The sequence below is a fragment of the Acinetobacter sp. YH12138 genome (assembly GCF_015218525.1).
GTDB lineage: Bacteria > Pseudomonadota > Gammaproteobacteria > Pseudomonadales > Moraxellaceae > Acinetobacter > Acinetobacter amyesii.
Map to the genome: position 1 here is coordinate 519,044 of NZ_CP048670.1, position 57,671 is coordinate 576,714.

A 57,671-nucleotide genomic window follows, 5' to 3' on the forward strand; every position below is an offset into this window, starting at 1 on the left:
GTTCATGACCCCAATACCACCGACGATCAATGAAATCACCGCAATCGCAGACACCAATAAGGTCATTGTTGCAGTGGTTTGTTGAATGGTTTCACGGATACTATCGGAGTTTTGTGTAAAGACATCTTGCGCGCCATGACGTTGCACCAATAAGTTCAATATGGCGTTCTCAGCCGCAGCACTTGGGTATTCATCTTTTACGCGGACAATGATGCTACGTACGTTCGACTGCCCCAGCATACGACTCATAACCGTTGAATACGGCAAATACACATTCAGGCTATCTGAGTTGCCCATCATGCTTTTTTGTTCTTCGATCACGCCAATGATACGGCTCGGCACACTGCCTAATAAAATCACTTGACCCACAGGGTTGGTGCCATCTGCAAAGAAGGTATTTTTAGTATTACTATCAATCACCACATCTTGCGCTTGCTCAGTCACGCTTTCTTTATCAAAAGGCTGACCCGAAGCGAAGTTCATTCCTTTGACATAGAAGAAATCTTCACTCACGCCATTTACTGTGGTTGACGCTTCTGTGTCTTTAAAACGTGCTGTGACAGATGAGTTGACTGATGGACTGACACCGTCAACATAAGGTTGTTCCGCAAGGGCCGTCGCATCGGCTGGAACCAATGTTTTTACTTGCGATGATCTTGAGTTATCACCAAATCCACGACCTTGATACACCGTGATGGTATTGGTACCTAAACTACTGATATTTTCTAAAATCTGCTTTTGCGAACCATTCCCAAGAGCCACAACAGAAACCACAGAAGCGATACCAATAATGATCCCGAGCATGGTTAAAAATGTTCGCATACGGTGAGCATTCATGGCTAAAATCGCCATACGGAAGGCTTCACCTAAACGGTCAACGGCAGAGCGCCAGCTTGAGGTTTTTTTCTGTGTGTTTGGAACGAGTTGTTGTTTTTCTAAAGGTTCATCATCTGTTTCAGGTACATTGGGCTGATCTGAAATGATGTTACCATCTGAAATTTCAATAATTCTAGTCGCATTTTTTGCAACATTATGGTCGTGCGTGACCAAAATAATGGTATGACCTTTGGCATTGAGTTCGCGCAAAATCCGCATCACTTCAATACCACTATTCTTATCTAGTGCACCGGTGGGTTCATCGGCAAGAATAACATCGCCACCATTCATGAGGGCACGCGCAATCGATACACGTTGTTGCTGACCACCCGAGAGTTGGCTCGGACGGTTTTGGGTTTTTTCACCCAGTCCAAGATCGGTTAGTAGTTGCTTGGCACGTGCATTGCGTTCGGTTGCATCTGCACCGGCATAGATTGCAGGAACTTCGACGTTACCAGCAGCATTCAAATCACCGAGTAAGTGATAACGCTGGAAAATAAAGCCAAAATATTCACGGCGTAACTGTGCCAGTTCATCTGGTTCAAGTTCACGAGTTTCACGCCCCTTGACTTTGTAACTGCCATTTGTGGGTTTATCTAGGCAACCTAAAATGTTCATGAGGGTAGATTTACCAGAACCGGACTGACCTACAATCGCCACCAGCTCACCTGGGTAAATCTCAAGATTAACCCCTTTTAGAATTTGGACTGTGCTTTCACCGGCAGGGAATTCACGCGTCAGATTATTGACCTCGAGTAGAGGTGTTTGATGTTGACTCATGATTACATTCTCATTGGGCCGCCAGCACCACCGCGGTTGCTGCGTTTCGCTGAATCATTTGAAGTATCAGAACCGTCGGCAATCACGACTTTGTCACCTTGTTTTAAGCCACGGATCACTTGTGCGGTCACACGGTTATTTAAACCGAGTAATACCTGTTGTGGTTGAGCTGAACCATCCGCTTGCAATACACGTACCATAGCAACGCTCGCTTTACCTTGTTTGACCAATGTTTTTTCAGCTTCGGTTAGTTCTAAACGTTTAGGACGGTTTGGATTGTCTTTGTTCGATCTAGCTTCTGCGCTGGCTTTTTTATCAGCAGATTCACCATTTGCAGATGCATTATTACGGCTACGTTGTGGACGGTTCGAGGTTTGAACGGCTGCGGCAGGTACAGTCAAGACATTCTTGGCTTCATCTAAAATGATATACACCTGAGCAGTCATATCGATACGCAATTTACCGTCTTCATTTGGGACATCAAATAACGCATTGTAGTAAACCGCAGTACTTGAAGACGAAGAGGTGTTGTTGTTACTTTCGGTGTTAATTGAGTTTGGCGCAGGTTCAACTTGGCGCAGGGTAGCATAGTGTTTTGTTTCACTGTCGCCCAAGGTTGTAAAATAAACGTTTTGACCTTCTTGGACTTTCATCACATCGGCTTCAGAAATTTCAGCTTTAATGGTCATGGTGTCGAGTTTTGCCAATTTCACAATGGTTGGCGCACTTTGGTTGGCATTTACGGTTTGACCTTCTTCAGTCACAATCGCCACGATGGTTCCATCCATAGGTGCAACAATTTGCGTATAACCTAAGTCTTCTTTTGCAGTCGCTAAAGTTAAACGTGATTGTTCGATTTGTGCATTAATGGCTGCAATATCAGCTTGCGCAGTTTTATAACTTGCTAGCGCAGATTCAAGTTCTGCACGACTAGTCGCGTCTTGAGCGTACATTGCTTGTTGACGGTTATATTCAGCTTGGACTTTTGCAAGATTTGCTTGTTTAACTGCCAATTGCGCTTGTTGGTTTTTGATGCTAGCTTCTGCAGTTTTTAAATCATTTTCCTGACGTACCGAGTCAATACGGGCAATCAGCTGACCTTGTTTAACTTCATCGCCGAGCTGCACATACATCTTTTTCACCTGACCAGAAACCTGTGCACCAACACTCACCATTTTGGTTGCTTCAAGTACACCTGTTGCAAGCACAGAGTTTTCAATGTCACCACGACTCACTTCAGCAGTAATATATTGCGGCTGAGTTTCTTTAGGTTTTAGGAAATGCCATGCAGTGACAGCGATTGCCAAAGCAACGATGATGGCTACGATCAATTTTGCTGGTTTTATTTTTGTCATGATTGGCAGTTAAAAGTTTATAAAGATGATTGAATTATAAGATTTAAATACGGATAAATTGTGAACTTTTTGAACAAATAGTAATGATAATTATTCTTTTATACTGCAATGCAAGTTATTACAGCCTTTTATTAGACTAGAAGAGTCTGCGCCCACACAAGCTGGCAATAGCTTGTTGTACCAAGTGCTCAGGATTTTCATGACCTAAACCTTTTATTGACGCGTCTAAACGAAGTAATAGGGCAGGCCAAGTCAAAAAATCGTTCGCATTTAAACGGCGTAACGCTTGTTGATACAGCCCGACTTTGGTTTTCCAAATACCAATTTGCAAGGCATTTTGTGGCTGCTCAAACAGTTGCATCAGCAAACGCATTTCCTTACTGATACTCCATAAAATCAGCGACATCGGCTCGCCTGAAGCGATTAAGTATTGAAAAATTTTAATTGATTGCGCCAAATTGCCTTGCAGCATGGCATCATTTAAATCATAGGTGGTGTAGCGTGACTGATCTTGTAAGCAAGAGTACAGATGATCTATTTGGATCATCTCTGCTTCAGGAAAAGTATCTGCAACACGCATTAAACTATTTTTTGCAGCCAGTAAGTTGTGCTCATGATGCTGTTCTAGCCATTGCCAAGCATCATTGGCGAGTTTAATGCCGAGCTTTTGTGCTTCAACGGCCAAAATTTGCTGACGATCTTTAGGGTAGTTTGCAGTCAGTGCAACATTGACTCCATTGGCATCAATGGTTTGGAAAAAACTGGTCTTTAAACTCGCACTGTCTTGCTTCGGCATGACCACGAGCAGCAAGTTACTTTCATTTTGCTGCAAATAGCTTTTTAACAGTTTTAGTCCATTGGCATCGGGTTTAATGCTGCCATGTGCCTCAATTGCCAGTTGACTGGAAAATAATGACAAGCTATTTAAAGCATTAAAGACATTTTTCCAATCAGCAGCAGAGCTAATGTCATACCGTTGACGCTCGATTTCTCTAGCGTTCCAACTCTTACGAAATGCATCGAGGAGATTTTGTTCAAGTAATGGCTCTTGACCATGTAGCACCCAGGCACCTTGCGCTTCGTCTACACGTTTTAATGCCTGAAGATAGTCAAGTTTCATGGATGGTTCTTACTCAGCTTTGGTCGGTGCAGTTAGTGGATTCGCTTTTGGTAAGCGGTTTGATGAAATTTGGCGCACGATCTGTTGTGCAATGTCATCAATAATCACTTGTTTTAAATATTTTTCTTCTTGGTCATCAGTGTTCACGGTTGCTACGTCGTATTGGTAGCTACGTGTTGCCATCAATGTACGTGGTTCTGTCACAGGGTTACCTTGAGCATCTTCAATTTGGAATGTCACATTCAAGCGCAGTAAAGTTTCAACCAATTTACCATTGAGTTCTAAACGTCGTGGAGTGTAATCCAACACATGTAAGACATAGGCATTTTGATTATTGCTCAATTGCACGCCTGCAGAACCTAAATAAATCGCTAACTTTTCATGTAAATCATCCGTATCTTCAGGAAGTGCCAATCGCATATTGGAATAGGCTACAGGTACAGCAGCAGGGTTGGTGCCTTTTAAATGAAAACCACAACCGACCATGCCTGCGCTCAGGCCCATAGTTAATACAATTGCAGCAACACGTTGAACCAAGTGCATAAAGTGTCCTCTGTTTCCCGAAGGGATAATGTTGAAATCCTGTGTGGATTGTAAAGTCAAAGCCCGTTGACTCGCAACGGGCTTTGTTTGGGAATTGTGAAATCCTTTTGTTCCCTCTCCTCATAGGAGAGGGTTAGGGAGAGGTTAATTACCCTCATCCCAACCTTCTCCCAAAGGGAGAAGGAAATATAAGGAATTTAAACCACCAAATTCACTAATTTATTCGGCACCACAATTTCTTTCTTGGTTGGACCAGTCAAGAATTGTTGAACTTCAGGTAATGCTTTTGCTTGTGCCAAAATGTCATCTTTAGAGGCATCGACAGACACTTCTAATTTGCCACGAAGTTTACCGTTCACTTGCACTACAATCGTTTGTGTATTGCGAGTCAGCGCAGATTCATCTACCGCAGGGAAGCGTGCTGATGTTAATTCGATACCAAACTCAGCCAATAAGGTTTGGCTTAAATGTGGTGCAAAAGGAGCAAGTAAAGTTAGAAGGGTAATGATTGATTCACGTGCAACGGCAACGTCATTGTCATCTTTGGCTTCAAACTTATTGTTTGCATTCAAAAGTTCCATCATCGCAGCAATCGCGGTGTTGAAGGCGTGACGACGTGCAATGTCATCACCCACTTTTTGAATGGTTTCGTGTGTTTTACGACGTAAGTCTTGTGCAGCGGTAGAAAGTGTCGCTTTGTCGATGTTTGCAGCAGAGTTACCTTGTTCAAGGAAACCAGATGCTAGGCGCCATACACGTTTTAAGAAACGGTTTGCACCTTCAACACCTGCGTCAGACCATTCAAGTGATTGATCTGGTGGAGCTGCGAACATCATGAATACACGTGCAGTATCTGCACCGTATTGGTCAATAATCGCTTGCGGGTCTATACCGTTATTTTTCGATTTCGACATTTTTTCTTGACCACCCACCACGACATCTTGACCATCACCTTGATATTTCGCAGAAATGATACGACCTTTTTCATCACGTTCTAAATCGATGTCAGCAGGGTTAAACCAGGTTTTCTTACCTGACTCAGATTCACGGTAGTAAGTATCCGCAAGCACCATACCTTGAGTAAGCAAGTTAGTGAATGGTTCGTTGCCTTGTACCACACCTTCATCACGCATCAATTTGTGGAAGAAGCGTGCATAGAGTAAATGCAGAATCGCATGTTCAACACCACCGATGTATTGGTTTACAGGAAGCCAAGTTTGACCCGCTTCAGGTTTCACCATGCCATCCGTAAAGTCTGGAGATGCGTAACGCGCATAGTACCAAGACGATTCTACAAAGGTATCTAGCGTATCTGTTTCACGACGAGCGTCGCCACCACAGCATGGACAAGTTGTTTCGTAGAATTCAGGCATTTTGTTTAGTGGGTTGCCTGAACCATCCGGCACCACATCCGTTGGCAATACAACTGGAAGCTGTTCTTCAGGTACTGGAACCTGACCACATTTTTCACAGTTGATCATAGGAATTGGACAACCCCAATAACGCTGACGAGAAACACCCCAGTCACGTAAACGGAATTGAACTTTTACATTTGCAAGCTTTTGAGGCTCAAGTTTTGCAAGGAATGCATCGAATGCGCCTTGGAAATCTAAACCGTCAAATTCGCCTGAATTCACCAGTTTGCCTTCTTTAGAACCGTACCATTCTTGCCAAGTGGTTGCGTCAAAGTCTGCATCGTCTGCACCTTTGGCATCAATCACTTGCTTGATGGTTAAGCCATATTTGTTGGCAAATTCGAAGTCACGTTCATCGTGTGAAGGCACTGCCATCACCGCACCTGAACCGTAAGACATCAAGACGTAGTTTGCGATCCAAACAGGAATTTGTTCGCCAGTAACAGGGTGCTTCACAGAAAGACCAGTTGCCATGCCTTTCTTTTCAGCAGTCGCAAGATCAGCTTCTGCAACAGAACCCATACGGCATTCTTCAATAAATGCAGCAAGCTCAGGATTGCTTTCCGCAGCTTTAAGTGCCATCGGATGTTCTGCTGCAACCGCAACATAAGTCACACCCATGAGTGTGTCAGCACGAGTGGTAAATACAGTTAAGCCATCTGCATAAACGTCTGGATTCGCTGAAGGGAAGGTGATTTCCATACCCTGTGAGCGACCAATCCAGTTACGTTGCATGGTTAAAACTTGCTGTGGCCAGCCGTCTTTTAATGTTTCTAAATCGTCAAGTAATTCTTGCGCATAGTCAGTGATGCGGAAGTAGTACATTGGAATATCACGTTTCTCAACCAATGCACCAGAACGCCAGCCACGACCATTTTCAACTTGTTCGTTTGCTAAAACAGTTTGGTCGACTGGATCCCAATTCACTGTAGAAAGCTTACGGTAAATTAAGCCTTTTTTATAAAGCTGTACGAATAACCATTGTTCCCAGCGGTAGTATTCAGGTGTGCAAGTTGCAAATTCACGATCCCAATCTACAGAAAGACCTAACTTTTTAAGCTGATTACGCATGTAATCAATATTTTCAAAAGTCCATTTTGCAGGAGCGACTTGATGTGCAATTGCCGCGTTTTCAGCAGGCAAACCGAAAGCATCCCAACCCATGGGTTGTAGCACAGTTTCACCTTGTAAGCGGTGGAAACGGCTGATCACGTCACCAATCGTATAGTTACGCACATGACCCATATGCAGTTTGCCACTTGGATAAGGGAACATAGAGAGGATATAACGACGTGGTCCTTCTACTTGGTCGGCAACTTTAAAGGCTTTGCGATTTTCCCAGTCTTGTTGGACTGTAGGTTCAATCGCACTGGCTTGATATTCAGGGTCAATGTGAGTAGTCATAAACGTAAATAGAAATAACGGTTAAAAAGTTTGTGCTACAGCATAGCGCAAAATACGCCTAGAGTGAATTTTGCGATGCTGTGTAGATGTAAATAATTTAAGTCAAAATTGAAGGCTTTGGCGTAAATTATTGTGGTGCGGAGGCTACGGCTTGACCTTGGCGGAGCGCTGCATTGGCTTCGCGTTGTTGTTCCGCCAGTTGCTCATTTTGTTCATTCGACTGTTCGGCTTCACGTGAAACCTCTTGTTGATTTTTGGCTAGAACAGATTGCGTAGTTGTTGTTGCACCATAGGTATTCACTTTACCTTTACGCTGCGCATTTTTTGGCGGTGGCGTGGTGGTGTAATGCGTTGAACCTTTAGCGTCCACCCACTTGTAATATTCTTTCGCTGAAAGGTCCAAACTGGTTAGGCAAAATGCCATGGTAGATAAAATACAGGCAGTGCGAGCAATCGTCGTCTTCATCATAAATTCAGTCCCAAAGTTAGAGTGATCATGCAAAATTATGCTGAAAATTTTGCGCTTTTTTGACAGCAGAATCTATGCATTTTTTAGCACAAAGGATAAAAGGGGCATCGTGTGGGATGAATAACTTTGTGAATGATGAATTATGGAATTAATAAGCAATCAAAATATTGTGTTTTTATCATTTAATCCATGCCTTAAGTTGAAAGTGAGGCAATTGAATTAAAAACCCACAGCAATTCATTTAATTTATTTATTAGATTTATAAAAGTATTTTATTAAATACATGCTAACTGGTTATAAATAAACAAACTACAAAGAATGCAAAGAACGGGAGTGTGCTTAAAAAACAAACGGTCTGTAAGTAATCAGAAAAAAGCCCATTTTTAAACTTGACTTTAATGGTTGAAACTACAAAAATGCTGTCTTTAGTTTTATATGCCTTAGATCGATCACCCTTCGAATGAGTGCATTTTAGCAATGGACTTCTTCTCTAGCCGAGAGGTTGAACAAAGCCAACAAAATATGTTTATCCCAACATGTTTTAGACCCCATATTGCTCAAACAGCAAGCAGGTCAGATTTTTTTCTTATTGCTATGAAAACTATGAAATTTGTGTGCTATAACAGAGCACACAGTTAATGAATTAACCACGACAAATGCCCTCCATTTGTGCGTGAAAAAAGATTAGGGTGAATCACGTTGGAACTTTTATCTGGTGGTGAAATGCTTGTTCGCGCTTTAGCGGACGAAGGCGTTGAACATGTTTTTGGATACCCAGGCGGCGCAGTACTGCATATTTATGATGCGCTATTTCAACAAGAAAAAATCAATCATTACCTAGTGCGCCACGAGCAAGCTGCTGGTCATATGGCTGATGCTTACTCACGTGTCACAGGTAAAACAGGTGTCGTATTGGTGACATCTGGTCCTGGTGCAACAAATACCGTAACTCCAATTGCAACTGCCTATATGGACTCAATCCCAATGGTGATTTTGTCAGGTCAGGTTGCAAGCCATCTGATCGGTGAGGATGCGTTCCAAGAAACGGATATGGTCGGTATTTCGCGCCCAATCGTAAAACACAGCTTCCAAGTACGTCATGCAAGCGAAATCCCTTCGATTATTAAGAAGGCATTTTATATCGCTTCAAGTGGCCGTCCCGGTCCTGTTGTTGTTGATATTCCAAAGGATGCGACGAATCCTGCAGAGAAATTTGCTTACGAATATCCTGAAAAAGTGAAAATGCGTTCGTATCAACCGCCGCATCGTGGTCACTCTGGTCAAATTCGTAAAGCAATTGATGAATTGATTCATGCTAAACGCCCAATTATTTATTCAGGCGGTGGTGTGGTTCAAGGCAACGCTTCTGCACAGTTGACAGAACTTGCACATTTATTGGGTTATCCAGTAACTAGTACCTTAATGGGTCTTGGTGCGTATCCAGGCAATGATGAACAGTTCATCGGTATGTTGGGTATGCATGGTACTTATGAAGCCAATATGACGATGCACAATGCAGATGTGATTTTGTGTGTAGGTGCGCGCTTCGATGACCGTGTAACCAATAACCCAGCGAAATTCTGTCCAAATGCGAAAGTCATTCATATTGATATTGACCCAGCAACGATTTCAAAAACAATTATGGCGCACATCCCAATTGTGGGTGCAGTAGAGCCTGTATTGACTGAAATGTTGGCGCAATTAAAACAATTGAATGTGTCTAAACCAAATCCTGAAGATATCGGGGCTTGGTGGAAACAAATCAATGAATGGCGCCAAGTTCATGGTTTGAACTATGACAAACCAACTGATGGTTCGATGAAGCCACAGCAAGTTGTTGAAGCGTTGGATAAAATTACCAATAGTCAAGCCATCATTACTTCAGACGTTGGTCAACACCAAATGTTTGGTGCGCTTTACTACAAATACACACGTCCACGTCAATGGATCAACTCAGGTGGTCTAGGAACCATGGGTGTAGGTTTGCCATATGCTATGGCAGCTAAACTTGCCTTCCCAGATCAACAAGTAGTGTGTATTACTGGCGAAGCATCGATTCAGATGTGTATCCAAGAACTATCTACATGTAAGCAATATGGCTTGAATGTAAAAATTCTATGCTTGAATAACCGTGCATTAGGTATGGTTAAGCAATGGCAAGACATGAACTACGAAGGTCGTCACTCAAGCTCGTATGTTGAGTCACTTCCAGACTTCCCTAAATTAATGGAGGCGTATGGTCATGTAGGTATTCAAATTGACCATGCAGATGAACTCGAGTCGAAGCTTGCTGAAGCGATGGCGATCAATGACAAGTGCGTGTTTATTAACGTGATGGTTGACCGTTCAGAGCATGTATATCCAATGTTGGTTGCTGGCCAGTCAATGAAAGACATGTGGTTAGGCAAAGGAGAGCGCACACAATGAGACATATTATCTCTGTACTTGTAGAAAACGAAGCAGGTGCGCTTTCACGTTTGGTAGGTTTATTCTCTCAGCGTGGTTATAACATTGAGACATTAAACGTAGCGCCAACAGAAGATCCGACACTTTCGCGTTTGACTTTAACCACGTATGGCGATGAGCATAAAATTGAACAAATCACCAAACAACTCAACAAGCTTGTCGAAGTTGTTAAAGTTGTTGATTTGTCTGAAGGTGCTCATATTGAACGTGAATTGATGTTAATTAAAGTCAAAGCACTTGGTTCAGCGCGCGCAGAAATTAAACGTACTGCGGATATTTTCCGTGGACAAATCGTAGACGTAACACCAACGACATATACCATTCAAATCGCAGGTACAACTGAAAAGATAGATGGTTTTATTGATGCCTTAGCTGAAAATACAATTCTAGAAGTTGTACGTTCAGGTGTTTCAGGTATCGCACGTGGCGAAAAAGTTTTAACTATCTAATTTTATATTTTCACCTCACTCCTATGGGTGAGGTACTTGAAACGTGAATAATCAAACAGAATCACGTTATCAAGTTAAAGGAAACAAAAGCATTTTAGCGGAGACAGCAATGCAAATTTTTTACGATAAAGACACAGACTTATCTATCATCCAAGGCAAAAAAGTAGCAATCATTGGTTATGGTTCACAAGGCCATGCTCATGCGCTTAACCTTAAAGATTCAGGCGTTGATGTAACTGTAGGTCTACGTGCTGGTTCTACTTCTTGGAAAAAAGCTGAAAATGCTGGTCTTAAAGTTTCAGAAGTTCCTGCTGCTGTAGCTCAAGCTGACTTAGTTATGATTTTGACTCCAGATGAGTTCCAATCACAACTATACCGTGACGTAATTGAGCCAAACATCAAGCAAGGTGCAACGCTAGCATTTGCTCATGGTTTCTCTGTTCTTTATAACCAAGTTGTTCCACGTGCTGACCTTGACGTAATCATGGTTGCTCCAAAAGCGCCTGGTCATACTGTACGTTCAGAATTCCAACGTGGTTCAGGTGTACCTGATCTTATCGCTGTTCACCAAGATGCTTCTGGTAATGCACGTAACGTTGCGCTTTCTTACGCTTCAGGTGTTGGTGGTGGCCGTACTGGTATCATCGAAACTTCATTCCGTGAAGAAACTGAAACGGACCTTTTCGGTGAGCAAGCAGTTCTTTGTGGTGGTGCTGTTGAATTGGTTAAAATGGGCTTCGAAACTCTTGTTGAAGCTGGTTATGCACCAGAAATGGCTTACTTCGAATGTCTACACGAACTTAAATTGATCGTTGACTTAATGTTCGAAGGCGGTATCGCGGACATGAACTACTCGGTATCAAACAATGCTGAATATGGCGAATACGTAACTGGTGTTGAAGTAATCAACGAACAGTCTCGTGAAGCAATGCGTAATGCACTTAAACGTATTCAATCTGGCGAATACGCGAAGATGTTCATCCAAGAAGGTGCGTTGAACTATCCTTCTATGACTGCTCGTCGTCGTCAAAACGCGGCGCATGGTATCGAAGTAACTGGTAACAAGTTACGTGCGATGATGCCTTGGATCCAAGCGAACAAAATCGTTGATAAAGAGAAAAACTAATTTCTTGAATCAATTGATTTGAATACGAAGACCCACTCATTTTGAGTGGGTTTTTTAATATCTAAAGTTACGTGCCTTAAAAATAGAAAAGCATACTTTTCTATTTTTGCGTACCTTGGATCCAAGTGAACAAAATCGTAGACAAAGAAAAGAACTAAGTTCTGATATCTAAGTCAAAAAGCCCCAGAATTTAACAGGGGCTTTTTTATGCCTTACTGAAAACAGCATATAGGCAAGCAAAATCGTTGATAAACAGAAAAACTAATTTCTCGAATCAATTGGTTTGAATGTGAAAGCTCACTCATTTGAGTGGTATGTAAATTTGCTAAGTACCTAGAAAGGATAAAAGGCAGTACGTGGCCTCTTTGCGTCCACAACCGTGATTTGCTTTTTGGGCTTCATCCAGAGCAGTACTTTTTTTCTTGTATTTGTTCAACCTTGGATTCAAGTAAAAAGGTCGTAGATCAATAAAAGAACAAAATTTTATTTCTAAATGAAAAAAGATGTTTTTAATGGGGTGTCAAAGATTGGAAATATAGGCTTTAAAAGCGACTCCAATTTAATCTGATGATTTGAGTTGTAGGTGGTTTCAAAACTCCTATATTTGTGTCATCTGTGTTGAATTTAGGTTGTGATAGAGTAGGCATTATTCATGCTGTATGGAGTGTGTAATTTCAATGAAAATATCAAAAATCTCTCTTTTACTCGCTCTTTGTCTACCAGTGGTGAGTTTTGCACAAGAGGAAGATATAACACTGCCTGAGTTAAAGCCTTTACCTGATGTTCGGATATCCATGCAGCGGATGCTTCGCTCGACTGAAGGACGCTATTTCTTAGATTTGTATGCTGGTATATGGAATCCGCACGGGACTTTGACTGATCTGCAAGAGCCCAAACAAATTAACTTTAAAGGGACTCAAAAAGCTGATTTTATAGATCTGAATTCAGTCAATGTTGGGACTGAACAAAGTGCGGCAACTGCTTATCGATTGGCCGGAACCTTGAATGCAAATACAGGCTCGTTTAAAGCTGAACTGATGGAAAAAACGGCATCACCATCTACAAGTTATCTACAGTTTGAACCTGCATTTAAAGCAGTAGATAAACCTATCCTGCTGTTTAAGTTTTATGGAGTGCAATCCGCAGATCAGCCCTATGGCAAGTCTCTAAAGCGCGTAGATGTAATTAATAAGTCAAATGGCGAGGTGCTACAGTCATTACAAGGCTTTAATGCCTTTGGGAATAGTATGGGATTCTTAGATGTAAACTTTGATGGATACTATGATGTTGTACTTTCAGACACTTCTGATGGTCGAAAAATAGAAGATAAGCGATTTATTTATTGGATGTACAATCCTAAAACGAAGAATTTTCAACGCTCACCGCAATTGGAGAAAATTGCTGGCTTCCCAAAATTAAAAGGAGAGCTGCAGCAGATCGACTTTGGATCAGGTCAAATCTTTCGAGTCGATCAAGGATTGCTTTATCCAGTCAGTGAGTAAGTTAAATTTTTAAAAAGCCCCATAACTTGGGGCTTTTTTTATTTATAGAATTTTCTAAAGAAGAATTCAGGCAGTTTTAAAAGAGGTATTCCGTATTTTGAATAAAAAAGCAAAGTAAAATGAGTGTTGAAAGAGAGGGGGGGAATTTCTATATATGTGATAATTCACGTAATAAATGAGATTCTAAAAATTTGAAAAACAAAAACTGAAATTTCAAGAAAGAAAATATGATTTACAAAAGCTTAACATTGGAAACTAAGACGTGTTTCAAAACCTGTAATTTAATACAAAGGCTCAGTATTTGGTGACGTAATTCTTGTATTGCGTTTCAAAAGACATACCTGAAAGTAGTGATTATATATTTAAGATTCTATTTAAAATTTAAATTTAATCGGTCTTTACTATTAATATAGTTGAATATTCACGTAATATTGTTTTGTTAGAAAATTATTTTGAACTATTTCACAAATATTTGGTGAAATATGTAACAGCCTATATTATTTTTAATGTTACTAAATTTAATAAAAACAATTAGATATAATATACCAAAAAATAGGGATATGAAAAAAATCCCCAAAATTTGGGATAAAGAGAAAAATTAAATAAAAATATAAAAATTAAAAATATTTAATATATTACAAACACATAATTTAAATATTTGTAAAAAATAATATTACATGATTATTCGTGTGAAATTTCTATATTAGGTTCTTTTTTTCTCAATATGATTAAGAATGAATCAGCACCTAGGGAAAGTAAGATTAATTAGTTTTTCTTAATAAATATCCTTTGATGCACATACTAATAAATCTCATATGAGAATGGAGAAGTGAAATGACTACATCTAAAATTTTAACCGCAATACTATCTGCAACATTGTTCGTAGCACTTCCAGCAACATCTGCAATCGCTGGTGGTAAAAAAGAATCTAAACAATGTGGCGGTGCGCCGTGTGAAGGCGAAATCGACATCGAGTTACAGATTCTGAAAGCATGTGAGCTTTTGGTAGGTAAAGACATCAAACTCGTTGAAGACAGTTATACAGGTGCTAGTAGCTTTCAAGTTACAACAAACACTCCATATACACTGAATTTATCTACAATGAATGCAGGCACAAGTGCAGATACTTTTGTAAAACATGAAACGACTACTGATAAAGTAGCTACAAAAATCACGACTACAAAAGGTGGTGTGAATTATCCAATCGGCTCTACACCTGTAGCTGGTATGAGTGTTGATAACTTCACAGTATCTGTTGCTCCAAAAACTGCAATTTCAGCGACTCAACGTGCTGGTACATACAAAGATACTTTATATATCAAAGTAGCTTACTAATCCAAATTTAGGGAGTTGATTCTACACAGTTAGGGTCAACTTCTTTTTATTTTGAATTGATAATAATATTTAAATGTACTGGGGTGAGTATATGAAAAGTTTATTCAAAGTCGTTTCATTAAGTTTAATGACTTGCTTATTGAGTGCTCAAATATTTGCAGGTATTTCAATTAGCCCTGTGCAATTATATTTAACCGATAAATTTAAACAACGCAGTGCGACATTTACTTTGGAATCGAAAGGGGATGATGAGACACCACGTATTTTTGAAGCTAAAGCATTTAAATGGACTCAAAATGCTGCAGGTGAAGATATTCTTTCACCTGAATCCAATATTATTATCAATCCGAAAAATTTCATTCTAAAACCAAACTCAAAACAAATGGTTCGTGTGGGTTTTACTCAATCTGTAGAGAGTATGAATCTACAACAAGAAGAAGCATGGCGTATTATTTATACTGAGCTACCTCAAGTGACGAACTCTGAATCGAAAATTGCACTGTTATTAAGTATTAATGTGCCATTTTTTGTCGGCAAACAAGAACCCGCTTATTTAAAATTTATTGCCAAAAAAATGAATGGTCGCACCATTATTCAGGTTGAAAATTTAGCAAAATCACACATTCAAATCCAAAAACTTTATGTCATCGATAAAAGCAAGAAAACAGTCGCTGAATCTTCCGATATGAAATATTTATTGGCATTAGGTAAAAACCAATACGACATCGGGAATGTTTCTTTAAAAGGCGCTAGTAATTATAAAGTCGTTGTGGAAACAGATAAAGGTGACACTCCTTTGGAGTTTAATTTAGTTGAGTAGTGGCTATGAACAGAATTACATTGCTTCTATATTGTATTTTATGTGCTAATTCTGCTCATGCAGAAGCCGTTGATATGCCTGATGATTTATTTCCAACCAGTATTTGGGTAAACGAAGTAGACCGCAAGAGCGAAGTATTATTACTGACTGAAAATAACAAGTTTTATATAGAGTGCGCAGATCTTGATAAGCTGCAAATTAAAGTAGAAATTCTGAAACGACATGCAACTAAAAATTCATTTTGTTTGGTAACGGATCAAGATATTCAGTCTGGATTTGATCCTCAATTGCAAGCCGTCAAAATTAATCTTCCATCAAAATATTTCTTTGGGCTAGAAACTGATACCTTAATCAGCCAGCCGATGCCTGCAAATTTTGGTGCATTTCTTAATTATGAAATGCATTTTGAAAATAATACTCAACATAATAATTTTGGTGTGCTACCTGAACTGGGCGTGTTTAAAGACAATTGGATTTTAAGAAATAATGCCTTTTATCGAAATAATAAAGGGGATGATTATCGTGAAGAAAAATTCGTCAGGTTAAATAGTAGTCTTGAGTTTGATTTTTCTAAAAGTGCGACCAAACTGATTATTGGTGATACGACCTCTGCATATAGTGCATTAATTCATGGTGTGCGATTTGGTGGTTTGAGTTTTGGTACAGACTATACGTCACGCCCAGATTTCGTGTATTGGAATATTCCAAGTCTAAAAGGTAGTGCGGTTTTACCTTCGACTGTTGATTTATATATTGATGGCGTAAATATTTATCAGAAAAAGATTTCACCTGGAGATTATAACTTACAAACAGGTGCCAATATTGAAAGTGCGGGTACAGCGCAAATGGTTGTACAAGATGTATTGGGGAATACCACTGTTCGAAGCTTCCCGGTATTAATTAGTAGTAAATTGCTTAAAGAAGATTTAAATGATTACAACATATCATTAGGGAAACTACGCTTCAGTTATGACGAAGAAAATAGCGATTATCGCGATTTTTTCAGTTCAGCCTATTGGCGTAGAGGTGTTACCAGTCGTACCACTTTAGGTGCAAGTGCTACCTATAGTGACAAAGTAAAAAATGCAGGACTGCTATGGACGCAAGCGGTCAATCGATGGTTTGTTTTAGACAGTATTTTTTTAGGCAGTAAAACCGATGACGACGATGGCTATTCTGCAGGTTTGGCTATCAGTCGTAATTTCGGGAAACTCAATTTTGGTGTGAGCTCACGTTACGCTACAAATGATTATCGGGCGTTGGGTTATGAAGATAATCATATTTTTCCAAAATTTGAAAATATGGCGTATTTAAGTTTTGCTAATTTTCCATTCTTTCAAAATTTAAATCTGAACTATATCGAACAAACCCAGTATGAATCTAATGATCCTTTATTTGAGTTAGAGGATCGCAAAATGCTCACTGTAGGTGTGAGCCGCGAAATTACACCGAATTTAATGTATACCGCCAACTACTTCCAAGAATTTGGTGATAGCGATGACTCAGGTGCCTTTATTACATTTTCTTATAATTTTGGTGGTGGTAAACGTATTCAGGCTGATGCAGGTACCAATAAATCCGGCGGTGTACGTTTCATTCAAAATGCATTCGGTGAATATGGTGCAAATTATGCGCTAGGTGTGGATTATCGTAATGATGAAACAGTATTAAATGCCTATGGCGGTTTGTCCACTGATGTTGGTGATTTAACCTTAAGTCATCTCTATAGTGAAAATGATTCAACAACCCAGGTTGGCTACCGTGGCGCTATGGTGTGGTTGGGTGGTCAATACGCATTGACCAGTTTTGTCGATAATGCTTTTGCTTTAGTGAATGTTGGTGGTCGTGAAGATATTGATGTCATGCGATCAATGTCTCCAGTCGCGAAAACCAATAAAAAAGGCTATGCCTTTGTACACGATATCGTTCCTTATATTAATTACGATATTTCATTCGATGAAAACCAATTGCCGATCGAAAGCAAAGTTCCGAATGCTGCACATCGTTTAGTTGCGTTAAGACAGCGTGGTTATAACATTAATTTTTCAGTATTTGATACACAACAAATATTGGTCAAAATATTGGATGAACAAGGTCATCAATTTGTGGCAGGAAGTGAAGTTGCAATTGATACCCCAGAAGCTGATGTTTATCCAGTGGGTTCAGATGGCACGGTAATGTTATATGGTTTGGTTGAAGGCTACTACAAGTTGACGGTGAGGACCAGTGGTGGTCGATCTTGCCAAACAGCGTTAACAGTGCCGAAAAAGGTAGAAAACCAAACTCCTGAATTAATTACATTGCAGTGTAAATAAAGGAGTATTTCCAATGAAAAGTATTTTACTCATCTCAGCAGCGTTATTTAGTTCAATGACATTTGCAGCGCCGAGTCGTTGTGAAATGGGACGAATCAGTGAAACCAATATGCGCTTGGCGAATTACTATAATAGTCAAGCGGCAAGTTCATTTAGTGTCGATTGTTCCGGTAAATACCGCATACGCTTTAATAGCCGTAATTTGCAGGATACTTCGGGCAGTAGTTTTGTGACGAATGGCCCGATTAAGCTCAAAACACGGATGACTGTTTCAGGTGCGATGGAAAATCTGTGGAATGTTTCTACAGAGCAAGGCGCTGGCAAAAATAACTATGTGATTGCTGTGCGTTTGGTGGAGCGAGTGAATGCAACGACACCTGCAGGAATCTACCGCGATACAGTCTTTGTAAATATGGTGTTTTGAGTTGCTTAGCGACAAAATTTATTTCAAGCCCAAGGTAGCTATATGCGGAGTGCTGATTTCGTTCATACCGCTAGATTGAAGCTTGAGGATAGATATTTAGGTGAATCTTGGGCTTTAATCTAAGTAGCTTAATTTTCTGCTATGCGTATAAAGTCAGAAATGAAGGAAATTTGATTTCAGCATATGCTTCCCCGATAACAACTTTAGACACCGTTTTAATCAGTTATTTGATGAGCTCGATATACACGCTAAATGGTCAGTTCCTGCAAAATGGGAAGGGGATGTTACCCCATTGGAATGTCTAAGCTTACAGCGTGTAGCTGAAGAAGCATTAACCAATATTGTGAAGCATAGTCATGCGACCGTGGTGCAGATCCGAATTTATTATGAAAACTCGGCGTTGATAATGGAAGTTGAGGACAATGGCGTGGGGGGGATGTGGATCTGGTTGTGGGGCTTCGTAGTATGAGTGGGTGTTTAGAAAGGATGAACGCAGATATGCAAATCACTTCTCGTGCGGGTCAGACGATTTTAAAAGTGATTAAAAATTACGGATAAATCATGATTTTGTAGAAGAAATTAGTCAATTTTTTTCAATAAACTGTCATCAAATAATCATCAAAATGCAAAAAACTGCTGCTTAAACTGTGGATAAACATTTATAAGAAGCGTGTAAGATCATGACAGAGTCTGCTAACGATTTGGGATGTATGCAGGATGAGCCTGCACGCTTTCAATTCCAATTTAAGCATATGCAATCACGAATGGATGTGCAAACGGTCTCAACTTTAATCCGTCCAGGTCTAAAAATCGCCATTGTTACAGATACGTGGGCGCCAGAAATTAATGGTGTTGCACATTCTTTATTGCAGTTGTGTAAAGGCTTGCAGCAACAAGGCAACTCAATTTTTTTAATACGTCCTGAACAGTCCGAAAGTTGTCATGATTTCAGACCTGATCAAGAGTGTTTGGTTCGAGCGCAGTCGATTCCTAAATATTCAGGTTTACAATTTGGCTGGCCGCAATTGATCAAACTCAGTAAAGCTTTAAAAAAAGCCCAAGTCGACATTGTGCATATAGTCACTGAAGGACCTTTGGGATTTGCTATGCTTCAACTGGCGCGTTCTTTACAGATTCCTGTGTCCAGTGGTTTTCATTCGGCCTTTCATGATTTTAGTCGTTTCTTTGATTTAGCGTTTTTAATGAAGCCTGTACAACATTATTTACGATGGTTTCATAACAATACTCAACTCACCTGTGTCCCGAGCCAAGATACTGCGGATGCCTTGCATCGATTAGGTTTTAGTTGTCCATTGGTGGTGGTGGGGCGAGGTGTGGACCATAGTCGATTTTCTCCCTCACATTATCGAGCAGAACTGAGACAACAGTGGCAAGCAGATGAACATACCCGCGTGATGCTCTATGTCGGTCGGCTATCTCCTGAAAAAGAGGTGGATGTTTTAATTTCAGCCTATCGTTCGATGTTGGCCATGGATGCACGAACGAAATTGGTCATTGTGGGGGATGGGCCAGATCTTGAACGATTAATGCAACTGGCAAAATCCCTAGATGTTATTTTTATGGGAAGTTTAAGTGGTCAGGCTTTATCGGAAGCCTATGCCAGTGCGGATGTTTTTGTTTTCGCAAGTCAGATTGAGACCTTTGGTAATGTGGTTTTGGAGGCAATGGCCAGTGGATTGCCGGTGATTGCATATAATGCCGCATGTGCCCAATTGCACGTGAGAAATCAGCAAACGGGATGGTTATGTCATTTATCTCGAACCGATGAATTTATTCGTCTTATGCAACAATTGCCGCAACGCGCCAAATTAAAAACGATGGGCATCGAAGCGGCAAAAGACGCAGCTAAAATTGGTTGGCAATATCCTGTACAGCAATTTGAGCACGCGCTATATCGCGTGGTGGATCAAGCCATGATGAGCCAATGGAGCTAGCGCTATTGGTTATATACTGGTTGAGCATCTTCAAAAATTAATATTCATCGAACTGTCATCAAAGCATCATTGCACTGTCAAAAAGATAACTTAAGCTGAGTCAAATACAGATCTCAACTTGTAAAAATAACAACATAAATCTAGCTCAACCCCAACACAGTCAGGTTTTGACTGTAGATAGGAGATTAGCGATGAATTTTAAAAATGCAAAAACAAGAATGTTGCATCTCGATTTAAAAGGCTGTATTTATCTCAATCATTTTTCACATCAACAAGTTGTCGCTGACATATTTAAAATGGTGAGTCGACTTGGTGATGGTGTGTTTTGGTATGTCATGTTGGCGACGGTCTGGATCGTGCAGGGCATGTCTTACAGTGTACAAATCGTCTATGTATTACTGGGTGGTTCCGTCGGCACCACGATCTATAAACTCCTCAAAAAGAAAACTGTGCGCCCAAGACCGTACCAAGTGCATCAAGTGATTCGCTTAGGTGAACGCCCTCTAGATCATTTTAGCTTTCCATCAGGGCATACTCTACATGCGGTCATGGCAACAACAGTGCTGGGCTATATTCAACCCATGCTGTTGGTCTTAATGTTGCCTTTTAGCTTATTGGTGGCATTATCTCGCATGATCTTAGGTTTGCATTACCCGAGTGATGTTGCTGTCGGTGCTGCTATAGGTGCTGCAGTGGGTGCGGCGATTATTCTCTGTGCACCTCTTTTGGGTTTGGTTTTATAGTTTGATGTGGACATCACAATTGCAAAATCTGGTAATAAAAAAATTAAAAGGGTTTATCACGTCCAATTGCTGAAATTTGTTAAAGTAAGCCATCATTCTATAGACGATGTTAGGAAGACCCATGGGTTTACGCTGGACAGATACCATTGATATCGCAATTGAGCTGTATGAAGCTCACCCTGATGTTGATCCGCAATGGATTCGCTTTACTGACCTACATGCATGGGTATGTGCATTGCCAAATTTCACTGATGACCCTGAAAAGTCGACTGAAGGTCTGCTTGAGGGAATTCAGATGGCCTGGATTGATGAGGCAAGTTAATCCCTACATCGAAAAAAGCAATTTTTTTGTATAGCAAAAGCAGAAAATAGCGCATTATTCGGTATAATGCGGCAAATTTTTCACGTCAAATTGACTTAAGGAGCCTCTCATGGCTATTGAACGTACTTTATCTATCGTTAAACCAGACGCAGTTGCTAAAAACCACATCGGCGACATCTTTGCTCGTTTCGAAAAAGCTGGTCTTCAAATCGTTGCAACTAAAATGAAACACTTGACTCAAGCTGAAGCTGAAGGCTTCTACGCTGAGCACAAAGAACGTGGTTTCTTTGGTGACCTAGTTGCATTCATGACTTCTGGTCCAGTTGTAGTTTCAGTTCTTGAAGGCGAAAACGCAGTTCTTGCTCACCGTGAAATCCTTGGCGCAACTAACCCTAAAGAAGCTGCTCCTGGTACTATCCGTGCAGACTTCGCTGTAAGCATCGACGAAAACGCTGCTCACGGTTCTGACTCTGTAGCATCTGCTGATCGTGAAGTTAACTACTTCTTCGCTCAAACTGAGATCGCTCCACGTACTCGTTAATTCGAAGTATTCAAACCAGATAAGTGGTATACTGCTTGTCTGGTTTTTTTATTCTCTGAATAATTCTTCGCTCAAATACTGAGCATCTCCTTTGATCTTTAGACATGGTTTAGGTAATTACACATGAGTACTGAAGTAGTCGCTACATCAGCTGTTTCTGATGCACAGCAACAATCTCCATCCGCTCCGACGCAGCAAAACACTGTGGAGAAAGTGAATTTACTGGGCATGTCACGTCCACAAATGGAAAAATTCTTCGAAGATATGGGGGAGAAGAAATTTCGTGCTGGGCAGGTGATGAAATGGATTCATCAGTTCTTCGTGACTGATTTTGCTGAAATGACCAATATTTCTGGTAAATTGCGTGAAAAACTAGAAAAGATTTGTGAAATTAAAGCGCCTGAAGTGGTGCATAAAAATTATTCAAAAGACGGTACTCGTAAATGGGTGTTCCGTGTAGGTGATGGTGCAGGTTCATTGGTTGAAACCGTGCTCATTCCTGCAGAAGATAAAACCGGCGCACGTAAGACCTTGTGTATTTCGTCACAAGTAGGCTGTGCACTGGACTGTTCATTTTGTTCAACTGGTAAACAAGGTTTCCAACGTGACTTGAGCCAAGCTGAAATTATTGGACAGCTTTGGATGGCAAACTTCTCTTATATGGAAGATGTGCCAGTTGCTGATCGTGAGCGTTCAGTGACCAATGTGGTGATGATGGGCATGGGTGAGCCACTGTTGAACTATGATGCTGTATTGAATTCAATGCGTATCATGTTGGATGACTTTGCGTATGGTATGTCGAAGCGTCGTGTGACTTTATCAACCTCAGGTGTAGTGCCTAAAATTGACCAATTGGCACAAGACATTGATGTAGCCTTGGCAATTTCACTCCATGCGCCAAATGATGAACTACGTAACGAACTTGTTCCGATCAATAAAAAATATCCGTTGGAACAGTTGATTGCAGCGTGTCAGCGTTATATCGCCAAAGATGGTAATGAAAGTTCGCGTAAACACGTGACCATCGAATACGTGATGTTAGATGGTGTAAATGACCATCCTGAACATGCACAGCAAATGTTAAAGCTGTTGAAAAACCTACCAAGCAAAATTAATTTAATTCCTTTTAACCCGTTCCCGCATGCGCCATACGGTCGTTCAAGCCGTAACCGTATTATTTCTTTCCAAAAAACTTTGTCTGATGCCGGTTTTGTGTGTACGATTCGTCAGACACGTGGTGATGATATCGATGCTGCGTGTGGACAACTCGTGGGGCAAGTTGCTGACCGTACTCGTCGTGCGGAGCAATGGAAAAAGAAAGTTGCGCAGCAAAATGAGATACTGCGCTCACAAGGATAATAAAGAGGCAGCCAATTGAAAAAGTTAACGTATAAGTTCACTTTCGTTTCAGCTTTATGTGCATCGGTTTTGGCATTAACAGCATGTCAAACGCCTGAGATTGGGAAAAAAGACCCAGAGAAAGCCGTAAAAATCAGAACGCAATTGGCTGTTGAACACCTGAAAGCAGGGGATTTGGACTCTGCTAAACGCGCATTAGATCAGGCTTTAGAGGTGGATTCTCGCGATTCTCAGGCCAATATGATGATGGGTGTCTTACTGCAACGAGAAGGCAGTCCAGCCAACTTAGAAAAAGCAGATAGTTATTTTAAGCGTGCAATTTCAGCAGACTCAAAAAATTCTCAAGCACGTAACAACTACGGTACGTATTTATACCAAGTTGAGCGCTATAATGATGCGATTGAACAGTTCAGCATCGCAGGTTCAACTTTAGGTTATGATCAACGTTTCAAAGCATTGGAAAATTTAGGTCGAATTTACCTGAAAGTGGGTGATGTGGCGAATGCTGAAAAATCATTCAAACAAGCTTTGCAGGCTAATCGTGATTCTTATGTTTCAATGTTAGAGTTGTCTGAAATCTTTTATTTGAATCAGCAGTTCCCTGCTGCTACACAAATGTATGAACAATTTGTACGTGCAGTAGGACAAAAAAATCAGGGTGCGCGTGCACTCTGGATTGGCATTCGAACAGCGCGTGCCAATGGCGACAATTTGGGTATGCAAGTACTGGTCAACCAGTTACGTGCTTTGTTCCCAGAAAGTCCTGAATACCAACGCTATTTGCAATTACAGTACAGTACTGAGGCCGTATGGAAGTAAATCCTAATTCACCGCAATCGAATGGTTCGAGCGTAGCTCCAAATGCATTAGGAAATGTACAACGCCCAGGTGAGTATTTACGTCAAGTACGTATTACGCAAAAACTGGAACTTGAAGCTGTCGCATCAGAACTCAATATTCCATTAAAAACACTGACTGCACTTGAGCAAGATGATTATAAGTCATTGCCTGAAGCGACCTTTATTAAAGGTTACTACCGCACTTATGCCAAATATTTAAAAGTTGATGCAACCAATATCATTCAACGTTTTGATGATATTTATGCCAACGATACGGGATTGTTGCCAAATCACGCGTTAAACAATTCACCGATTAAAATTATGGGTAAATTACCCGGTTCTAACCGTGACCGTAATCGTAAATGGATCAAACGTGGTCTGATTGCATTGGCGGTGTTGGTGGTCATTGGTGCGATCGTGGCAGCGATTCAGGGCATGACCTCGGGCAGCGATAATGAAGACGCTGTGACCAATGATGTCGCTTCAGAAGTTCAAGTCCTCGACATGAATGGTGGGAATGCAACAGTCAGCGGTGATCAATTGACATTGACCTTCAGTAGCCCAACTTCAGTACATATTGTGGATTCGACGGGTAAGGTGTTGGCGACAGGTCGACAAGCATCGACGCTCAACTTAAACGGTGAAACACCATTCCAAATTCGTTTGGATGATGCAACAGCAGTGTCATTAAGCTTAAATAATGAAAATATTTCATTGTCACCATATACCGTAAACGGCAAAGCAGATTTCCGTTTATCACGTTAAGGGACAACAGAGCAGACTGAACAATGATTGAAAATCCAATTAAGCGTCGTCCAACGCGTAAAATTAAAGTAGGTTCGGTGTATGTCGGTGGTGATGCGCCGATCAGCATCCAAAGTATGACCAATACTGAAACCTGTGATGTCGAAGCGACCGTGGCACAGATTCAGCGCTGTGTAGACGTCGGTGCGGACATCATGCGTGTTTCTGTACCGAGTATGGAAGCTGCTGAAGCTTTTGGTGAAATTCGTAAACGTGTGCAAGTGCCATTGGTTGCCGATATTCACTTTGATTATAAAATTGCTTTACGTGTTGCAGACCTTGGTGCAGATTGTTTGCGTATTAACCCAGGTAATATTGGCTCAGAAGCTAAAATTCGTGAAGTGGTAGCTGCTGCACAACATAATGACATCTCTATGCGTATTGGTGTCAATGCCGGTTCACTGGAAAAAGATATTCAAAAGAAATATGGTGAGCCTACAGGTCAGGCTTTGCTTGAATCTGCAATGCGCCATATTGATATTTTAGACCGTTTAAATTTCCATGAATTTAAAGTGTCAGTCAAAGCATCCAATGTCTTTCTGACGATGGATGCTTACCGTTTGTTATCTAAACAAATTGATAACCCATTACACTTGGGTGTGACTGAAGCTGGTGTATACCGTACGGGTTCAGTCAAATCTGCTATCGCTTTAGGTGGTTTGTTGATGGAAGGTATTGGTGACACCATGCGTATTTCATTGGCAGCAGAGCCTGAAGAAGAAATCAAAATTGGCTTTGATATTTTAAAATCATTGGGCTTACGTTCAAACGGCATTAACTTTATTGCATGCCCAAGTTGTTCACGCCAAGAATTTAATGTCATCAAAGTCATGCAAACATTGGAAGAGCGTTTAGAAGATATTCGTACTCCAATGGATGTATCGGTGATTGGTTGTAAAGTAAATGGTCCGGGTGAAGCCAAAGAAGCCGATATTGGTGTAGTAGGTGCAAGTCCGCGTTCACTGGTGTATCGTAATGGCGAAAAGAGCCATTTAATTGACACAAATCAGTTGGTTGACGAAATCGAAGCGATGGTTCGTCAACGTGTTAGCGATCTTGAAGACGCTAAAGCTAAAGAGATTATTCGCACAAGTTTTTCTGAGTAGATCATGAGTTCAATCGTCGCAATCAAAGGTTTTAATGACATTCTCCCTACGCAAAGTCCTGCATGGAGACGTCTAGAACAGCATCTATCTAGCCTGATGGATGCTTATGGTTATCAGCAAATTCGCTTGCCGATTGTGGAGCAGACTCATCTGTTCAAACGTTCTATTGGTGATGCAACGGATATCGTTGAAAAAGAAATGTACACATTCTTAGACAAAGGTAATCCGCCTGAGTCTTTGACTTTGCGTCCAGAAGGAACAGCAGGGTGTGTGCGTGCAATGCTTGAACATAACTTACTTCGTGGTGCTACACCGCGTGTATGGTATGTTGGCCCAATGTTCCGCTATGAAAAACCACAAAAAGGTCGCTACCGTCAGTTCCATCAATTTGGCGTAGAAACTTTTGGTGTTGCAACACCAGATCAAGATGCAGAATTGATTTTAATGACTGCACGTTTGTGGAAACGCATGGGCGTTGCAGATAAAGTTCAATTAGAACTCAATACTTTAGGTGAGTCTGATGAACGTGCAGCTTATCGTGCAGCATTGGTTGAATTTTTAGAGTCACATAAAAATGACTTAGATGAAGATTCACAGCGTCGTCTAACTACGAATCCACTGCGTATTTTGGATTCTAAAGATGCAAAAACACAAAGCATTTTGGAAAATGCGCCAAAACTTCACGACTTTATGGGTGAAGAAACGTTGGCTCACTTTGCTCAATTGCAGCAGTATTTGACTGATGCTGGTGTTGGTTTTGTGATCAATCAAAAATTGGTTCGTGGTCTCGACTATTACAACAAAACGGTCTTTGAATGGACAACTACACACTTAGGTTCTCAAGGAACGGTATGTGCTGGTGGTCGTTATGACGGTTTAGTCGGTCAGCTTAAAGGTAAAGCAGACCAGTCTGTGCCTGCTGTTGGTTTTGCAATGGGTATGGAGCGTTTGCTTCTTCTACTTGAACAAGTGGAAGACAATACCCCAGTGCGTGACTGTGAGCTATTCTTGGTTTCAGATCCTGCAACTCAAGGTAAGGCATTGGTGCTTGCTGAACAAATTCGTGATCAACTTGAAGCAGCGGGTAGCAACATTCGCTTAAAAGTTGGTTCACAAGGTTCAATGAAATCGCAAATGAAAAAAGCAGACCAATCGGGTGCTTTATTTGCTGTGATTTACGGTGAACGTGAGCAAGCAGCTGGGCAAGTGCTGGTAAAAGAGCTAGCGATTGCAGAACAACACGAAGTGAATGTGGCAGACTTTGTTGCCTTCATTATCGAAAAAATTTCTTCAAAATAATCCCTATAACATAAGGAAAAAGGTAATTTCATGAGCGCATTGAGTGAAGAAGAACAACTTGATAATTTAAAATCGTTTGCTAAAAAATATGGCTCTGCCATTGTTGGCGGCATTTTAATTGCGTTGATTGCCTTTTTCGGATGGGAATACTGGCAGAAGAAAACTTTGGCTGAATCGCAAATGCAAACAGCCAAAGTCCAGCAGTTAATGGATGATGCTCAGTCGGCGACGGGTGACGCTTTTACACAACTTTCTGCGACTGCAGATAAAATTGTAAAAGAAGCGCCAGATTCGCCACAAGCCATCCAAACTCAGTTGCTTATGGCAAAATTGGCGTATGATAAAGCGGATTATGCCAACGCTGAAAAAGCTTTGAAAAAAGTTGAAAATTCAAAAGTTGACGATGCGGGCTTAGTTCAATTGGTGAAATTACGTTTAGCGTATGCACAATTGGCACAAAAGAAATTTGATGAAGCATTAAAAACTTTAGAAGCGGTTAAAGAACCTGCTTTTCAAGCGACTGCAGATGAAGCCCGTGGCGATGTCTATGTTGCAAAAAATGATATCGAAAATGCAAAGAAAGTTTATCAAAGTGCATGGGATGCTTTGGTTGAGCGACAAGAAGAACGTCAAATTTTACAAATTAAACTCGAAAGTGTAGGCGTTTTAGTTGATGATCCTGAAATTGAACGTCCGATTATAGATACACAAGTGGAAGCAACTGAATGAATAGAAAATACAAAATTACCTGTGCGCTGACAGTTTTAACACTTGCTTTGGCTGGTTGTGCAAATAAAGGAAAAGTAGAAAAAGTAAAACCAAATCCTTTACCAAAATTGGAACAGGCAAAAACTTTAGCACCTGTATTTTCAAACAGTGTGGCTTCAACTGAAGAAGCAGATCCACTGCGTTTACGTATGGATGCAGATAATGGCGTTGTTTTTAGCGTAAATCCTAATGGTGAAGTTCAAGCCTACAAAGGCAAAGAGCGTTTATGGCAGAAGAAAATCTCTAAACAAGGTTTGACTGCAGGTGTAGAAGCAGCTGACGGAATTGTGGTTGTTGGTAATGCAAAAGGTCAATTATTTGCATTAGATCAGGCAACAGGTGAACAAAAGTGGACTGCGCAATTAACCGGCGCGTTACTTTCACCGTCGTTGATTCAAGCAGGTCGCGTTATTTCAGTTACCAATGATGGTACGGTATACGCAAACGATGTGGCAACGGGTCAACAAACTTGGACCTATAACTTGCCAAATGTGCAGTTTAGTTTACGTGGTATGGCAGCACCGGTATCACTCGATGCGCGTCATGTTCTCATCGCTTCTTCAAATGCCTATATCTATGTGATTGATGCATTGAGCGGTATTCCGAAAATGCAGCGTCGTGTTGCAGTGTCAGACGGTCGTTCAGATGTACAACGTCTCATTGATATTGACGGTGAACCGACTGTAGCAGGTCAATTTTTAATTACCACCAGTTACCAAGGCCAAGTGACAGCGCTTGATCTTGCCTCACAACAAGTGATCTGGAGCAATGATGCGAGCAGCATTCAGCGTCCTGAAGTTGCGGGCAATGGTGTCTTTGTGACACAAACTGATGGTAAAATTGTGGCTTATGAAATTACCACTGGTCAAACATTGTGGGAAAATGACCAATTGCTTAATCGTAATTTGAGTAACCCAGTGATGTTAGGTCAAGACCTTGTGGTTGGTGATCTGGATGGTGTACTTCACTTAATCAACCCAGCGACAGGTGAGTTGGTTGGTCGTTCTAAAACCAGTGGTGAAGTGCGTTCACTACGTGTAATTGACAACCAATTATATGTGTCGACACGTAAGGGTGCATTAAGCATTTGGCAGAACCGTTAATTTTTCTGCGGCTTATGTTAAAATAAGCCAAACCGTATTTTTAACGCGGGGGATTGAATCATCAATGCCCCGTGTTTTTATTTATTTTAGGCATTTATCCTATTTCCATTCTTCCTAAGCTTTCTGATGTTCAGACCAGACCAAACTGGCTGATCTGGAATAAAGGTTAATCTATGAAACCCGTAATTGCGCTCATTGGTCGTCCGAACGTCGGAAAATCAACGTTGTTTAACCAGATAACCAAGAGCCGTGATGCTCTCGTTGCTGACTTTGCCGGTCTGACTCGTGACCGTAAATATGGTGACGCGACTTATCAAAATAAATCTTTCATTGTCGTTGATACTGGGGGTATTGGCGAAACTGAAGGTGGTATCGATTCGTACATGGCAGAACAGTCAAAAACTGCCATCAATGAAGCAGATATTATTGTGTTCGTTGTTGACGCTCGCGCAGGCTTATTAGCATCTGATGAGCAAATTGCTCGTGACCTACGTACGCTAGGTAAAAAAGTTTATCTTGTTGCTAACAAAGTCGATGGTGTACATGCCGAAGCAGCTTTAGTTGAATTCTTCAAATTGGGTATGGGTGAACCACTTCAAGTGGCTGCCAGCCATGGTCGTGGTGTTCAGCAAATGCTTGAAGAAGTGTTAGCTGAAGTGCCTGAAGATGAAAGTGAAGAACAACACGATAAAGACACAGGCTTACGTTTAGCGATTATTGGTCGTCCAAACGTGGGTAAATCGACTTTAGTGAATCGTTTGTTGGGTGAAGACCGTGTGGTTGCATTTGACCAACCGGGTACAACACGTGACTCGATTTATATTCCATTTGAACGTGATGGCCGTAAATATACGTTAATCGATACTGCGGGTGTACGTCGTAAAGGTAAAGTGGACGAAATGATCGAGAAATTCTCGATTGTGAAAACTTTACAAGCGATGAAAGATGCGCATGTTGTGGTTATTGTTGTCGATGCACGTGAAGGGATCGTTGAGCAAGACTTGCATTTGATTGGTTATGCGCTTGAAGCAGGCCGTGCGATGGTGATTGCCATCAACAAATGGGACAACATGTCTGACTATGACCGTAAACAGTGTAAATTAGATGTTGAACGTCGTTTTGACTTTATTCCATGGGCAAAAATTCACTTAATTTCTGCACTTCACGGTACAGGTGTTGGTGATCTTTATCCATCGATCCACCGTGCTTATGATTCTTCGCATTTGAAAGTATCACCTGCGAAAATCACTCAGATCTTGAATGATGCAACTGATGCGCACCAACCACCAATGGTTCAAGGTCGTCGTATCAAAATGCGTTATGCGCATATTGGCGGACAAAATCCACCGACGATTGTGATTCATGGTAACAAGGTCGATAAAACGCCAAATGACTATCGTCGTTACCTAGAAAACGTGTTCCGTAAAGTTTATAAACTTGAAGGTACGCCAGTCAAAATTGAATTTAAAACCTCTGATAACCCATTTGAAGGTCGTAAGTCGCAAATCGATGAGCGTACGGCGGCACGTAAACGTCGTTATGTTCAGAAGTTCAAAAAAGCGGAAAAGAAATTCAAACGCTAAGTTTAGATGAACAAAAAAAGCCTGCAGATATGCAGGCTTTTTTATTTCACTTTATTTATCTAAAAAGATGTAGAAATTAGTTTTTACACTTTTTAGCTTGGCGGTAAATATCAATATTATCTAGATTAGCTTGAGCAATTTCCATGGCTTGCTGTGCGCTGCTGCTATCCTGTTGTGTATTTTTATTGCCCGAAAAAGCTGTCGCAAATTGTCCCATACGTGCCGCTGTTTCAGATTGACCTGAAAATGCGGATAGCGCGTTGCCAGCAAGACCAGCCCATTTTGAAACTTGATTATTTTGCTGTGCAGACGCTTGGCTTAATGCCAGTTGCGATGCTTCCAATGTACGTTCGAAAGTTTTACGTTCAACGCTCAGATCAGTGCAATCTAAGGTTTTTAAATAACTGGTGCTATAAACACTATTGTTGGTTTGGTTAGCTTGATTGAAATTTGAGGCATAGCCACGGTCTGCTTGAGCTACAGCATTGGCAGCTTCTTGACGGCTTTGATTCATACGCGCTTCAGCTTGGTCCATAATCGCGCCATTTTGGGCACCCATTACTGCAACGGCTGCATCCAATAATCCTGCTTGAGCGAAACATGGTAGGACGCAAAGTGAACTGATTAAGGTGATTTTTCTTAGCATGTGGTTTACCCCGAGTTTTAAATTAAAGTTATAATAATCTAGAGTATTTTATCTAATTAAAGATGTATTTGAAATATTTATTATACTTAAGTATTTGAATATATTTATAATATTAAGTATTTCTTAAGTGGTCTGAAATATTTTTAAACTGAGTTTTAAAATCTCGATAAGTCAAAGGACCGATGCGCTCATCTGTATTGTGGTGTATTTTGTGTCGGAGAGTCGCATAAAATATAGCGTCATGGACGTAGTGTAAAAGATATTGGATCAATAACTTATGGCGAAAATTCAGCTTGAATATAGTGCAATTACTGACTTCTTTGTGGAGCCGCATGGCTTGAGTCGTCAAGAGGTAATTGCCGTGCGTAAACAAGCCATTTACCAATATCGCAATCAATTACTCGGGCAGCGGCTAAATAGGTCAGTTGAAAATTCAGATTTTTCAAAGTCTGCATTTGGTAAGCCTTTTCTTCCTGATTTTCCACACTTGCATTTTAATCATAGTCATAGCCAGCAGCATTATGTTTTGGCCAGCAGTGAAAAAATCGCCAATATTGGTGTTGATATTGAGGATTTAAATCGAAAAGTTCGTTTTGATGCGATGGTTCAACACAGTTTTCATCCCGAAGAATTGCTTCATTGGGAGAGCTGTGAGCATGATCCTGATTTTTGGTTTAAAGTTTGGACCACCAAAGAGGCGGTACTTAAAGCGTCAGGTTTAGGGATTCGAGTGAACCTGAATGAACTGAATACGCAGTGTCATCCTGAGCAGAATGGTGGGATGTGTAGCCATCCCACCATTGGCACTTTTGCTTATCAGAATATTCAACTGCCGCATGTCATGTTGACGGTGGCATGGCAAAGTGAACAATCTTGCCGAGGCTTTCATTTGCCGAAAATTGAGTTGAATGTCTTATAAATCGGTATGAAATAAAATAACTATAAAAAAAGCCCTGTTCTGGCTGAACAGGGCTTTTTTTGAAAATCAATCTAAACTGGCATTAGATTAGATTTTGCATTTTTTAGAACCTTGGTAGATACCAATGTTGTCGATGTTTGCTTGAGCAGCAGATTTGTTCGCTTGTTGAAGTTCAAGGTTGCTTGCATCAGAAGTATCTTGCTCACCAGCCAAGCTGTTTGCAATGTTGCCTGCACGAGCAGCTTTTTCAGAGTTACCACCGAAAGCAGCAAGAGCGCCACCCGCTAAACCAGCAAATTTGCTCAATGATTTACCTGGTGCTTGAGCAGATGCTTGGATGTTTGCAATGTTTTTGTCAGCAGCTTCTAAAGAGCGCTTAGCATTCGCTTTTTCAACAGCAAGAGTTGCACAATCCATCGCTTTTAATTCTGAAGATGCGAATTGAGTTGTAGCAAAAGCAGAAATTGAAATAGAAGTAACAGTTGCAAGAACAAGTAATTTTTTCATGAAATAATTCACTTTATTGTTAGAAAATAAACGCCCGAAAGTAATGGGCGGGTGAATATTATTCAAAAAAAGGAATTTTGTCCTGTTAAAATGTGACAATTGTGTAACTTTGTGTAATTTGCGTACAAAAATGATTGCAAAATTAAATGATTAGTAACACGTTGCTATTTGGGTTTTTGTGCAATCCAAATATTACTTAAGCGGTTGACAAATTGCGGGCTAAACTTCGATAAATTAAATAAAAATTTAGCTTTCATCCCCACAGGTGTATGTGTGGCCATTAAGACCGAATCCCGTTTTTGTACCAAGGCATAAATTTGCTGAGCGACATCGCTCGGTTGAAGATTGACGCCCATTTTCTTAATACTTTGGGCATCCATGTCTTGCACCATCGCGGTTTGAACAAATAAAGGCATTACATCTAAAACGCGAATATTGTATTTTTGCCATTCAATATCTAAGCTTTCAGTGAGCCCACGTACAGCAAATTTAGATGTGGCATAACTGGCTAAATCCGCTTGTCCATAAATTGCTGAAGCCGAAGAGAGGTTAATCACACGAGCAAAGTTGCTTTGTTGTAAATAGGGGAATGCCGCATAGCAACCGTTTATCACCCCTTTGACATTGATATCAATTGTTCGGTGGTGTGCAGACAGTTCCGTATGTTCAAAGCTGCCTGAATACAGAATTCCGGCATTATTGACTAAGATATTCAGCTGACCTGCCCAAGCAACAAATTCAGCTAAAGCGCTTTCCCATTGCTCTGGTTGTGTTACATCTAAATGTCCAGCTTTGGCATGGCTACCGAGTTCAGCAGCTAAGGAGGTGACTTGAGATTGGTTAATGTCGTAAAGCCCAACTTTATAGCCTTGTTGTATGAATAGTCGTGCAATTGCTGCGCCAATCCCTTGTCCTGCACCGCTAATAAAAATACTTTGCATGTTATGCTTCCTTAAATTGAGTTGCTCATTCCCTGAGTAAATTTTGAGCATATCAAATTCTGTAATCGAAACAATGTACTGATGAGTAAATAGCTGGAGTTCACATGGAACAATTATTAGCAGTGATGAAAGAATTACGTGAAAAATGTCCATGGGATCAAAAGCAAACCCCAGAAAGTTTGACTCGTTATGCCATCGAAGAAGCCTATGAAGTTGAAGCGGCAGTTCGTTCAGGTCAGAGTGATGATGTACGAGATGAACTGGGGGATTTGTTGCTGCAAGTGGTTTTTCAGTCGCAGATGTATAGCGAACAAGGCGCATTTGATTTTCAAGATGTGGTGCAAGCCATTACAGATAAATTAATTCGCCGTCATCCCCATGTGTTTCAGGCAGAGCAATTCTCAGCACTCAATGCGGATGATGTGGCAACACTATGGAAACAGATTAAACAACAAGAAAAAGTAGGGAAATCAGTATCTAGATTAGATGAGGTTAAACATGCTCCTGCATTAAGCCAAGCAGATGAAATCCAAAAAAATGTGGCGAAAATTGGCTTTGATTTTCCAGATATTGAAGGGGCTTATGGCAAGCTTGAGGAAGAGCTAGGGGAGTTAAAAGAGGCCTTAGCAGGCAAAAAATCCGACGAAATATTTGATGAATTTGGTGATTGCTTATTTTCTCTGGTGAATGTTGGACGTAAGATTGGCATCTCAAGTGAGATGGCACTGTTAAGTACCATTCATAAGTTTAGAAGCCGTTTTGCTTATATTGAAGCACAGGCCACATTACAACAAAAACATGTAGAAGACTTGTCCTTAACTGAGATGGATCAGTTATGGGAACAGGCAAAACAACAATTAAAACAACAGGCTGAATATGTACCACATCCTAAAGAATAAATACTCTACACAACTACTTGTCTTGGTTTTGAGTTTAATGGCAGATTTAACTTTTGCGCAAAGCCCTTCGGGTTACGCGGAATGGAAAGCCATGCAGCAAGCTCAAGATCAGCAATTAAAAAAGCAATCTGAGGCCTCGAAGTCCAAATCGGCAACTGCACCGAGCAATGCTAACTATTATTTGTCACGACCCAGCACCCAACAAAATAGTCGAACAGATCAAGTGCGCTTAAATACAGCCTCAGTCGATGAACTGCAAACTTTACATGGAATTGGTCAGAAAAAAGCAGAAGCAATTGTGCAATATCGCAAAAGTAATGGCTTATTTAAAAGCATTGATGATATTCAACAGGTTAAGGGAATCGGTCCTGCGCTGTTTGCTAAAAATAAAGCAAAATTGGCACTTTAAGTGAAGTGTAAAAAAAAGAATTAGGTTAAGCTCAGCTTGAGCATCGAGATAATCAAATTGCCCTTTGATTGTGTTAGAGATATCATTAGCGACATCTTAAGAATTTTACGTTCAGACGTAGGAGACAGCGTCTTTTGCAAACTTTGCGCGCGTCCAAATGTGGTTTATCAACCGCACAATTACCTTCTTCCATTTTAGATGTGATTGATGCCTTAACTAAGGCAGGCTATGAAGCTTATATCGTGGGTGGCAGCGTCCGCGACCTAATGTTGGGTCATGCACCTAAAGATTTTGATGCCGTAACTAATGCGACACCAGCTCAGGTGAAAGAAGTCTTCGGGCGACGTTGCCGAATTATTGGTCGTCGTTTTGAGCTGGCGCATGTCTACTCAGGACGTGAACTGATCGAAGTTGCGACCTTCCGTGCGCCGCCTAAAAAAGCCGTGACTTCTGCTGCGGGCATGATTTTACGTGATAATAATTGGGGTACGATTGAGCAAGACTTTGCACGTCGTGACTTCTCGATCAATGCAATGTATTACCAACCACGCAAAGGCGAAGTGCTAGATTTTTGTCATGCAGTAGATGACATAAAACATAAAATGTTGCGTTTATTGGGTGATCCACAACTACGTTTTGAAGAAGATCCTGTGCGGATGCTTCGGACTTTACGTTTTGCAGCCAAATTAAACTTTAATATTGATCAAAAAATTCTGGATGTCTTTACTCCAGAACTTACTCAATTGCTGCGTGATGTGTCTCCACATCGTTTATACGACGAGTCACAAAAACTCTTTACTATGGGGCATCTCAATCGCGTCTTACCGATGCTGATCGATTTTGGTATTTGGTATCAGTTATTTGCAGATATCAAACCGGTCGTAACCCCATTTATTGAGTTGGCTGCAAAAAATACCGATCAACGTATTTCGATTGGGAAAACCATTAACCCTGCATTTTTCTATGCCGTGTTATTGTGGATTCCGTTCCAAGAGCGTTGTACGTTCTATCTAAATAAAGGTGTTGTTCCTGCTGAAGCACGTGCTCAAGCAGGCTTGGATGTATTGAAACGTCAGGCTACACGAACCATTATTCCACGCTTTGCCGAAACATTTATTCGTGAAGTTTGGGAAATGCAAACCCGTTTACTAAATCCAAAACCACAGCAAATTGAAGCACTTTCAGGTCATGCACGTTTCCGTGCAGGCTTTGACTTTCTGCTGTTGCGTGAAAAATCGGGCGATACAACCACGCAAGGCATGGGGCAGTGGTGGGATGCTTATCAGCAGATGAGCACTGACGAAAAAGAACGAGCAATTAGCCAATACAATCGTCAACGTGCCAAGAGTCGTCGTAAAGCGGCGCATGAAGATGTGGAAGCCAAAACTTCTACTCATCAGAAAGTTGAAATTGAACCGCTGGTGAATGAACCAGAAAGCAGAAGTCGCCGTCAACGTAAGCCTAAATCACATGCCAATAGTCCAGCGACAGTGTCAATCGTGGCAGCGTCAGCCAGTGGTGAAATTGGTGCAGATCATCCAATTTTAAAACGTAAACGTGTGAAACGAGATTTGACTCAGGTTATTTTTGGGCCAACACAATGACGCTGACATATATTGGTTTAGGCAGTAATTTAGGTGATTCTCTACAGATCCTCAGTGAAGCGGTGCATAAACTTGCGACACTCGGTACAGTGAAAGTCTCACAACTGTACCAAAGTCCGCCAATGGGTCCACAAGATCAGCCGAATTATTTAAATGCAGCGGTTGCATTAGAAACGGATCTAGCACCTTTGGCCTTGTTGGATGAATTGCAACGCTTTGAACAAGAGTCGGGGCGTGTACGCCTACGTCATTGGGGGGAGCGTACACTGGATTTAGATTTACTGATTTATGGTGAACAGCACATTCAAAATGAACGTTTGACGGTGCCTCATGTTGGTGTTTTAGAACGTGATTTTGTGTTGAAACCTTTGTTGGATTTAGATGAGAATCTACAGATTAAAGGACAACCATTAAAAGATTTACCTATTTTGAATAATCCAAATTTAACTGTATTGGATGCAGGAAACTGGGCCCATCTTTAATTTTTGTATGACCACTTGAGAAAGCCGTCATCTGAGGAATATTGAAATGATTAGTCTAAGTGACTTGAAAAAATTTAAAGCGGAAGGCCGCAAATTCTCCTGCCTGACTTGCTATGATGCGAGCATGGCAAAAGCAATGGAAGTTGCTGAAGTCGATAGTATTCTGATTGGTGATTCATTGGGGATGACCATTCAAGGGAATGACTCAACTTTGCCTGTCACTGTTGAAGATATGGTATATCACACTGCTGCAGTGCGTCGTGGCAATAAACATGCGTTTATTTTGACTGATTTGCCATTTATGACCTATGCCACTTTGAATGACGCTTTGGTGAATTCAAAGACCGTGATGCAAGCAGGCGCACAGATGGTCAAATTGGAAGGTGGTGCATGGTTGTCAGAAACAGTTGAAGTATTGACCCGTAATGGTATTCCAGTGTGTGTGCATTTAGGGTTAACTCCGCAATCGGTTCATGTGTTTGGCGGTTATAAAGTGCAAGCACGTACACGCGAAACCGCGGATCAACTCATTGCAGATTGTAAAGCTGTGGTTGATGCAGGTGCAGCAATTTTACTTTTGGAATGTGTTCCTGCCCAAGTGGGTAAAGAAATTAGTGAATTATTCCCAAATACACCTGTGATTGGGATCGGTGCCGGTGCAGAAACGGATGCTCAAGTCTTGGTTCAACAAGATATGTTGGGACTGACGTTTAGTCACGTGGCGAAATTTGTTCGCAATTTTATGAAAGAGCAAGCAGGGGAAACAGCAATTGTGGATGCGTTTAAGGCGTATCATGCTGCCGTACTTGATGGTAGTTTCCCTGCCAAAGAACATACATTCCAAATTGAGCTGTAAGACATGAAAACTGAAACAACGATTCAAGGTTTAAGTGCATCGCTAAATCCAGCACGTGCTGCGCGTAAAATCATTGGTTTTGTACCAACGATGGGGAACTTGCATGAAGGTCACCTTAATTTAGTTCGTGAAGCACGTAAACTGTGTGATGTCGTGGTGGTAAGTATTTTCGTTAACCCAATTCAGTTTGGTCCAAATGAAGACTTTGACAACTATCCACGTACTTTGGAACAAGATCAGCACTTATTGGCTGAAGTGGGTTGTGACATTGTGTTTGCACCGACTGTTGAACAAATGTATGGCAACAAACCGCGCTTAACCAATATTAGCGTGGGCGGCATTACCAATGATTTGTGTGGCGAACAGCGTCCGGGTCATTTTGACGGTGTTGCTGTTGTTGTGACAAAACTCTTTAATATTGTTCAACCGAATTTTGCATTCTTTGGGCAAAAAGATTACCAGCAACTTGCAGTGATTCGTCAGTTTGTACGTGACTTAAATATTCCACTAGAAGTGATTGGTGTGCCGATTACGCGTGCTGAAGATGGTTTGGCATTGAGCTCACGTAATGGTTATTTAAGTGCGGAAAATCGTGCGATTGCACCAACGATTTACCAAAGCTTGAAAACGGCTGAGGCAGAATTACATGCTGGAACTCAACTTGCAGATGTGTTAGCGAATATTAAAGCAACATTGACAGCAGCGGGTTTTGTTGTGGACTATGTTGAAGCACGTACACCTGAATTACAGAAAATTGAAGAATTTGATCAAGACGTGGTGTTGTTTATTGCGGCTAAATTAGGCGCAACACGTCTTATTGATAATATGCAGGTTAAATATACTGCAGTTTAAAACGGCTATGGGGTAGCAAGCGATGAAGCGCATTTTAATTGTTACAGGACAATCTGGATCTGGAAAGTCATCTGCATTACAGATACTTGAGGATTTAGGCTATTACTGTATCGATAATTTGCCATTGGCCTTACTCCCCGAAATTGTTGAAAAACTCGATTCAGAAAATAATCTTGAACAATTGGCACTGGGTGTGGATGTCCGCAGTACACGTGCAGATTTACAAGAGTTCGATTTGGTTTTTCAACAGCTACAACGCCATGGCTCAGTCGATATTATTTATTTGACCACGCGTGATCAGGAATTGATTGCGCGATTCAGTTCATCTCGACGTCCCCATCCGTTGGCAAGTCGTTTCAAAAGTTTAAATGAGTGCATACAGGAAGAAAAATCTTTACTGTTGCCGATTCAATTACGCTCGACAGTACATATTGATACTACAGACAAGAGCGTACATGATTTAAAACATACCTTGCTGTCTAAACTTGGACAGGCAGATAATTTAATTTTGATCTTACAGTCTTTTGGCTATAAGCATGGTATTCCACTCGATGCAGATTATGTTTTTGACGTCCGTCATTTGCCTAATCCGCACTGGGATATGGAATTACGTAAGTATTCAGGATTAGATGAGCCAGTTCGTCAATTTTTACAGCAAAGTGAACAAACCAATGAAATGTTCCAAGATATTTATCATTTCTTGGATAAATGGCTGCCGGCATTTGCCGAAGGGCATCGTCATTACATGACAGTGTCGATCGGTTGTACAGGTGGGCAACACCGTTCGGTATATATCGTAGATAGACTAAAAAAAGCACTTGAGGCAAAATGGTCTATTCAGGTTCTACATAGAGAAATGAAGCACTGGTCATGATCGACACAACTGTTGACGTAATTAATAAACTGGGTTTACATGCGCGTGCATCTGGCAAGCTAATCGAAGTCACGACCAAATTTCGCTCGTCGATTCAAATTGGTAAGGGTGGAAAATTAGTAGATGCCAAAAATATTATGTCTTTGCTGATGCTTGGCGCAGGCAAGGGCACAACTTTACGCTTAGTGATTGAAGGTGCAGATGAAGAAAAAGCTTTATCTGAAATTCAAGCACTGTTTGCGGCAAAATTTTACGAGGCAGATTAAACGTGGCACGTCGACCGAACCGCTATACCGAAGAAGACTTTGAATCCTTAGAAGGACGTGCAAGTAAAACTGAGCAAAAGAAAGCTGTACAACGTATGGCTGCTTTGGGCGAGGAACTTGCAAAACTGAATCCTAAACAGATTAAAAATCTTCCTGTTGAAGAGCGTCTGATCGAAGCACTACTAGATGCACAAACAATTACTTCACATGAAGCGCGACGCCGTCAGTTTCAACGTGTAGGTAAATTACTGCGTAATGAAGATGAAACCATGATTTTATCTTACTTAACCCCGCAGCAAGGTGCGAAAAAAACAGCGCAGCTTCAACGCTGGACTGAACGTATGATTGCCCAAGGTGATCCAGTCATTAAAGAGTTCATGAAAGCACATAATGCTGCTGAACATCATCCCATTCGTCAGCATATTTTGCGTATTCAACGTGATATATCCAAAAATGTAAGCGAAGAAGAACTGACTGCGTCAAAGTTGAAATTGTTTAACTACATTCAACAAGTAGCTTTATTATCTGATAACTAATGCATGATTAGATAGCCAAGTGCTTAGATAGCTCAATGATCAGAGAATTCAATATGATCTGATCATTGAAGCAAAACGTGAAGTTATAGACTTCACATCAAAAAAGCGACCTGATTAGGTCGCTTTTTGTTGCTTAAATGATTGAAAAAATCATGCTTGGCTTTTGAGTTTTAACATTAACCAAATTCACCAACAGCGCGCTCTTTAGCCCATTCACGGAGAACGAACTTCTGAAGTTTACCTGTCGAGGTTTTTGGAATTTCGGTAATCACTACATCTTTAGGTACTTTGAAACGTGCAAGGTGCTGCTTACAGAATTCGATCAGTTCTTCAGGTGTTGCTTCTTTACCTGCTTTTAATTCAATAAAGGCACAAGGCACTTCTTGCCAACGAGGGTCAGGTTTTGCAACCACTGCAGCGGTCAGTACAGCAGGGTGCTGATATAGAATTTCTTCTACTTCGAGCGATGAAATGTTTTCACCCCCTGAAATGATCACATCTTTAGAGCGGTCAGTAATTTTGGCATAACCGTCAGGTTGGCAGACTGCTAAGTCGCCGGTATGGAACCAGCCACCGGCAAAGGCTTCAGCCGTTGCTTCTGGGTTTTTCAAATAGCCTTTCATTACGATGTTGCCACGGAACATGATTTCACCCATGGTCTGGCCATCATGCGGAACAGGTAACATGGTTTCAGGATCAATGACTTTCATGCCATCTTGAAGCGGGTACGGCACACCTTGGCGAGAATGCAACTGTGCTTGTTCTTGAATGGAAAGATCGGACCAACCAGCTTGCGATGCGCAAAGTGCTGATGGACCATAGGTTTCAGTCAAACCGTAAACATGTGTGACATTGATACCAATATTACGCATCCCTTCAATAATCGCTGCAGGTGGCGCTGCACCAGCAACCATCACTTCAACGCGATGGTCAAATTGTGCTTTTTTCTCTTCAGGCGTATTGATCATCATTGAAAGTACGATTGGCGCACCGCAGAAATAATCTACTTTGTGTTCTGCAATCAATTTGAAAATCAGTTCAGGGTCAATTTTACGTAGACAAATATTGGTTCCGCCATTGGCTGCCATTGTCCAAGCAAAGCACCAGCCATTACAGTGGAATAGAGGAAGCGTCCACAGATACGTTGCACGTGGCGTCATGCCGCAAGCAATGATGTTACTCGCTGCATTGATATATGCGCCGCGGTGATGATACACCACGCCTTTTGGATTCCCTGTGGTGCCTGAGGTATAGCTTAAGCTAATCGCATCCCATTCATCTTGAGGTAAGTGCCACTCAAAGTTGGCATCGCCTTGCGCCAACCAGTCTTCAAATTCAATTTGTCCAATCGGTTGTGCTGTGCCTTCAAATTCAGCATCTGCAACATCAATGACATAAATGTCTTGATCGATCAAAGCCAAAGCTTCGGTGGCAACTTGAGCAAATTCAGGGTCAACCAACAGGACTTTGGTTTCTGCATGTTCCAGCATGAAGGCAATGGTTTTCGCATCAAGGCGTGTATTTAGTGTATTTAGTACCGCACCGGCCATCGGTACGGCAAAGTGTGCTTCAACCATAGCCGGAATGTTCGGTAATAACACAGACACGGTGTCATTTTTGCCAATGCCTAATTGTTGCAACTGATGTGCAAATTGACGACAGCGGTTATACGTTTGGCGCCATGAAATATGACGATTGCCATGGATAATGGCATCCTGATCAGGATAAATATAAGCTGCACGCTCTAAATAACGTAGAGGCGAAAGTGCCACAAAATTTGCCGGGGTCCGTGGCAATTCATCGTATGCGCTAACCATCGTGGTACTCCAAGTCCATGTCTATTTGTTTTAAATCTGACTTAACAATAATTCAGTCCGTAGCTTCTCTGCATTTATGCTTTAGTCGAGTATTTATACTAAATTTTTAAGTTATTGAAATTGAATAAAATAAAAACAGTAAAGTGACGAAAATGAACCCTGTGGTTCTCAAAATTGATTTTTTAGCATAAATAATTTAGTTGAAAAATATATAGTTGTTGTTGGTTTTTATACTGATTTGGTAGATATTTCCGTGTGTGATCTTTTTTATTGATTCGGTTTGAATGATGCTTAACGAATAATGTGGAGCGCATTGAATAGTCTGTGTGGGGGTATAAACGAATGATATTTTTTTAATTGATCGTTTCTTATTTGCTGTTTTATAACAATAAACTTAAATTTGAGAAGATACAGAACTTCGTATAATCTAAGTAAAAAATCAAGATGGCTTGCGCATTAACATTGCAAAAGCGGAATCAAAAATAAAACAATACGGCTAAATACAATAAAAAGTATGGCGACAAGGATGAATATGACAATTCAACACGACATTGCATGGGAAAATTGGTCAGGTGCTCAGAAGTCGATCCCGAAGTCATTTATACAACCGCAAAATCTTGAGCAATTAATGGATGTGGTGCAATCCCATCCTAAGATTCGTATGGTCGGTGCAGGGCACTCATTTAGCCCTTTGGTAAAAACCACAGATACCTTAGTAAGTTTAGATCATTTCAAAGGCATTCTAGATATCGATGTAGAACGCTGCCAAAGTACCGTCCAAGCTGGTACACGATTATTTGATTTGGGGGAGAAGCTCGCGGCTTTTGATCAGGCACTGATTAATCAAGGTGATATTGATCGTCAAAGTTTGGCTGGAGCTATTTCAACAGGAACACATGGTACCGGACTCGAATTACCGTGTTTATCGGCGCTGGTTACGAGGTTTGAATTATTAACCGCGCAGGGTGAATTAATACAATGCAGTGCTGAACAGAACAACGAAATTTTCCAAGCAGGGCGTGTTTCACTCGGGAGTTTAGGCGTGCTGACGCATGTACAGCTGCAAAACCGACCGATGTATAAACTCAAAGAACAGACGCGATTATGTCCGCTGAAAGATGTCATGCAGAATATGCAGCAATGGCAATATGCACATCGACATATTGAGTTCTGGGCATTTAGTCATGCCGATCAGGTTATTTTAAAAACCTTAGATGAGACGGAAGATGACCTTCAACCGCGGAAAGAACAGTGCTTAGATGACGACGTATTACTCAAATTTTGTGCAGAATTGACGCGATTCTTTCCACCACTGAATCCATGGCTACAAAAATTATTGGGTGTTTTTGTCAAACCTTCGATGAGCGTAGATTGGTCAAGTCGAATATTTCCTTCTGCTCGAAATACAAAATTTAATGAGATGGAATACCAGATTCCCCTGCAACACGGGATGAATTGTTTAGAAGAAATTTTGCATACCCTTCGACGTCATAAGGTGCCGATGTTTTTTCCGCTAGAGTATCGACTTGTACGTGGGGATGATATTTGGCTCAGTCCGTTTTATCAGCAAGATTCGGCCTCAATTTCGGTGCATCAGTTCTATAAGCAAGATTATCAAGTCATCTTTAAGCTGGTGGAGCCGATTTTTTTTAAATATGGCGGGCGACCACATTGGGGGAAATTGCATAGCCTAAATGCGCGGCAGCTTCAAAATGTGTACCCCAAGTGGCAGGATTTTTTAAATATTCGACAAGAATTAGATCCGAAGCAAAAGTGGCTCAGTCCAGAGCTACAGCAAATACTGATTGAATAAGCATCGTGGAACGTTAAACGTTGAAGACCAATTGAACGATATGAAAAAGGGGATGGCATGGATGCATATTTTCAAAAGTTGAATTCGCTGTTAAAACAAAATGGTACGGGGATGCCCCAGTTAATTGTGGATGTTGATGCATTAAATCACAACTTGGTGATCACTCAGCAGCAAATGCCAGAGCGTCTGCATCCGCGCTTGGTGGTGAAATCCTTGGCGTGCATGGCTCTGCTTCAACACTGTGCTACACAGCTCAAGACACAGCGTTTCATGCTATTTCATTTTGCACATCTAAAAACACTTTTCGAATCGATACCCCAAGCCGATGTGTTGTTTGGAAAACCGATGCCGATTCAGGCTTTGAACCATGCAGACAAGGCGTTTTTGCAGGCAACGCAATCGCAAGTGCAATGGTTGATTGATAGTGAACAGCGTTTAGCCCAATACCTCAAATTTGCTGAGCAGCATCAACTGTGTCTACGCATCAATATCGAAATCGATGTGGGGCTACATCGTGGTGGCCTGAAAACGATCCATGAGCTAAAGGCTGTTTTGGATCTAATCGTTCAACATCCCCAACATTTAAAATTTTCAGGATTAATGGGCTATGACGCACATGTGGCGAAGATTCCACGGCTGATCCAATCTGCTGAACAGACTTATCAACAGTCCCAGCAAAGTTATCAACAATTCAAAGCTTATGTACAACAGCGCTACCCAACCTTATGTGATGAACACACCTGTTGGAATGGTGGTGGTAGTCCTAGTTTTAGTTTTCATTGTCAGCAGAGTGTCTGTAACGAAGTCTCGTTTGGCTCAATGTTATTAAAACCTGCAGATTTTGAACTGAAAAATTTACAAGCTTTCCAAAGTGCCTTGTGGATCGCCACGCCTGTGTTAAAAGTGTTGCCGCGGACTGAATTACCACAGTTAGAATGGCTCAGTCGTTGGGCAAAATATCAGGCTGTATTTATTTATGGAGGCTATTGGCGAGGGGACTATGTTTATCCTCAAGGCAGTCAGCCCCATGCATTATATGGTCGTAGTAGTAATCAGGAACTTGTGCAAATTCCACAGACAAGCAGCATAGACGTAGATGATTATATTTTTTTACGTCCTGCACAAAGTGAAATGATCATCCCTCAATTTGCGCAGCTTTGGTTGTACCAAGCCGATCAATTCATGGCCTTTGAGACCTTCAAAGAATAAAAAAGAGCCCGTTTGGACTCTTTTTAGGTTCAATTGTTTTGAAAAAAGCTCATGATTTGAAGCTTACTCAAATCCACTGTAGTGAATACCCGTGAGGTTCGACATTTCTTTTTTCCATGTGGTCAGGTCATCTTTGCAGAATTGATTCAGATGATGATGTCCGCAGGCACGAGCCATGACTTGCATCAGTTCAACAGATGCATTTAGAAAATTCGCCAGTTGTTGTGCCGATTTGTCTATTTCTAAACGACGACGTAAATGATCTTGTTGTGTGGCAATGCCGACAGAACAATCATTGGTCTGACAGGCACGCATAGCTAAACAGCCAATGGCTTGCATGGCAGAGTTTGAAATCGCGATGGCATCTGCACCTAAAGCTAGTGCCTTAATAAAGTCAGCGGGTACACGAAGTCCACCTGTGATCACTAAACTAATATCTGACCGTCCTAAACGGTCTAAATGACGACGTGCTCGTGCAAGTGCAGGAATGGTCGGTACAGAGATATTGTCACGGAATAAGGTTGGGGCTGCACCTGTTCCACCGCCACGACCATCTAAAATAATATAGTCCACACCGATGCTGAGTGCTGCGTCAATATCACGTTCAATATGCTGTGCGGAGAGTTTATAGCCGATCGGGATGCCGCCGGTTTCTGCTCGGACATATTCTGCAAATTCACGATATTGTGAAAGATGAGTCCAGTCGGGGAAAGTTGCAGGAGAAATGGCTGCGGTGCCTTCTGGTAATTTGCGCACTTCTGCAATCTTGCCAACCACTTTATGGCCTGGCAGATGTCCTCCCGTACCTGTTTTTGCAGCTTGACCGCCTTTAAAATGAAAGGCCTGACACTTTTTAACTTTTTCGATGTCATAGCCAAAACGACCCGATGCAAGTTCATAAAAATAACGTGAATTGGCCGCTTGTTCCTCAGCAAGCATTCCACCTTCACCTGAACAAATGCCTGTACCTGCAAGTTCAGCACCTGTTGCAAGGGCAACTTTGGCTTCTTGAGATAACGCACCAAAACTCATATCTGACACAAACAGGGGGATTTTGAGTTTTAATGGTTTTTTAGCATTTGGGCCAATTACCACTTCGGTTGCTATGGGTGCATCATCTAACAATGGAATTTTCCACAGTTGTGCGGTGATCAGTTGAATGTCCTCCCATTTCGGGAGTTGATTAAAAGGCACGCCCATCGCCGCTGTCGGACCATGATGTCCAAATTTACTTAAGCCATTTCGTGCGAGTTCTAAGATCAATTTATTATGTGGTTCTTCTGGCGCGGGCGCGGAATCAGCATATAGGCCTTGGTATTGATCACGCTTATATTGTTGAGGATTTCTTTTCTCCCACGCTTGTATTTCTTCAAGATCGACATACACCTGATCGCCTTCCACCCACGCTTTAAACTTTTGCAGATTTTTATTCAGATAACGTGGGTTGATGCCAGTTTTATAAATATAGTGAGAGCCATGCAGCCCACAGACGATTTTATCTCCTTGAATATGGGCATCGGCCATGAGTGCGCCGCGATGCTGACAGCGACCATACATGACCACGACTTTTTCTACATCATCATCTTCGAGCCGTAAGACCACAAGATCGACATTGGCTGCAAGGGCATAAGCGGGTTGGAGCGGTTTTAAACTAGACCAAGATATAAGTGAATGTGCTTGCATGATACCTGCCTACATAGAGAGTTCAGTGGGTATAGGTGTTCGAAATTCGGAATAATTCTATGAATTAGAACGTGATTATTATGTTGACAGCATAAAGCGCATTTCGGCTGAAATCTGCTTGAATTATCAGGAGTCTTGTAAAAGGCGGTAGAAAAATCAACTTCCATGGGATTAGAGGTTTATTAAAGTTGGCAGGGCGTGTAAAATTTAGGTCGAATTTTATTTATCCACCGTTTTTATCTTTTGAGGGTCTCCCTCGATCATAATCTCGCGGTGACATGCTCCATTGTACGGGGCATCACTCCTTAAGGATTTTTATATGCCAATTATCACTTTGCCAAATGGCGATCAAAAAGAATTTGATCATGCCGTATCTGTGATGGAAGTTGCTCAAAGCATCGGTCCTGGTCTAGCAAAAAATACAGTTGCGGGTCGTGTAAACGATCGTTTAGTTGATGCGTCTGATTTAATTACAGAAGATGCTAGCCTACAAATTATCACGCCTAAAGATGAAGATGGTATTCACATTATTCGTCACTCTTGTGCGCACTTGGTGGGTCATGCAGTTAAGCAATTGTTCCCAGAAGCAAAGATGGTCATTGGTCCTGTCATTGAAGAAGGTTTCTACTATGACATCTGGATGCCACGTCCGTTTACTTTAGATGACATGGCAGCAATCGAAGAGCGCATGAAAAAGCTCATCGACCAAGACTATGATGTCATCAAAAAAATGACTCCACGTGATGAAGTGATCAAAGAGTTCACTGCACGCGGCGAAGAATACAAACTGCGTCTGATCGAAGACATGCCTGAAGAAACTGAAATGGGCTTGTACTACCATCAAGACTACTTGGATATGTGCCGTGGTCCGCACGTTCCAAATACTAAATTCTTAAAATCGTTCAAGTTGACTAAAATCTCTGGTGCTTACTGGCGCGGTGATGCGAAAAACGAACAGCTACAACGTATTTACGGTACAGCTTGGGCGGACAAAAAGCAGCTAGCTGCCTACATCAAACGTATTGAAGAAGCTGAAAAACGCGATCACCGTAAAATTGGTAAAGCGTTAGACTTGTTCCATATGCAAGAAGAAGCGCCGGGTATGGTGTTCTGGCATCCAAACGGCTGGACGATTTACCAAGTGCTTGAACAATACATGCGTAAAGTTCAACAAGCCAACGGTTACCAAGAAATCCGTACACCGCAAGTGGTTGATTTCACACTTTGGGAAAAATCAGGTCACGCAGCAAACTATGCTGAAAACATGTTTACGACTCACTCAGAGAACCGTAACTATGCTGTAAAACCAATGAACTGCCCATGTCACGTGCAAGTCTTCAACCAAGGTTTGAAATCTTACCGTGATCTTCCAATTCGTTTGGCTGAGTTTGGTTCATGTCACCGTAACGAACCATCGGGTTCATTACACGGCATTATGCGTGTACGTGGCTTTACACAAGATGATGCGCATATCTTCTGTACCAAAGAACAAATCGGTACTGAAGTTGCAGACTTTATTAAACTGACATTAGATGTTTATAAAGACTTCGGCTTTGAAGAAGTACAAATGAAGTTGTCGACACGTCCAGAAAAACGTGTGGGTGATGACAAACTTTGGGACATGGCAGAAAAATCTTTAGCAGATGCTTTAGATGCTGCAGGCCTAGAGTGGGAACTTCAACCGGGTGAAGGTGCATTCTACGGTCCGAAAATTGAATTCTCATTGAAAGACTGCTTAGGTCGTGTATGGCAGTGCGGTACAATTCAATGTGACTTTAACTTACCAGAACGTTTAGATGCGTCTTATGTGACTGAAGATAACGACCGTGATCAGCCTGTAATGTTGCACCGTGCAATTCTTGGCAGTTTCGAGCGTTTTATTGGTATACTTATTGAACACTATGCTGGTTTCATGCCACCTTGGTTGTCTCCAATTCAAGCATGTGTGATGAACATTACTGATTCACAAGCTGAAGCATGTGAGTCAGTCGTCGCTAAACTTAAAGAAAGCGGTATCCGCGCGATTTCAGACTTGAGAAATGAGAAAATCGGCTTTAAGATTCGTGAACGTACTTTAGAGCGTATTCCTTACTTATTGGTTCTTGGGGACCGTGAAGTTGAGGAAGGTACTGTAAACGTCCGTACTCGCTCTGGAAAAAATTTGGGTACTATGTCAATTGATGCATTCGTTGACCTAGTAAAAGCAGCCGTAGCCGAACGCGGCCGGTACATTGTGGAGTAAAAGCGATTAAACAGCCTGACCGTAATCAACAGGGCGGAAAATCAAACCGTCCTGCCTTGAATGATGAAATTCGTGCAAAAGAAGTCCGTCTAGTAGACGAAAATGGCGAGCAAAAAGGGATTGTATCTCTTGCTGACGCTTTGCGTGCTGCAGAAGCAGTAGATCTTGACCTTGTTGAGATTGTTGCTAATGCTGAGCCACCAGTCTGCAAAATCATGGATTTTAACAAGCATTTGTTTGATCTAAAACAAAAGCAAAAAGAAGCGAAGAAAAAACAACATCAAGTACAGGTGAAAGAAATCAAGCTACGCCCTGGTACTGATGTTGGTGACTACAACGTTAAACTACGTGCCATTATCAAGTTCCTTGAAGAAGGCAATAAGGTAAAAATCACGCTTCGTTTCCGTGGTCGTGAAATGGCACACCAACAGTTAGGTTTGGCTCAATTGCAAAAAATTGAAGCTGACGTGGTTGACTATGGTGTTGTTGAACAAACACCAAAAATGGAAGGCCGTCAAATGGGTATGCTGCTTGGTCCTAAAAAGAAAAAGTAAGTATCCATTAAAAAAGCACTGCATTTGCAGTGCTTTTTTTTTGCCTATATTTTGGTTTTTTAATCTCAATGATGTTCAAGGGCACCAATAATTTTTGCTGCGTATTGATTGGAAAATAGAGCAAAATTCATGAATGCGAACTTATGTCTGAGGGTATTAAGTAAGTTTCTTTAAGAAAGACAAATTTGATTATATTTTAATTGATATTCAATCGTTGTTTCGATTCAGACGTTTTGAAATGCTTTAATTTAGTTTTAATGTAGGTATAAAGTGAGCAAAGCTTTTTATTGAGCTAACTATGTGAGATCTATTTACATAACACCGGCCGTGAGATGGGGATTTTCAGTACCCTCCAATAGATTTTCATCTTGGTAATATTAGGTCGTATATTCCATGTCATAAAAGCAATCAGAACAAAGTACATTTCATAGAAATAGATAGTAATACAAAGTAGGATTATTTTTTGCAAGATACGCCAAAATTGAAAAAGAGTGGATGAACAGCTTGTAAGCCAGACCCACCAAAGATTCATTAAAACACCTATAGGGAGTATTTAGTTTGGAATAAAAAATCAGAACATAAAATTTGCAATCGAGACACTATATTCTTGAGATGGCATGATTTTTTATTCTTGTTTGTCATGTTTTGAATCTAACTAATTTTCTTAATATAAAAAAGACCCCGAAGGGTCTTTTTTTTTATGAGAGTTTACTCAGCGATATTTTCTTGGACAGGACTTTCTATCAATGCCTTTTTGCCAATTGGAATTTGGCGTGGTAGTTTTTCTTCAGGAATAATACGCTGTAAGTCCACTGTCAATAAACCATTTTCATATAGGGCTTGTTGCACTTCTATATGTTCATCTAAGCGTAAAGACAGTTTAAATGTACGACGAGCAATGCCTTTATGCAGGAATTCCACAGTTGTATCTTGCGCTTCAGTTGGTTTACCTGAAATGCTTAGCACTTGATTTTCTAAGTTTAGCGAAAGTTCATCTTCTGTAAAACCTGCGGTTGCCACCACAATGCGATAGCTATTTTCAGCCGTTTTTTCAATATTGTATGGCGGGTAATTTGGTGTGTCGCTTTGCATGGCATAATCAAATAAATCGTTGAAACGATCAAAACCAATGCTACGACGGAAAAGTGGGTTAAGATTTAAACTACTCATAATTAGAACTCTCTTTAATAAGCAAAGTTGTAACAATAAGAAATGTTCAGTGATGCTTGGCATCCACTGTTCACTAACAAGATCGTTTGATCCTTGTACATGTATCAATATCGGTCTGTGCTGATTTTTTTCAAGGGATTTTTATAAAAAAAATTATATTTTTTGAATTTTTGTACCTTAAGTGATTTTAAAAGCAAAGTGATAATTCACATTTTAACGTTACTTTGCAGAAAAACTGACAAGCTTTCACTGGATTAAACATGTTATACATAAAGCAAAATGAGATTGCCTTACTGAAAATTAAAAAGGAATATAGATGATTGATCTCTACTATTGGGGTACACCCAATGGACATAAAATTACCATCGCTTTAGAAGAAATGGGTTTGGAATACCAAATTTTTCCGATTAATATCTTGGAAAATGATCAATTTCAGCCAGACTTTTTGAGAATTTCTCCGAACAATAAAATCCCTGCAATCGTGGATCAGAATGGCCCACGAGGAGAGTCAATTTCAGTTTTTGAGTCTGGTGCGATTCTGCAATATCTTGGACGTAAAACAGGTTTGTTTTATCCAGAAGATGAGTTTGAGCGCGTTGAAGTTGAACAATGGTTGATGTGGCAAATGGGTGGTTTTGGGCCCATGTTAGGACAAAATCATCATTTTAGTCGTTTTGCACCTGAACGTATTCCGTATGCAACTGAACGTTATGTAAATGAGTCTAAACGCTTATATAAAGTTTTGAACCATCAGTTGATTGGTCAAAAATTTGTGGCTGGAGAGTATTCGATTGCAGATATGGCTATTCTGCCTTGGGCACTGCTTCATGAATGGCAGCAAATTCAGTTGGAAGATTATCCATACGTGAAAGACTATATCGATCGACTGACGGCCCGTCCAGCGGTACAAAAAGCCTTAGCAATACACGTTTAAAAAAAGAGCATGGAAACATGCTCTTTTTTTACGAAATAAATAGAAGCTTTTTCCACCAAGGTCTTTGGTTTTCTTTCAGGGGCTTGAGTGAGAAGGGCTGTAAGGCAACAAAGGGGGAGGCTACACCATTTTCGATATAAGGTTTGAACTTGGCACGTAAAAGTGACTGCTCAACCCGCTTATCAATGTGTGTAAGTCCAGAGCTTTTGATTAATTCAGCTTTTTGAACTTCGCCGGTGGCTAAAACATACAATTTAAAACTAAGGTCACGATTTTGATTGCCCAGATCGTCATTGTTGAAGTTAAAGATAGGTCGCTTTTGCCAAATCATTTGATCTTGTGTAATCACGTGTTGTTTGGCAACTTCAGAAGGACTTTGTGCATATAAAGTGGTCAAAATTTGTAATAACACAATAAAACTTAAGCAAAGAATTTTTTTCATAAAGTGAGTTAAAATTATTCAATATTTGCGTGGCAGATTAGAAGTCTCATGTATAAAAGTAAAGTGCGGAAAGACTCACCTTAAGATTTTAGATAGGGCGGAAGAAAATTCTAACGCTGTGTTAGAATGCGGCGCTGCCGAAAAGAACGCGTTGTTGACGGCTTAGTTGGACGATTTTGCGATGAAAGACTTTTTCTTAAATTTTACCCGTATTGTTGAAAATAACCCAAGAATCTATTGGAGTATTATTTTTGGTATTGCAGGCTGCTTAGTGCTATTTGTCGCTGAAATTGTGCATGTTCAAAATATTCTTGCAGATTTACATACCAAAGATCAAAACTTGATGCGAGCTGCGATTGAACCGATTTCTTCACAATATAAATGGTCGAGAATCGTTGTAATTGTTGCAGCAATGCTTTGGTCAAATTTTGAATATTTGAAGTCGAAGAAAAAATTAGGTTTTTAAGCATTCGTTTCGATGTGGTCATTTTTAGTTTTATTCTTCGCGGCATTTGGGGCTGCGACCTTACTTCCTTTACAGTCCGAGGCCGTATTGCTCGGCTTGCTGACTTATGGTCAACACAATCCATGGCTGCTGATTGTGGTGGCCAGTATCGGGAATATTCTCGGTTCTTGTGTGAATTGGTGGCTTGGTTTAAAAGTAGAACATTATAAAAATAAAACATGGTTTCCCGTGTCAGAGCTGAAAATGCAGCAGGCACAGGGTATTTATCACAAATATGGTTATTGGTCTTTGCTACTGAGTTGGCTGCCGATGATTGGAGACCCTATTACTTTAATTGCGGGTTTAATGAAAGAAAACTTCTGGCGCTTTGTGTTCATGGTGACCGTAGCGAAAACCGGGCGTTATCTCTGTATTTATCTTATATTTTTAGGTTTCTTCTGAGATAAAAACAGGGCATTGAAACATTCAATCCCTGTTTGAAATGTTGAATCTATTACTTATTTACAGCCATTCACTTTAAATTGAATTTCATCTTTAAAGTTCGACTTTTTGTAGATCCAAAGGGTGCTCGCAGTACGTTTAACCGAGATCTGACTATTTCTTAGTGCTTCTACGACTTTTTGATCGAGTGCATAAATGCCAGAGCCTTGCTTGATCTTCACCTTTTTTACTTGTCCGTGTTTATCCACTTTAAAGTTAAATTTGACTTTACGATCGTGCTGTTTCAATTCATGACTAGTGAGATCTAATTTTGGTTGAGATACATATTGGAATGGCGTTTTCTTATCTGCACTTTGTGCATTCCAAACTTTTGAATCAAAGTTAAAATCACATTCAGGCGTATTGCCTTTAACTCTCAAATTAAACGCTTGATAGCCAATAATGGCTTTGGCTTCACCATTTTCTAAATGTGGTTTGACTTTAGCTTTTTTGACAGCAGAAATTAAGATTCGGTCGAGTTGATCGACACCTGTACTTTCTTCAACACTTGCATCGGTAATTGTACCTTTTGCATTCGCTGTGACACGAATAATGGCTGCACGGTCACGTTGCTTGAGGTCTTCATTGGCATATACTGGTTTTGGAAAAACCGACCAATTTAAACGCGTGGTTAAATGCGCAGGAGCAACTTCAATATTCTGTGCCGGAAGTTGATGGGTTTTGGTTGAAGCACTAAACGCTGTAGAAAATGGAGCGCAGGCCAAAAGGGTTAAGCACAGATATTGTTTCATAAGTCTATTCTAAGATCACAAAGTGAGTGATGAATGCGTCGATATTGCTGCGCAGTATTTCCTGTATTGGAAATACTGGCAAGGTTTAAATGGAAAATATGCCATTATTTTTTTGACTGATGGGTAATGTCGATCCCAAACAAGTCACGGGTTTTTGCCCAACTGATCGCAACTACAGCCATGGTCATACAGCCACCAAACAGTGTCGCCATGATCGTGCCCATATATTTTGCAGCCAATCCAGATTCAAATGCACCGAGTTCATTACTACTGGAGACAAACATGCCATTGACCGCGGCAACACGCCCACGCATATTTTCCGGCGGGTAGAGCTGTAAAATGGTTTGGCGAACCACCACAGAGATGCTGTCACATGCGCCAGTCATTGCCAGTGCAATGAGTGATAACCAAAGATTGCTTGAAAATGCGAATAAAATGGTAAATACACCAAAACCGGCTACAGCCAATAACATATTACGCCATGCATGATGGGTTGGAGGGAATTTGGTTAGTGCAATCATGGTGATGAGTGCGCCAATAGACGGAGCTGCGCGTAAGTAGCCTAAACCTTCAGGCCCCACTTTTAAAATATCTTCGGCAAAAATCGGTAAGAGGGCAATCACCCCACCAAAAAGCACAGAAACCAAATCGAGTGAAATCGCCCAAAGGACAATTTTGGTTTTCCAGATAAAACGAAAACCTTCACTTAAACTATCTTTTAAATTGTCAGATTCAATTTTAGGGAAACTGCGTTTACTGAGCAGATTAATGAGGATGAAGCAGACCGTCAGTAGTGCCGCAACACTGAGTAAACTGGTTTCACGGCCCAAAAATGCCAACATGAAACCGCCGAGCATTGGCCCAATAATCACCCCACTTTGCCAACCAATCGTTGTCCATGTTGCACCATTGGCATAGAGCTCGCGCGGGATTAAAAAAGGTTTAAGCGACGTTGCAGACGGATTATAGAAACCTCGGATCGTTCCAAGCCCAAAAATGACTGCATAAATCCCCCAAGACAGTTGGGTGACATCAATTTGCCCGAGACCATATTGGTGAAATAGCCCCCAGAGAATCAGTGGCATCGGTACAGAAAAAAACAGACAAATTTTCATAATGGTCTGTTTATTGAAACGATCTGCAAAATATCCTCCCCACAAAGAGAGAGCAATAAATGGAATTGCTTCGGCTAAACCAATTAAGCCTAGTGTTAGCGGGTCTTTGGTGATTTGATACAGTGAATAAGCAACGATAATTTCTTGAATCAAAATGGCTAAGGTCAGGCAAAATTGATTGAGCGTAACAATCGAGAAATCCCGATAACGTAGGGCTGCAAAAGCATCCTGTGCAGGTTTCATAATGGACAGTAATAGTTGGCGTGCTGACATTATATAAGCCTTATTGGGCATCGCTTATAAAATCATCGGAAAATCTATATCAGAAAATTAATTAAGTTCGATATTCGGTAGAAAGATTCGCTTTTGTTTTGAGCAAAGATGCTTTAGAATACTCGCTCCCTTACCTGCAGGGCGTCTTTGCAATGGTGCAGACGTGCCGAACAGGTGTTCAAAAGAGGTTCTTATGCCTAAGATGAAAACTCGCCGTGGTGCAGCTAAACGCTTCAAGCCAACTGCAAACGGTTTTAAACGTCACCAAGCGTTCAAACGACACATTTTGACCAAAAAATCTGCTAAGCGTATCCGTCAATTACGCGGCTGTGTAATGGTTCACGTAAGTGACGTTGCTTCAGTTCGCCGTATGTGCCCATACATCTAAGGAGATTATAAATGGCTCGTGTTAAACGTGGTGTACAGGCTCATCGCCGTCATAAAAAAATTCTTGCTCGTGCTAAAGGTTACTACGGCGCTCGTTCACGCGTATATCGCGTAGCGTTCCAAGCAGTAATCAAAGCAGGTCAATATGCTTACCGTGACCGTCGTCAAAAGAAACGTCAATTCCGTGCTCTATGGATTGCGCGTATCAATGCTGGTGCTCGTCAAAATGGTTTGTCGTACAGCCGTATGATCGCTGGCTTGAAAAAAGCTCAAGTGATTATCGACCGTCGCGTACTTGCTGACATCGCTATGCATGACGCAGTTGCGTTTGCTGCTTTAGCTTCTAAAGCTAAAGATGCATTAGCTGCATAAGTCTTTATGACTTAAAAAAAGACCGCTTTTAGCGGTCTTTTTTTATGGACGAATTTGATTAGACATCTTATTTTTTCGACCATATGGCTAAAAACACAATGATGCCAATTGTGATTGCGGCAAATTTTATAAACTCAAATTGTTTAAAAAGTAAATAAATGCCATAAAGTAAAGCGAATAGCATGGCAAAAATTAAAACTAAAGAAAAAAATACAACCCATGGTTTTTCAGGCTCTTTATCTGTTGAAGTGTTGGTGGCGGAAAGAGCTTGATCAGATGTCGACTTGAAATAATTAACTTTGGGGTATTTTTTCTGTAGTTGTTTGAGTAAAGCTTTCTCTTCATCATTGACTAAATTTTCGCGGTTGAAATGATTGGCTGTATAGCACGTGACATCTACATGGTGTTCTGACAGTTTGTACTCATAATCCAATAGTTGTGCATATTCTTCGGTTGTAAATAAATGGATCGGTGAGCTTTCGTTTTTTACATGTTTTAAATTTTGGATAGCAGCTTCGATTGAATTGAGCATTTCAAGCAGACTTAATCCAACTTGAGGTGAAGCTTGAGGATTCTCCAAAAGAGGGAGTGAGTCATCCAGAAGGCCATAATAATACAAATTATGGATTAGTTTAAATTGAGGCTGAATATGGGTAGAAAACGGATGTTCAAATAAATCCAGTTGAATGCTATTTACTAAACTGCTCCAACTCGATTTTTTATCAAAGTAAAAGCATTCGTTCCGCTGTTGTTGATTGAGCTCAATTAATGTAAACAGTCCGAATGCGTCATGAAATTGTGTGGAACTTGCACCCCAAAACTCCCGAGGATCACCAATAGGGCTGATATCTAAAATTTTCGTTTCAGATTGGATTTGAACCAGTGCAAAGGCTTGATTTAAATTGTTGTGGAAAACAGCAAGAGGGTAGTTGGTTTTTACAAAGTCAAAATGAGGATGTTGATTAAGTTTTGCATGCTCAAAAAGAAGATCAAATGGATAAAGTGAGCATGTTCTAATCCGCTTTTCAGCCATATACATAATCAAATGATCAACTGAGTCATGTAGTAATGCATTGGTTTTAAAATCGCGAATCAAGAAAATGTCGCAAGCTTGGCCGCACCATGGGTGCAAAATCTTGTCATAGTAAATTTTCTGGTTAAAAAAGCGTTGAGCGTTATATTGCAAACCAAGAATAAATTGCTCGTAATGATTTATCATAATGAAGCATTTTTTTATTTTTCAATTGTAAGCTATCTTAGCTTTAATTTGACTTAAAAGGTAACTGCTTGATGCGCAAACAGTATCACTTCCGCCAAGTAGGCGACGATACGTATATTTGGGATGTACAT

Annotated in this window: 57 protein-coding genes (2 of these 57 running past the window's edge); 41 read left to right on the top strand and 16 right to left on the bottom strand. The window is 40.9% G+C overall.

What is annotated here, in order from left to right; translation table 11 throughout:
* From G0029_RS02445 to G0029_RS02470, 6 genes are all read right to left on the bottom strand, one after another.
* A protein-coding gene (locus G0029_RS02445; protein ID WP_180106330.1) for a MacB family efflux pump subunit crosses the window boundary here: on the bottom strand, positions 1–1,656 show its 5' portion. Its footprint begins 324 nt before the window's first position; only the first 1,656 of its 1,980 coding nucleotides appear in the window; its start codon is at positions 1,654–1,656; its stop codon lies beyond the left edge, outside the window.
* A gap of 2 nt (positions 1,657–1,658) precedes the next feature.
* Positions 1,659–3,011, bottom strand: coding sequence for a MacA family efflux pump subunit (locus tag G0029_RS02450; protein WP_180106333.1), 1,353 nt, complete (start codon positions 3,009–3,011; stop codon positions 1,659–1,661).
* A gap of 136 nt (positions 3,012–3,147) precedes the next feature.
* Positions 3,148–4,131: a DNA polymerase III subunit delta gene (holA, locus tag G0029_RS02455; protein WP_180106334.1), complete on the bottom strand. Its 984-nt coding sequence runs from the start codon at positions 4,129–4,131 to the stop codon at positions 3,148–3,150.
* 9 nt (positions 4,132–4,140) lie between these two features.
* Positions 4,141–4,674, bottom strand: coding sequence for an LPS assembly lipoprotein LptE (lptE, locus tag G0029_RS02460; protein ID WP_078192675.1), 534 nt, complete (start codon positions 4,672–4,674; stop codon positions 4,141–4,143).
* Positions 4,675–4,871: 197 nt separating this feature from the next.
* Positions 4,872–7,493, bottom strand: a complete 2,622-nt coding sequence (gene leuS, locus G0029_RS02465; protein ID WP_180106335.1) for a leucine--tRNA ligase — start codon at positions 7,491–7,493, stop codon at positions 4,872–4,874.
* Between the two features lie 127 nt (positions 7,494–7,620).
* On the bottom strand, positions 7,621–7,917 hold the full coding sequence (locus tag G0029_RS02470) for a DUF4124 domain-containing protein (RefSeq protein ID WP_373685002.1): 297 nt from the start codon (positions 7,915–7,917) through the stop codon (positions 7,621–7,623).
* Positions 7,918–8,661: 744 nt separating this feature from the next.
* On the opposite strand from G0029_RS02470, the gene G0029_RS02475 reads away from it, so the two are divergent.
* From G0029_RS02475 to der, 21 genes are all read left to right on the top strand, one after another.
* Positions 8,662–10,389 carry an acetolactate synthase 3 large subunit gene (locus G0029_RS02475; protein WP_078192673.1) on the top strand — a complete coding sequence of 576 codons (1,728 nt, stop codon included), beginning with the start codon at positions 8,662–8,664 and terminating at the stop codon, positions 10,387–10,389.
* Positions 10,386–10,877, top strand: coding sequence for an acetolactate synthase small subunit (gene ilvN, locus G0029_RS02480; protein ID WP_078189625.1), 492 nt, complete (start codon positions 10,386–10,388; stop codon positions 10,875–10,877). Before G0029_RS02475 ends, ilvN begins: the two co-directional genes overlap by 4 nt.
* Positions 10,878–10,986: 109 nt before the next feature.
* Entirely contained in the window at positions 10,987–12,003 is a 1,017-nt protein-coding gene (ilvC, locus tag G0029_RS02485) for a ketol-acid reductoisomerase (RefSeq protein ID WP_078192867.1), read from the top strand.
* A gap of 677 nt (positions 12,004–12,680) precedes the next feature.
* On the top strand, positions 12,681–13,505 hold the full coding sequence (locus tag G0029_RS02490; RefSeq protein ID WP_227591856.1) for an XAC2610-related protein: 825 nt from the start codon (positions 12,681–12,683) through the stop codon (positions 13,503–13,505).
* Positions 13,506–14,339: 834 nt separating this feature from the next.
* Entirely contained in the window at positions 14,340–14,840 is a 501-nt protein-coding gene (locus G0029_RS02495; RefSeq protein ID WP_180106340.1) for a hypothetical protein, read from the top strand.
* A gap of 91 nt (positions 14,841–14,931) precedes the next feature.
* Positions 14,932–15,660 (top strand): molecular chaperone, encoded by a 729-nt coding sequence (locus tag G0029_RS02500; protein ID WP_180109686.1) that lies wholly within the window; start codon positions 14,932–14,934, stop codon positions 15,658–15,660.
* Between the two features lie 5 nt (positions 15,661–15,665).
* Complete coding sequence (locus G0029_RS02505) at positions 15,666–17,975, top strand: fimbria/pilus outer membrane usher protein (protein ID WP_180109687.1); 2,310 nt, start codon at positions 15,666–15,668, stop codon at positions 17,973–17,975.
* A gap of 13 nt (positions 17,976–17,988) precedes the next feature.
* The gene (locus G0029_RS02510; RefSeq protein ID WP_180007213.1) at positions 17,989–18,399 is read left to right on the top strand and encodes a hypothetical protein; all 411 of its coding nucleotides are present in this window, start codon (positions 17,989–17,991) and stop codon (positions 18,397–18,399) included.
* A 292-nt stretch (positions 18,400–18,691) separates the two neighbouring features.
* Positions 18,692–18,868: an ATP-binding protein gene (locus G0029_RS02515; RefSeq protein ID WP_180106346.1), complete on the top strand. Its 177-nt coding sequence runs from the start codon at positions 18,692–18,694 to the stop codon at positions 18,866–18,868.
* Between the two features lie 208 nt (positions 18,869–19,076).
* Positions 19,077–20,354: a glycosyltransferase family 4 protein gene (locus G0029_RS02520; protein WP_373685003.1), complete on the top strand. Its 1,278-nt coding sequence runs from the start codon at positions 19,077–19,079 to the stop codon at positions 20,352–20,354.
* Positions 20,355–20,545: 191 nt separating this feature from the next.
* Positions 20,546–21,097: a phosphatase PAP2 family protein gene (locus G0029_RS02525; protein WP_180106348.1), complete on the top strand. Its 552-nt coding sequence runs from the start codon at positions 20,546–20,548 to the stop codon at positions 21,095–21,097.
* Between the two features lie 121 nt (positions 21,098–21,218).
* On the top strand, positions 21,219–21,419 hold the full coding sequence (iscX, locus tag G0029_RS02530; RefSeq protein ID WP_078189615.1) for a Fe-S cluster assembly protein IscX: 201 nt from the start codon (positions 21,219–21,221) through the stop codon (positions 21,417–21,419).
* A gap of 109 nt (positions 21,420–21,528) precedes the next feature.
* Positions 21,529–21,960 carry a nucleoside-diphosphate kinase gene (gene ndk / locus G0029_RS02535; protein ID WP_078189614.1) on the top strand — a complete coding sequence of 144 codons (432 nt, stop codon included), beginning with the start codon at positions 21,529–21,531 and terminating at the stop codon, positions 21,958–21,960.
* Between the two features lie 123 nt (positions 21,961–22,083).
* Entirely contained in the window at positions 22,084–23,319 is a 1,236-nt protein-coding gene (rlmN, locus tag G0029_RS02540) for a 23S rRNA (adenine(2503)-C(2))-methyltransferase RlmN (protein ID WP_180024403.1), read from the top strand.
* A 69-nt stretch (positions 23,320–23,388) separates the two neighbouring features.
* Positions 23,389–24,138: a type IV pilus biogenesis/stability protein PilW gene (pilW, locus tag G0029_RS02545; protein ID WP_373691629.1), complete on the top strand. Its 750-nt coding sequence runs from the start codon at positions 23,389–23,391 to the stop codon at positions 24,136–24,138.
* A complete protein-coding gene (locus G0029_RS02550; RefSeq protein ID WP_180106349.1) occupies positions 24,129–24,923 on the top strand; it encodes a helix-turn-helix domain-containing protein in 795 nt (264 codons plus the stop codon). Before pilW ends, G0029_RS02550 begins: the two co-directional genes overlap by 10 nt.
* 23 nt (positions 24,924–24,946) lie before the next feature.
* Entirely contained in the window at positions 24,947–26,068 is a 1,122-nt protein-coding gene (gene ispG / locus G0029_RS02555) for a flavodoxin-dependent (E)-4-hydroxy-3-methylbut-2-enyl-diphosphate synthase (protein ID WP_078192661.1), read from the top strand.
* 3 nt (positions 26,069–26,071) lie between these two features.
* Positions 26,072–27,367 carry a histidine--tRNA ligase gene (gene hisS / locus G0029_RS02560; protein WP_180005380.1) on the top strand — a complete coding sequence of 432 codons (1,296 nt, stop codon included), beginning with the start codon at positions 26,072–26,074 and terminating at the stop codon, positions 27,365–27,367.
* A gap of 30 nt (positions 27,368–27,397) precedes the next feature.
* A complete protein-coding gene (locus G0029_RS02565; RefSeq protein ID WP_180109688.1) occupies positions 27,398–28,096 on the top strand; it encodes a YfgM family protein in 699 nt (232 codons plus the stop codon).
* On the top strand, positions 28,093–29,238 hold the full coding sequence (gene bamB / locus G0029_RS02570; protein ID WP_078189607.1) for an outer membrane protein assembly factor BamB: 1,146 nt from the start codon (positions 28,093–28,095) through the stop codon (positions 29,236–29,238). The genes G0029_RS02565 and bamB overlap by 4 nt, the downstream gene beginning before the upstream one ends.
* Positions 29,239–29,411: 173 nt before the next feature.
* Positions 29,412–30,821: a ribosome biogenesis GTPase Der gene (gene der, locus G0029_RS02575; protein WP_078192658.1), complete on the top strand. Its 1,410-nt coding sequence runs from the start codon at positions 29,412–29,414 to the stop codon at positions 30,819–30,821.
* Between the two features lie 76 nt (positions 30,822–30,897).
* Here der and G0029_RS02580 read toward each other — a convergent pair whose 3' ends face one another.
* Positions 30,898–31,467 (bottom strand): hypothetical protein, encoded by a 570-nt coding sequence (locus G0029_RS02580; RefSeq protein WP_180106350.1) that lies wholly within the window; start codon positions 31,465–31,467, stop codon positions 30,898–30,900.
* A 277-nt stretch (positions 31,468–31,744) separates the two neighbouring features.
* Here G0029_RS02580 and G0029_RS02585 point away from each other — a divergent pair, with 277 nt between their 5' ends.
* Positions 31,745–32,386 (top strand): 4'-phosphopantetheinyl transferase family protein, encoded by a 642-nt coding sequence (locus tag G0029_RS02585; RefSeq protein ID WP_180106351.1) that lies wholly within the window; start codon positions 31,745–31,747, stop codon positions 32,384–32,386.
* Positions 32,387–32,473: 87 nt separating this feature from the next.
* Here the strand turns inward: G0029_RS02585 and G0029_RS02590 are convergent, their stop codons facing one another.
* Positions 32,474–32,893, bottom strand: a complete 420-nt coding sequence (locus tag G0029_RS02590) for a hypothetical protein (RefSeq protein WP_180102551.1) — start codon at positions 32,891–32,893, stop codon at positions 32,474–32,476.
* Positions 32,894–33,057: 164 nt separating this feature from the next.
* Positions 33,058–33,834 carry an SDR family oxidoreductase gene (locus G0029_RS02595; RefSeq protein WP_180106353.1) on the bottom strand — a complete coding sequence of 259 codons (777 nt, stop codon included), beginning with the start codon at positions 33,832–33,834 and terminating at the stop codon, positions 33,058–33,060.
* Positions 33,835–33,938: 104 nt separating this feature from the next.
* On the opposite strand from G0029_RS02595, the gene mazG reads away from it, so the two are divergent.
* The 9 genes from mazG to yjgA all read left to right on the top strand — a co-directional run bounded on the left by mazG (position 33,939) and on the right by yjgA (position 40,612).
* Positions 33,939–34,733 (top strand): nucleoside triphosphate pyrophosphohydrolase, encoded by a 795-nt coding sequence (gene mazG / locus G0029_RS02600; protein WP_180024401.1) that lies wholly within the window; start codon positions 33,939–33,941, stop codon positions 34,731–34,733.
* A complete protein-coding gene (locus G0029_RS02605; protein ID WP_180106355.1) occupies positions 34,711–35,142 on the top strand; it encodes a ComEA family DNA-binding protein in 432 nt (143 codons plus the stop codon). The genes mazG and G0029_RS02605 overlap by 23 nt, the downstream gene beginning before the upstream one ends.
* A gap of 134 nt (positions 35,143–35,276) precedes the next feature.
* On the top strand, positions 35,277–36,746 hold the full coding sequence (gene pcnB / locus G0029_RS02610) for a polynucleotide adenylyltransferase PcnB (protein ID WP_180106358.1): 1,470 nt from the start codon (positions 35,277–35,279) through the stop codon (positions 36,744–36,746).
* Entirely contained in the window at positions 36,743–37,228 is a 486-nt protein-coding gene (folK, locus tag G0029_RS02615) for a 2-amino-4-hydroxy-6-hydroxymethyldihydropteridine diphosphokinase (protein WP_180005386.1), read from the top strand. Before pcnB ends, folK begins: the two co-directional genes overlap by 4 nt.
* 46 nt (positions 37,229–37,274) lie before the next feature.
* The gene (gene panB / locus G0029_RS02620; protein WP_111884734.1) at positions 37,275–38,084 is read left to right on the top strand and encodes a 3-methyl-2-oxobutanoate hydroxymethyltransferase; all 810 of its coding nucleotides are present in this window, start codon (positions 37,275–37,277) and stop codon (positions 38,082–38,084) included.
* A gap of 3 nt (positions 38,085–38,087) precedes the next feature.
* Positions 38,088–38,936 carry a pantoate--beta-alanine ligase gene (gene panC / locus G0029_RS02625; RefSeq protein WP_078192648.1) on the top strand — a complete coding sequence of 283 codons (849 nt, stop codon included), beginning with the start codon at positions 38,088–38,090 and terminating at the stop codon, positions 38,934–38,936.
* A gap of 22 nt (positions 38,937–38,958) precedes the next feature.
* Positions 38,959–39,810 carry an RNase adapter RapZ gene (gene rapZ / locus G0029_RS02630; RefSeq protein WP_180011688.1) on the top strand — a complete coding sequence of 284 codons (852 nt, stop codon included), beginning with the start codon at positions 38,959–38,961 and terminating at the stop codon, positions 39,808–39,810.
* Entirely contained in the window at positions 39,807–40,076 is a 270-nt protein-coding gene (locus tag G0029_RS02635) for an HPr family phosphocarrier protein (RefSeq protein ID WP_067763492.1), read from the top strand. The genes rapZ and G0029_RS02635 overlap by 4 nt, the downstream gene beginning before the upstream one ends.
* 2 nt (positions 40,077–40,078) lie before the next feature.
* A complete protein-coding gene (gene yjgA / locus G0029_RS02640) occupies positions 40,079–40,612 on the top strand; it encodes a ribosome biogenesis factor YjgA (RefSeq protein WP_180106360.1) in 534 nt (177 codons plus the stop codon).
* 176 nt (positions 40,613–40,788) lie between these two features.
* On the opposite strand, the gene G0029_RS02645 is transcribed toward yjgA, so the two are convergent.
* Positions 40,789–42,429: an acyl-CoA synthetase gene (locus tag G0029_RS02645; protein WP_180084654.1), complete on the bottom strand. Its 1,641-nt coding sequence runs from the start codon at positions 42,427–42,429 to the stop codon at positions 40,789–40,791.
* Between the two features lie 532 nt (positions 42,430–42,961).
* Between G0029_RS02645 and G0029_RS02650 the strand changes: the two genes are divergently transcribed.
* Together G0029_RS02650 and G0029_RS02655 are read left to right on the top strand one after the other, a co-directional pair.
* On the top strand, positions 42,962–44,242 hold the full coding sequence (locus G0029_RS02650) for a D-arabinono-1,4-lactone oxidase (protein ID WP_180106423.1): 1,281 nt from the start codon (positions 42,962–42,964) through the stop codon (positions 44,240–44,242).
* Positions 44,243–44,299: 57 nt separating this feature from the next.
* Positions 44,300–45,451, top strand: coding sequence for an alanine racemase (locus tag G0029_RS02655; protein WP_180106361.1), 1,152 nt, complete (start codon positions 44,300–44,302; stop codon positions 45,449–45,451).
* 63 nt (positions 45,452–45,514) lie between these two features.
* Here G0029_RS02655 and G0029_RS02660 read toward each other — a convergent pair whose 3' ends face one another.
* On the bottom strand, positions 45,515–47,134 hold the full coding sequence (locus G0029_RS02660) for a glutamate synthase-related protein (protein ID WP_180106362.1): 1,620 nt from the start codon (positions 47,132–47,134) through the stop codon (positions 45,515–45,517).
* A 319-nt stretch (positions 47,135–47,453) separates the two neighbouring features.
* Between G0029_RS02660 and thrS the strand changes: the two genes are divergently transcribed.
* Positions 47,454–49,376, top strand: a complete 1,923-nt coding sequence (thrS, locus tag G0029_RS02665; RefSeq protein ID WP_078189589.1) for a threonine--tRNA ligase — start codon at positions 47,454–47,456, stop codon at positions 49,374–49,376.
* 5 nt (positions 49,377–49,381) lie between these two features.
* Positions 49,382–49,930: a translation initiation factor IF-3 gene (infC, locus tag G0029_RS02670; RefSeq protein ID WP_078192643.1), complete on the top strand. Its 549-nt coding sequence runs from the start codon at positions 49,382–49,384 to the stop codon at positions 49,928–49,930.
* A 708-nt stretch (positions 49,931–50,638) separates the two neighbouring features.
* Here the strand turns inward: infC and G0029_RS02675 are convergent.
* Positions 50,639–51,100, bottom strand: coding sequence for an Hsp20 family protein (locus G0029_RS02675; RefSeq protein ID WP_078192642.1), 462 nt, complete (start codon positions 51,098–51,100; stop codon positions 50,639–50,641).
* A 316-nt stretch (positions 51,101–51,416) separates the two neighbouring features.
* Here G0029_RS02675 and G0029_RS02680 point away from each other — a divergent pair, with 316 nt between their 5' ends.
* A complete protein-coding gene (locus tag G0029_RS02680; RefSeq protein WP_180106363.1) occupies positions 51,417–52,034 on the top strand; it encodes a glutathione S-transferase N-terminal domain-containing protein in 618 nt (205 codons plus the stop codon).
* Between the two features lie 28 nt (positions 52,035–52,062).
* On the opposite strand, the gene G0029_RS02685 is transcribed toward G0029_RS02680, so the two are convergent.
* On the bottom strand, positions 52,063–52,476 hold the full coding sequence (locus tag G0029_RS02685) for an energy transducer TonB (protein WP_180109689.1): 414 nt from the start codon (positions 52,474–52,476) through the stop codon (positions 52,063–52,065).
* A gap of 181 nt (positions 52,477–52,657) precedes the next feature.
* On the opposite strand from G0029_RS02685, the gene G0029_RS02690 reads away from it, so the two are divergent.
* Together G0029_RS02690 and G0029_RS02695 are read left to right on the top strand one after the other, a co-directional pair.
* On the top strand, positions 52,658–52,942 hold the full coding sequence (locus G0029_RS02690) for a hypothetical protein (protein WP_180106367.1): 285 nt from the start codon (positions 52,658–52,660) through the stop codon (positions 52,940–52,942).
* Between the two features lie 12 nt (positions 52,943–52,954).
* The gene (locus G0029_RS02695; protein WP_180106369.1) at positions 52,955–53,383 is read left to right on the top strand and encodes a YqaA family protein; all 429 of its coding nucleotides are present in this window, start codon (positions 52,955–52,957) and stop codon (positions 53,381–53,383) included.
* Between the two features lie 56 nt (positions 53,384–53,439).
* Here the strand turns inward: G0029_RS02695 and G0029_RS02700 are convergent, their stop codons facing one another.
* Both G0029_RS02700 and G0029_RS02705 read right to left on the bottom strand, forming a co-directional pair.
* On the bottom strand, positions 53,440–54,174 hold the full coding sequence (locus tag G0029_RS02700; protein ID WP_180106371.1) for an energy transducer TonB: 735 nt from the start codon (positions 54,172–54,174) through the stop codon (positions 53,440–53,442).
* 104 nt (positions 54,175–54,278) lie between these two features.
* Positions 54,279–55,532: an MFS transporter gene (locus tag G0029_RS02705; RefSeq protein ID WP_180106425.1), complete on the bottom strand. Its 1,254-nt coding sequence runs from the start codon at positions 55,530–55,532 to the stop codon at positions 54,279–54,281.
* A 223-nt stretch (positions 55,533–55,755) separates the two neighbouring features.
* Between G0029_RS02705 and rpmI the strand changes: the two genes are divergently transcribed.
* Together rpmI and rplT are read left to right on the top strand one after the other, a co-directional pair.
* A complete protein-coding gene (gene rpmI, locus G0029_RS02710) occupies positions 55,756–55,950 on the top strand; it encodes a 50S ribosomal protein L35 (protein ID WP_065994397.1) in 195 nt (64 codons plus the stop codon).
* An 11-nt stretch (positions 55,951–55,961) separates the two neighbouring features.
* On the top strand, positions 55,962–56,321 hold the full coding sequence (rplT, locus tag G0029_RS02715; RefSeq protein ID WP_004647525.1) for a 50S ribosomal protein L20: 360 nt from the start codon (positions 55,962–55,964) through the stop codon (positions 56,319–56,321).
* A gap of 67 nt (positions 56,322–56,388) precedes the next feature.
* On the opposite strand, the gene G0029_RS02720 is transcribed toward rplT, so the two are convergent.
* Positions 56,389–57,360, bottom strand: a complete 972-nt coding sequence (locus tag G0029_RS02720; protein ID WP_180109690.1) for a hypothetical protein — start codon at positions 57,358–57,360, stop codon at positions 56,389–56,391.
* Positions 57,361–57,611: 251 nt separating this feature from the next.
* On the opposite strand from G0029_RS02720, the gene G0029_RS02725 reads away from it, so the two are divergent.
* Positions 57,612–57,671: the 5' end (the start) of a hypothetical protein gene (locus tag G0029_RS02725; RefSeq protein ID WP_111884723.1), read on the top strand. The gene runs 321 nt beyond the window's last position; 60 of the gene's 381 nt are visible here — the first part of the coding sequence; its start codon is at positions 57,612–57,614; its stop codon lies off the right edge, out of view.

Excerpts from the sequence above, each read along its gene's own strand:
- thrS (WP_078189589.1), top strand. The coding sequence starts at position 47,454 with ATGCCAATTATCACTTTGCCAAATGGCGATCAAAAAGAATTTGATCAT.
- G0029_RS02660 (WP_180106362.1), bottom strand. The coding sequence starts at position 47,134 with ATGCAAGCACATTCACTTATATCTTGGTCTAGTTTAAAACCGCTCCAA.
- lptE (WP_078192675.1), bottom strand. The coding sequence starts at position 4,674 with ATGCACTTGGTTCAACGTGTTGCTGCAATTGTATTAACTATGGGCCTG.
- G0029_RS02470 (WP_373685002.1), bottom strand. The coding sequence starts at position 7,917 with ATGGCATTTTGCCTAACCAGTTTGGACCTTTCAGCGAAAGAATATTAC.
- G0029_RS02510 (WP_180007213.1), top strand. The coding sequence starts at position 17,989 with ATGAAAAGTATTTTACTCATCTCAGCAGCGTTATTTAGTTCAATGACA.
- leuS (WP_180106335.1), bottom strand. The coding sequence starts at position 7,493 with ATGACTACTCACATTGACCCTGAATATCAAGCCAGTGCGATTGAACCT.
- G0029_RS02595 (WP_180106353.1), bottom strand. The coding sequence starts at position 33,834 with ATGCAAAGTATTTTTATTAGCGGTGCAGGACAAGGGATTGGCGCAGCA.
- rpmI (WP_065994397.1), top strand. The coding sequence starts at position 55,756 with ATGCCTAAGATGAAAACTCGCCGTGGTGCAGCTAAACGCTTCAAGCCA.
- rlmN (WP_180024403.1), top strand. The coding sequence starts at position 22,084 with ATGAGTACTGAAGTAGTCGCTACATCAGCTGTTTCTGATGCACAGCAA.
- G0029_RS02490 (WP_227591856.1), top strand. The coding sequence starts at position 12,681 with ATGAAAATATCAAAAATCTCTCTTTTACTCGCTCTTTGTCTACCAGTG.
- G0029_RS02590 (WP_180102551.1), bottom strand. The coding sequence starts at position 32,893 with ATGAAAAAATTACTTGTTCTTGCAACTGTTACTTCTATTTCAATTTCT.
- iscX (WP_078189615.1), top strand. The coding sequence starts at position 21,219 with ATGGGTTTACGCTGGACAGATACCATTGATATCGCAATTGAGCTGTAT.
- bamB (WP_078189607.1), top strand. The coding sequence starts at position 28,093 with ATGAATAGAAAATACAAAATTACCTGTGCGCTGACAGTTTTAACACTT.
- panC (WP_078192648.1), top strand. The coding sequence starts at position 38,088 with ATGAAAACTGAAACAACGATTCAAGGTTTAAGTGCATCGCTAAATCCA.
- ilvC (WP_078192867.1), top strand. The coding sequence starts at position 10,987 with ATGCAAATTTTTTACGATAAAGACACAGACTTATCTATCATCCAAGGC.
- G0029_RS02565 (WP_180109688.1), top strand. The coding sequence starts at position 27,398 with ATGAGCGCATTGAGTGAAGAAGAACAACTTGATAATTTAAAATCGTTT.
- folK (WP_180005386.1), top strand. The coding sequence starts at position 36,743 with ATGACGCTGACATATATTGGTTTAGGCAGTAATTTAGGTGATTCTCTA.
- G0029_RS02720 (WP_180109690.1), bottom strand. The coding sequence starts at position 57,360 with ATGTATATGGCTGAAAAGCGGATTAGAACATGCTCACTTTATCCATTT.
- ndk (WP_078189614.1), top strand. The coding sequence starts at position 21,529 with ATGGCTATTGAACGTACTTTATCTATCGTTAAACCAGACGCAGTTGCT.
- G0029_RS02655 (WP_180106361.1), top strand. The coding sequence starts at position 44,300 with ATGGATGCATATTTTCAAAAGTTGAATTCGCTGTTAAAACAAAATGGT.
- G0029_RS02585 (WP_180106351.1), top strand. The coding sequence starts at position 31,745 with ATGGCGAAAATTCAGCTTGAATATAGTGCAATTACTGACTTCTTTGTG.
- G0029_RS02645 (WP_180084654.1), bottom strand. The coding sequence starts at position 42,429 with ATGGTTAGCGCATACGATGAATTGCCACGGACCCCGGCAAATTTTGTG.
- G0029_RS02705 (WP_180106425.1), bottom strand. The coding sequence starts at position 55,532 with ATGAAACCTGCACAGGATGCTTTTGCAGCCCTACGTTATCGGGATTTC.
- G0029_RS02685 (WP_180109689.1), bottom strand. The coding sequence starts at position 52,476 with ATGAAAAAAATTCTTTGCTTAAGTTTTATTGTGTTATTACAAATTTTG.
- panB (WP_111884734.1), top strand. The coding sequence starts at position 37,275 with ATGATTAGTCTAAGTGACTTGAAAAAATTTAAAGCGGAAGGCCGCAAA.
- der (WP_078192658.1), top strand. The coding sequence starts at position 29,412 with ATGAAACCCGTAATTGCGCTCATTGGTCGTCCGAACGTCGGAAAATCA.
- hisS (WP_180005380.1), top strand. The coding sequence starts at position 26,072 with ATGAGTTCAATCGTCGCAATCAAAGGTTTTAATGACATTCTCCCTACG.
- G0029_RS02500 (WP_180109686.1), top strand. The coding sequence starts at position 14,932 with ATGAAAAGTTTATTCAAAGTCGTTTCATTAAGTTTAATGACTTGCTTA.
- ilvN (WP_078189625.1), top strand. The coding sequence starts at position 10,386 with ATGAGACATATTATCTCTGTACTTGTAGAAAACGAAGCAGGTGCGCTT.
- mazG (WP_180024401.1), top strand. The coding sequence starts at position 33,939 with ATGGAACAATTATTAGCAGTGATGAAAGAATTACGTGAAAAATGTCCA.
- G0029_RS02700 (WP_180106371.1), bottom strand. The coding sequence starts at position 54,174 with ATGAAACAATATCTGTGCTTAACCCTTTTGGCCTGCGCTCCATTTTCT.
- G0029_RS02635 (WP_067763492.1), top strand. The coding sequence starts at position 39,807 with ATGATCGACACAACTGTTGACGTAATTAATAAACTGGGTTTACATGCG.
- G0029_RS02525 (WP_180106348.1), top strand. The coding sequence starts at position 20,546 with ATGAATTTTAAAAATGCAAAAACAAGAATGTTGCATCTCGATTTAAAA.
- rplT (WP_004647525.1), top strand. The coding sequence starts at position 55,962 with ATGGCTCGTGTTAAACGTGGTGTACAGGCTCATCGCCGTCATAAAAAA.
- G0029_RS02680 (WP_180106363.1), top strand. The coding sequence starts at position 51,417 with ATGATTGATCTCTACTATTGGGGTACACCCAATGGACATAAAATTACC.
- G0029_RS02580 (WP_180106350.1), bottom strand. The coding sequence starts at position 31,467 with ATGCTAAGAAAAATCACCTTAATCAGTTCACTTTGCGTCCTACCATGT.
- G0029_RS02650 (WP_180106423.1), top strand. The coding sequence starts at position 42,962 with ATGACAATTCAACACGACATTGCATGGGAAAATTGGTCAGGTGCTCAG.
- G0029_RS02690 (WP_180106367.1), top strand. The coding sequence starts at position 52,658 with ATGAAAGACTTTTTCTTAAATTTTACCCGTATTGTTGAAAATAACCCA.
- G0029_RS02605 (WP_180106355.1), top strand. The coding sequence starts at position 34,711 with ATGTACCACATCCTAAAGAATAAATACTCTACACAACTACTTGTCTTG.
- G0029_RS02550 (WP_180106349.1), top strand. The coding sequence starts at position 24,129 with ATGGAAGTAAATCCTAATTCACCGCAATCGAATGGTTCGAGCGTAGCT.
- rapZ (WP_180011688.1), top strand. The coding sequence starts at position 38,959 with ATGAAGCGCATTTTAATTGTTACAGGACAATCTGGATCTGGAAAGTCA.
- G0029_RS02675 (WP_078192642.1), bottom strand. The coding sequence starts at position 51,100 with ATGAGTAGTTTAAATCTTAACCCACTTTTCCGTCGTAGCATTGGTTTT.
- ispG (WP_078192661.1), top strand. The coding sequence starts at position 24,947 with ATGATTGAAAATCCAATTAAGCGTCGTCCAACGCGTAAAATTAAAGTA.
- G0029_RS02450 (WP_180106333.1), bottom strand. The coding sequence starts at position 3,011 with ATGACAAAAATAAAACCAGCAAAATTGATCGTAGCCATCATCGTTGCT.
- G0029_RS02505 (WP_180109687.1), top strand. The coding sequence starts at position 15,666 with ATGAACAGAATTACATTGCTTCTATATTGTATTTTATGTGCTAATTCT.
- G0029_RS02495 (WP_180106340.1), top strand. The coding sequence starts at position 14,340 with ATGACTACATCTAAAATTTTAACCGCAATACTATCTGCAACATTGTTC.
- holA (WP_180106334.1), bottom strand. The coding sequence starts at position 4,131 with ATGAAACTTGACTATCTTCAGGCATTAAAACGTGTAGACGAAGCGCAA.
- G0029_RS02695 (WP_180106369.1), top strand. The coding sequence starts at position 52,955 with ATGTGGTCATTTTTAGTTTTATTCTTCGCGGCATTTGGGGCTGCGACC.